The organism is Halosimplex amylolyticum (genome assembly GCF_051414035.1).
GTDB lineage: Archaea > Halobacteriota > Halobacteria > Halobacteriales > Haloarculaceae > Halosimplex > Halosimplex amylolyticum.
In genome coordinates, this window is the sequence record NZ_JBLKNW010000005.1 from 226,567 (window position 1) to 280,832 (window position 54,266).

55 protein-coding genes and 1 tRNA gene (1 of these 56 running past the window's edge) are annotated in these 54,266 nt (G+C 69.2%); 28 read left to right on the top strand and 28 right to left on the bottom strand.

Annotated elements, in window-relative coordinates:
* On the bottom strand, positions 1-713 hold the 5' portion of the coding sequence (locus tag ACMGFE_RS19420) for a serine/threonine-protein kinase RIO2 (RefSeq protein WP_436926920.1). Its footprint begins 196 nt before the window's first position; only the first 713 of its 909 coding nucleotides appear in the window; its start codon is at positions 711-713; its stop codon lies off the left edge, out of view.
* Positions 714-1,151: 438 nt separating this feature from the next.
* Positions 1,152-1,535 carry a winged helix-turn-helix transcriptional regulator gene (locus ACMGFE_RS19425; protein WP_436926921.1) on the bottom strand — a complete coding sequence of 128 codons (384 nt, stop codon included), beginning with the start codon at positions 1,533-1,535 and terminating at the stop codon, positions 1,152-1,154.
* A gap of 303 nt (positions 1,536-1,838) precedes the next feature.
* On the opposite strand from ACMGFE_RS19425, the gene ACMGFE_RS19430 reads away from it, so the two are divergent.
* Entirely contained in the window at positions 1,839-2,258 is a 420-nt protein-coding gene (locus ACMGFE_RS19430) for a DoxX family protein (protein ID WP_436926922.1), read from the top strand.
* Between the two features lie 3 nt (positions 2,259-2,261).
* On the opposite strand, the gene ACMGFE_RS19435 is transcribed toward ACMGFE_RS19430, so the two are convergent.
* From ACMGFE_RS19435 to ACMGFE_RS19445, 3 genes are all read right to left on the bottom strand, one after another.
* Entirely contained in the window at positions 2,262-2,543 is a 282-nt protein-coding gene (locus ACMGFE_RS19435; RefSeq protein WP_436926923.1) for a winged helix-turn-helix domain-containing protein, read from the bottom strand.
* Positions 2,544-2,685: 142 nt separating this feature from the next.
* Complete coding sequence (locus ACMGFE_RS19440) at positions 2,686-4,557, bottom strand: vWA domain-containing protein (RefSeq protein ID WP_436926924.1); 1,872 nt, start codon at positions 4,555-4,557, stop codon at positions 2,686-2,688.
* A gap of 313 nt (positions 4,558-4,870) precedes the next feature.
* On the bottom strand, positions 4,871-6,547 hold the full coding sequence (locus tag ACMGFE_RS19445) for an NADH-quinone oxidoreductase subunit D (RefSeq protein WP_436926925.1): 1,677 nt from the start codon (positions 6,545-6,547) through the stop codon (positions 4,871-4,873).
* Between the two features lie 86 nt (positions 6,548-6,633).
* Here ACMGFE_RS19445 and ACMGFE_RS19450 point away from each other — a divergent pair, with 86 nt between their 5' ends.
* The 3 genes from ACMGFE_RS19450 (at position 6,634) to ACMGFE_RS19460 (ending at position 9,084) form a co-directional block, all read left to right on the top strand.
* Entirely contained in the window at positions 6,634-7,299 is a 666-nt protein-coding gene (locus ACMGFE_RS19450; protein ID WP_436926926.1) for a helix-turn-helix domain-containing protein, read from the top strand.
* 73 nt (positions 7,300-7,372) lie between these two features.
* Positions 7,373-8,185 carry a lipoate--protein ligase family protein gene (locus ACMGFE_RS19455; RefSeq protein WP_436926927.1) on the top strand — a complete coding sequence of 271 codons (813 nt, stop codon included), beginning with the start codon at positions 7,373-7,375 and terminating at the stop codon, positions 8,183-8,185.
* 365 nt (positions 8,186-8,550) lie between these two features.
* The gene (locus tag ACMGFE_RS19460; protein ID WP_436926928.1) at positions 8,551-9,084 is read left to right on the top strand and encodes a hypothetical protein; all 534 of its coding nucleotides are present in this window, start codon (positions 8,551-8,553) and stop codon (positions 9,082-9,084) included.
* Between the two features lie 47 nt (positions 9,085-9,131).
* Here ACMGFE_RS19460 and ACMGFE_RS19465 read toward each other — a convergent pair whose 3' ends face one another.
* A complete protein-coding gene (locus tag ACMGFE_RS19465) occupies positions 9,132-10,520 on the bottom strand; it encodes an ATP-binding protein (protein ID WP_436926929.1) in 1,389 nt (462 codons plus the stop codon).
* A 179-nt stretch (positions 10,521-10,699) separates the two neighbouring features.
* Between ACMGFE_RS19465 and ACMGFE_RS19470 the strand changes: the two genes are divergently transcribed.
* Together ACMGFE_RS19470 and ACMGFE_RS19475 are read left to right on the top strand one after the other, a co-directional pair.
* Positions 10,700-11,140 (top strand): hypothetical protein, encoded by a 441-nt coding sequence (locus tag ACMGFE_RS19470; protein ID WP_436926930.1) that lies wholly within the window; start codon positions 10,700-10,702, stop codon positions 11,138-11,140.
* 421 nt (positions 11,141-11,561) lie between these two features.
* Entirely contained in the window at positions 11,562-12,398 is an 837-nt protein-coding gene (locus tag ACMGFE_RS19475) for a deoxyribonuclease IV (protein ID WP_436926931.1), read from the top strand.
* Between the two features lie 45 nt (positions 12,399-12,443).
* Here the strand turns inward: ACMGFE_RS19475 and ACMGFE_RS19480 are convergent, their stop codons facing one another.
* The 3 genes from ACMGFE_RS19480 to ACMGFE_RS19490 all read right to left on the bottom strand — a co-directional run bounded on the left by ACMGFE_RS19480 (position 12,444) and on the right by ACMGFE_RS19490 (position 18,506).
* Complete coding sequence (locus tag ACMGFE_RS19480) at positions 12,444-13,895, bottom strand: DUF8147 domain-containing protein (protein ID WP_436926932.1); 1,452 nt, start codon at positions 13,893-13,895, stop codon at positions 12,444-12,446.
* Between the two features lie 195 nt (positions 13,896-14,090).
* Positions 14,091-15,497, bottom strand: coding sequence for an FAD-dependent oxidoreductase (locus ACMGFE_RS19485; RefSeq protein WP_436926933.1), 1,407 nt, complete (start codon positions 15,495-15,497; stop codon positions 14,091-14,093).
* Positions 15,498-15,599: 102 nt separating this feature from the next.
* On the bottom strand, positions 15,600-18,506 hold the full coding sequence (locus ACMGFE_RS19490; RefSeq protein WP_436926934.1) for a DUF4982 domain-containing protein: 2,907 nt from the start codon (positions 18,504-18,506) through the stop codon (positions 15,600-15,602).
* A 285-nt stretch (positions 18,507-18,791) separates the two neighbouring features.
* Here ACMGFE_RS19490 and ACMGFE_RS19495 point away from each other — a divergent pair, with 285 nt between their 5' ends.
* Positions 18,792-19,586 carry a class I SAM-dependent methyltransferase gene (locus ACMGFE_RS19495; RefSeq protein ID WP_436926935.1) on the top strand — a complete coding sequence of 265 codons (795 nt, stop codon included), beginning with the start codon at positions 18,792-18,794 and terminating at the stop codon, positions 19,584-19,586.
* A gap of 99 nt (positions 19,587-19,685) precedes the next feature.
* Here ACMGFE_RS19495 and ACMGFE_RS19500 read toward each other — a convergent pair whose 3' ends face one another.
* Together ACMGFE_RS19500 and cysK are read right to left on the bottom strand one after the other, a co-directional pair.
* On the bottom strand, positions 19,686-19,820 hold the full coding sequence (locus tag ACMGFE_RS19500; RefSeq protein WP_436926936.1) for a hypothetical protein: 135 nt from the start codon (positions 19,818-19,820) through the stop codon (positions 19,686-19,688).
* A 258-nt stretch (positions 19,821-20,078) separates the two neighbouring features.
* Entirely contained in the window at positions 20,079-21,032 is a 954-nt protein-coding gene (cysK, locus tag ACMGFE_RS19505; RefSeq protein WP_436926976.1) for a cysteine synthase A, read from the bottom strand.
* A 151-nt stretch (positions 21,033-21,183) separates the two neighbouring features.
* On the opposite strand from cysK, the gene ACMGFE_RS19510 reads away from it, so the two are divergent.
* Positions 21,184-22,275, top strand: coding sequence for an aminopeptidase (locus tag ACMGFE_RS19510; protein WP_436926937.1), 1,092 nt, complete (start codon positions 21,184-21,186; stop codon positions 22,273-22,275).
* 322 nt (positions 22,276-22,597) lie between these two features.
* Here ACMGFE_RS19510 and ACMGFE_RS19515 read toward each other — a convergent pair whose 3' ends face one another.
* Together ACMGFE_RS19515 and ACMGFE_RS19520 are read right to left on the bottom strand one after the other, a co-directional pair.
* The gene (locus ACMGFE_RS19515) at positions 22,598-22,909 is read right to left on the bottom strand and encodes a HalOD1 output domain-containing protein (protein ID WP_436926938.1); all 312 of its coding nucleotides are present in this window, start codon (positions 22,907-22,909) and stop codon (positions 22,598-22,600) included.
* Positions 22,910-23,071: 162 nt separating this feature from the next.
* Positions 23,072-23,722: a DUF7095 family protein gene (locus ACMGFE_RS19520; RefSeq protein ID WP_436926939.1), complete on the bottom strand. Its 651-nt coding sequence runs from the start codon at positions 23,720-23,722 to the stop codon at positions 23,072-23,074.
* 105 nt (positions 23,723-23,827) lie between these two features.
* Here ACMGFE_RS19520 and ACMGFE_RS19525 point away from each other — a divergent pair, with 105 nt between their 5' ends.
* Positions 23,828-25,465 carry a sensor histidine kinase gene (locus tag ACMGFE_RS19525; protein WP_436926940.1) on the top strand — a complete coding sequence of 546 codons (1,638 nt, stop codon included), beginning with the start codon at positions 23,828-23,830 and terminating at the stop codon, positions 25,463-25,465.
* A gap of 54 nt (positions 25,466-25,519) precedes the next feature.
* On the top strand, positions 25,520-26,539 hold the full coding sequence (gene ncsA, locus ACMGFE_RS19530) for a tRNA 2-thiolation protein NcsA (protein WP_436926941.1): 1,020 nt from the start codon (positions 25,520-25,522) through the stop codon (positions 26,537-26,539).
* 302 nt (positions 26,540-26,841) lie between these two features.
* Here ncsA and ftsZ read toward each other — a convergent pair whose 3' ends face one another.
* The 3 genes from ftsZ to ACMGFE_RS19545 form a co-directional block, all read right to left on the bottom strand.
* Entirely contained in the window at positions 26,842-28,080 is a 1,239-nt protein-coding gene (gene ftsZ / locus ACMGFE_RS19535; protein ID WP_436926942.1) for a cell division protein FtsZ, read from the bottom strand.
* Positions 28,081-28,083: 3 nt separating this feature from the next.
* Positions 28,084-28,275 (bottom strand): transcriptional regulator CdrS, encoded by a 192-nt coding sequence (gene cdrS, locus ACMGFE_RS19540; protein ID WP_274325293.1) that lies wholly within the window; start codon positions 28,273-28,275, stop codon positions 28,084-28,086.
* A gap of 253 nt (positions 28,276-28,528) precedes the next feature.
* Entirely contained in the window at positions 28,529-29,122 is a 594-nt protein-coding gene (locus ACMGFE_RS19545) for a double zinc ribbon domain-containing protein (RefSeq protein ID WP_436926977.1), read from the bottom strand.
* 158 nt (positions 29,123-29,280) lie between these two features.
* Between ACMGFE_RS19545 and ACMGFE_RS19550 the strand changes: the two genes are divergently transcribed.
* Positions 29,281-29,354, top strand: a tRNA-Tyr gene (locus tag ACMGFE_RS19550).
* A gap of 817 nt (positions 29,355-30,171) precedes the next feature.
* Positions 30,172-31,131, top strand: a complete 960-nt coding sequence (locus ACMGFE_RS19555; protein ID WP_436926943.1) for a glycoside hydrolase family 43 protein — start codon at positions 30,172-30,174, stop codon at positions 31,129-31,131.
* Positions 31,132-31,253: 122 nt separating this feature from the next.
* On the opposite strand, the gene ACMGFE_RS19560 is transcribed toward ACMGFE_RS19555, so the two are convergent.
* Entirely contained in the window at positions 31,254-32,039 is a 786-nt protein-coding gene (locus tag ACMGFE_RS19560) for a formate/nitrite transporter family protein (RefSeq protein ID WP_436926944.1), read from the bottom strand.
* A 113-nt stretch (positions 32,040-32,152) separates the two neighbouring features.
* On the opposite strand from ACMGFE_RS19560, the gene ACMGFE_RS19565 reads away from it, so the two are divergent.
* The 11 genes from ACMGFE_RS19565 (at position 32,153) to ACMGFE_RS19615 (ending at position 39,596) form a co-directional block, all read left to right on the top strand.
* Positions 32,153-32,407 carry a hypothetical protein gene (locus ACMGFE_RS19565; RefSeq protein WP_436926945.1) on the top strand — a complete coding sequence of 85 codons (255 nt, stop codon included), beginning with the start codon at positions 32,153-32,155 and terminating at the stop codon, positions 32,405-32,407.
* 90 nt (positions 32,408-32,497) lie between these two features.
* On the top strand, positions 32,498-32,947 hold the full coding sequence (locus tag ACMGFE_RS19570) for a hypothetical protein (RefSeq protein ID WP_436926946.1): 450 nt from the start codon (positions 32,498-32,500) through the stop codon (positions 32,945-32,947).
* A 164-nt stretch (positions 32,948-33,111) separates the two neighbouring features.
* On the top strand, positions 33,112-33,297 hold the full coding sequence (locus ACMGFE_RS19575; protein ID WP_436926947.1) for a hypothetical protein: 186 nt from the start codon (positions 33,112-33,114) through the stop codon (positions 33,295-33,297).
* 219 nt (positions 33,298-33,516) lie between these two features.
* Positions 33,517-34,146, top strand: coding sequence for an HAD family hydrolase (locus tag ACMGFE_RS19580; protein ID WP_436926948.1), 630 nt, complete (start codon positions 33,517-33,519; stop codon positions 34,144-34,146).
* Complete coding sequence (cbiB, locus tag ACMGFE_RS19585) at positions 34,143-35,087, top strand: adenosylcobinamide-phosphate synthase CbiB (protein ID WP_436926949.1); 945 nt, start codon at positions 34,143-34,145, stop codon at positions 35,085-35,087. The genes ACMGFE_RS19580 and cbiB overlap by 4 nt, the downstream gene beginning before the upstream one ends.
* Positions 35,078-35,896 (top strand): adenosylcobinamide-GDP ribazoletransferase, encoded by an 819-nt coding sequence (gene cobS / locus ACMGFE_RS19590; protein ID WP_436926950.1) that lies wholly within the window; start codon positions 35,078-35,080, stop codon positions 35,894-35,896. The genes cbiB and cobS overlap by 10 nt, the downstream gene beginning before the upstream one ends.
* A complete protein-coding gene (locus ACMGFE_RS19595) occupies positions 35,896-36,438 on the top strand; it encodes an NTP transferase domain-containing protein (RefSeq protein WP_436926978.1) in 543 nt (180 codons plus the stop codon). Before cobS ends, ACMGFE_RS19595 begins: the two co-directional genes overlap by 1 nt.
* Positions 36,439-36,521: 83 nt before the next feature.
* Positions 36,522-36,974, top strand: coding sequence for a DUF7992 family protein (locus tag ACMGFE_RS19600; RefSeq protein WP_436926951.1), 453 nt, complete (start codon positions 36,522-36,524; stop codon positions 36,972-36,974).
* 98 nt (positions 36,975-37,072) lie between these two features.
* Positions 37,073-38,122 carry a threonine-phosphate decarboxylase gene (locus ACMGFE_RS19605; protein ID WP_436926952.1) on the top strand — a complete coding sequence of 350 codons (1,050 nt, stop codon included), beginning with the start codon at positions 37,073-37,075 and terminating at the stop codon, positions 38,120-38,122.
* Entirely contained in the window at positions 38,109-38,834 is a 726-nt protein-coding gene (locus ACMGFE_RS19610; protein WP_436926953.1) for an adenosylcobinamide amidohydrolase, read from the top strand. Before ACMGFE_RS19605 ends, ACMGFE_RS19610 begins: the two co-directional genes overlap by 14 nt.
* Before the next feature lie 84 nt (positions 38,835-38,918).
* Positions 38,919-39,596, top strand: a complete 678-nt coding sequence (locus ACMGFE_RS19615; RefSeq protein WP_436926954.1) for a cob(I)yrinic acid a,c-diamide adenosyltransferase — start codon at positions 38,919-38,921, stop codon at positions 39,594-39,596.
* Positions 39,597-39,603: 7 nt separating this feature from the next.
* On the opposite strand, the gene ACMGFE_RS19620 is transcribed toward ACMGFE_RS19615, so the two are convergent.
* From ACMGFE_RS19620 to ACMGFE_RS19645, 6 genes are all read right to left on the bottom strand, one after another.
* Positions 39,604-40,368 (bottom strand): proteasome assembly chaperone family protein, encoded by a 765-nt coding sequence (locus tag ACMGFE_RS19620; RefSeq protein WP_436926955.1) that lies wholly within the window; start codon positions 40,366-40,368, stop codon positions 39,604-39,606.
* 63 nt (positions 40,369-40,431) lie between these two features.
* Positions 40,432-42,123 carry a hypothetical protein gene (locus tag ACMGFE_RS19625; RefSeq protein WP_436926956.1) on the bottom strand — a complete coding sequence of 564 codons (1,692 nt, stop codon included), beginning with the start codon at positions 42,121-42,123 and terminating at the stop codon, positions 40,432-40,434.
* On the bottom strand, positions 42,120-43,004 hold the full coding sequence (locus ACMGFE_RS19630) for an ABC transporter ATP-binding protein (protein WP_436926957.1): 885 nt from the start codon (positions 43,002-43,004) through the stop codon (positions 42,120-42,122). The genes ACMGFE_RS19625 and ACMGFE_RS19630 overlap by 4 nt, the downstream gene beginning before the upstream one ends.
* Before the next feature lie 157 nt (positions 43,005-43,161).
* Entirely contained in the window at positions 43,162-43,551 is a 390-nt protein-coding gene (locus ACMGFE_RS19635; RefSeq protein WP_436926958.1) for a type II toxin-antitoxin system VapC family toxin, read from the bottom strand.
* A gap of 1 nt (position 43,552) precedes the next feature.
* Entirely contained in the window at positions 43,553-43,789 is a 237-nt protein-coding gene (locus tag ACMGFE_RS19640; RefSeq protein WP_436926959.1) for an antitoxin VapB family protein, read from the bottom strand.
* A gap of 151 nt (positions 43,790-43,940) precedes the next feature.
* On the bottom strand, positions 43,941-44,783 hold the full coding sequence (locus ACMGFE_RS19645) for a class I SAM-dependent methyltransferase (RefSeq protein ID WP_436926960.1): 843 nt from the start codon (positions 44,781-44,783) through the stop codon (positions 43,941-43,943).
* 202 nt (positions 44,784-44,985) lie between these two features.
* On the opposite strand from ACMGFE_RS19645, the gene ACMGFE_RS19650 reads away from it, so the two are divergent.
* Both ACMGFE_RS19650 and ACMGFE_RS19655 read left to right on the top strand, forming a co-directional pair.
* Positions 44,986-46,656: a cobyric acid synthase gene (locus ACMGFE_RS19650; protein WP_436926961.1), complete on the top strand. Its 1,671-nt coding sequence runs from the start codon at positions 44,986-44,988 to the stop codon at positions 46,654-46,656.
* A gap of 30 nt (positions 46,657-46,686) precedes the next feature.
* Entirely contained in the window at positions 46,687-47,544 is an 858-nt protein-coding gene (locus ACMGFE_RS19655) for an alpha/beta hydrolase (protein ID WP_436926962.1), read from the top strand.
* Here the strand turns inward: ACMGFE_RS19655 and ACMGFE_RS19660 are convergent.
* Both ACMGFE_RS19660 and ACMGFE_RS19665 read right to left on the bottom strand, forming a co-directional pair.
* Positions 47,531-49,201 carry a PKD domain-containing protein gene (locus ACMGFE_RS19660; protein WP_436926963.1) on the bottom strand — a complete coding sequence of 557 codons (1,671 nt, stop codon included), beginning with the start codon at positions 49,199-49,201 and terminating at the stop codon, positions 47,531-47,533. The two genes, ACMGFE_RS19655 and ACMGFE_RS19660, sit on opposite strands and share 14 nt — an antisense overlap.
* A gap of 208 nt (positions 49,202-49,409) precedes the next feature.
* Positions 49,410-50,228 carry a TrmB family transcriptional regulator gene (locus ACMGFE_RS19665; protein WP_436926964.1) on the bottom strand — a complete coding sequence of 273 codons (819 nt, stop codon included), beginning with the start codon at positions 50,226-50,228 and terminating at the stop codon, positions 49,410-49,412.
* A gap of 376 nt (positions 50,229-50,604) precedes the next feature.
* On the opposite strand from ACMGFE_RS19665, the gene ACMGFE_RS19670 reads away from it, so the two are divergent.
* Positions 50,605-51,396, top strand: coding sequence for a TrmB family transcriptional regulator (locus ACMGFE_RS19670; protein ID WP_436926966.1), 792 nt, complete (start codon positions 50,605-50,607; stop codon positions 51,394-51,396).
* Positions 51,397-51,596: 200 nt separating this feature from the next.
* Positions 51,597-51,881 (top strand): HalOD1 output domain-containing protein, encoded by a 285-nt coding sequence (locus ACMGFE_RS19675; protein WP_436926967.1) that lies wholly within the window; start codon positions 51,597-51,599, stop codon positions 51,879-51,881.
* A 42-nt stretch (positions 51,882-51,923) separates the two neighbouring features.
* Here the strand turns inward: ACMGFE_RS19675 and ACMGFE_RS19680 are convergent, their stop codons facing one another.
* Positions 51,924-52,256 carry a DUF7344 domain-containing protein gene (locus ACMGFE_RS19680; protein ID WP_436926968.1) on the bottom strand — a complete coding sequence of 111 codons (333 nt, stop codon included), beginning with the start codon at positions 52,254-52,256 and terminating at the stop codon, positions 51,924-51,926.
* Between the two features lie 246 nt (positions 52,257-52,502).
* On the opposite strand from ACMGFE_RS19680, the gene ACMGFE_RS19685 reads away from it, so the two are divergent.
* On the top strand, positions 52,503-53,285 hold the full coding sequence (locus ACMGFE_RS19685; protein ID WP_436926969.1) for a nucleotide-binding protein: 783 nt from the start codon (positions 52,503-52,505) through the stop codon (positions 53,283-53,285).
* A gap of 153 nt (positions 53,286-53,438) precedes the next feature.
* On the opposite strand, the gene ACMGFE_RS19690 is transcribed toward ACMGFE_RS19685, so the two are convergent.
* Complete coding sequence (locus ACMGFE_RS19690; protein ID WP_436926970.1) at positions 53,439-53,687, bottom strand: HalOD1 output domain-containing protein; 249 nt, start codon at positions 53,685-53,687, stop codon at positions 53,439-53,441.
* An 81-nt stretch (positions 53,688-53,768) separates the two neighbouring features.
* Positions 53,769-54,257 (bottom strand): Lrp/AsnC family transcriptional regulator, encoded by a 489-nt coding sequence (locus tag ACMGFE_RS19695; RefSeq protein ID WP_436926971.1) that lies wholly within the window; start codon positions 54,255-54,257, stop codon positions 53,769-53,771.
* Positions 54,258-54,266 lie beyond the last annotated feature (9 nt).

Below are 54,266 nucleotides of genomic sequence, written 5' to 3' on the forward strand. Positions count from 1 at the left end.
ACTCCCTGCTCGGTGACGAAGACGTTGTACTCGCTCATGTCGGCGTGGACGTACCCCTCGGCGTAGGCCGTCGCCATCTCGTCGAAGATCAGTTCCAGGACGGGGATCACCTGTCCGTCGGTGAGCTTCGTCCGCGAGAGCTCGACGCCGTCGACCTTCTCCATGACGAGCGCGTGGCGATTCTGATCGATCGGCTGGGGGACAGACACGTCGGGATAGAGCGATTCCAGCGCCTCGTACTCGCGCTCGGCGGCCTTGCGCGCGGTGTACTGCCAGGAGACGTGACCGCGGTCCGCCGTGTAGTCGCGCTCTTTCATCACTTCCCGGAAGTTCGTGTATCCCTCGCGGTGGTACTTCAGCGCGAGCGGTCGGTACGAGCGTACTTCGTACACGTCGCTCTCCTTGCCGACGCCCAGGGGGGCGCCGACGCCGTCGAAGGTCTCCCGTTCGGCGAAGGTGTGCAGCGCGAGCGCGTCGTAGCCCTCGAAGGTGAGCTTGAACCCCTCGTACTGGATCGTCTTTCGCTCGACCAGCCCTCGGTCCTCGCAGCGGTCAAGCCGGTAGTCGACGTCTTCGGCGGAGAGGCGGGTGAACTCGGGGAGCTTCTCGCGAGCGACGTACTCCGAGAAGCGCATCCCCTGTTCGACGCCCGAGAGGAGATAGAAGTCCTCGGGTTCGAGGTCGGCTATCACAGATGCGACGTTCTGGACCATTACTCGCCCATACTCCGTCGATGGGGAAAAGCCCGGCGCGTTGGACGACGACCGCCGATAAATCACATATCGCGATATCGAATCGAGCCCGATCGCCCGATTCGACCAGTGCACGAAATCGATTGTTTCGGCGCCCATCCAAGCGAACGGCCGCGTCGTGCGTGCTATCGCGCTTCTATCCGCGACCGGCCCGGTCTTCGACGCCGCCAGCGGGGCCGACGAGGGAGGCTCTAGCGCCGAGCACCTCGAAACCCGTTTCACCAGCGATCAATTCCAGGGAGAACGCAGTGGCGGGTCGGTCGCCACGGCGACGACGGAGCGCAGGTCGTCGGTGGACCTCTCGAAAATCACTGCGTCGCGCCTGTCACGCCCCTGGCGACGGCGCGCGAAGCGGCGGGACGCGGGTCAGATGCCGCGAAAACGGTCAGGGAGTGAGATTCACTCGTTGGCAACGGCTTCGACGGCGGCGACGGCTTCCGCTCCGTCGGCGTCCGCGCCGAGCCAATCGTCGGCCCACGACTCGATGGCGTCGAAGATCGGGCAGAGCGACTCGCCCTTGGCGGTCAGCGAGTAGAACGTCGCGACTGGCGCGTCCTCCTCGAGGCGCCGGTCGACGAGCGCGAGGTCCTGCAGGTCGTCGAGCACGCGCGAGAGCGTCCGCGAACTCGCGCCGGTCGAGCGCTTGAGTTCGTTGAACCGCTTTTCGCCTTCCTGGAGGTCGTAGAGGACGACCAGCCGCCACCGGGAACCGATCTGTTCGAGCGAGTCGACTACCGGGCAGGCCTCGGGGTTCGCCGCCTCCGCGTCCGCGTTCGGTGCCATGGACACCCCTACCGCGGGCAGCTACTTAGGCGGTTCGTTTACGAACCCGGTATCACTACGAAACCTGATGCTTGCGTTTTTCACCCCCGTCAGGCCGAATCACGGCCGGAGCGCTCACGCCTGGAACGTCCGGACCGCCCCGTCGCTCCCGGTAACACCGACGCCCCCCGGTGACACCAGTGTCAGATTAATTATATATGCGGCGCGGGCGTCCGTGGTATCGATGTCAGAGACACGGAGTTCACACGGAGGCCGCACGGAGGAGCGACCGAACGGCGCGACCCGAGCGGAGGTGACGCCCTGATGGCCGTCGAGACGGCGGCGGGCGAGGTGGCCTTCCTCGTCGCGCGCCTGCTGTTCGGCGGCGTGATCGCGTTCATGGGGTTCAACCACTTCTCGGGCGTCGAGGGGATGGCCGGGTACGCCGAGGCGAAGGGGATCCCGGCGCCGACGTTCTCGGTCGTCGCCTCGGGCGTGATACTCGTCCTCGGCGGCCTGGGTCTCGCCCTGGGCGCGGCGCCCGTCCTCGCCGCGGGGGCGGTCGCGACCTTCCTGCTGGTCTCGGCCGTGACGATGCACGACTTCTGGGCGGTCCCGGACGAGCAGACACAGGACCAGCTGACGCAGTTCCTCAAGAACGTCGCGCTGGCCGGCGGTGCGCTCGCGTTCCTGGCACTCGGCGGGCAGGCCTGGCCCTACGCGGTCGGGGTCGGCCTCTTTTGACGGTCACTGCGCGGTGACGCGGTCGATTATCTCCTCGGCCGTGTCCCAGCAGGCCCGCAACCGGTCGGTCGGCAGGTAGATGGCGCCGTAGCCGTCGCCGCTGCGGCGGACCAGGTCCTGCTCGCGGAGGATCTCGAGGTGGTGGCGGACCGTCTTGTAGTCGAGGTCGAGCGCGTCGGCGAGCTGGTTTGCGTTGCGCGGCCGCTCGTCGAGCGCCCGGAGAATGCGCGCTCGGTTTGGGCCCCCGCGGGTGCCGGCCAGAACCTGCCAGAGTGTTCCTTCCATCGGTCGGGTCTGTTCGGGGTCGATCCCCGGATTCGTGTTCGTTCGTCAAGGACTCTCCGGTCTTAAACCCCGTGGCGCCCGGGGATCCCGGCGAACGGTTCACCGGGCCGCGACACGCCTCTCGCCGGGCCTGCCCGGTCGGTCACCGGACGGCGTCCCCGCCGTGGGAGCGCGATTGGCGTTTCTGTCTGATCCCGAAGGCGGCGACGCAGAGGGTGACGAGCAGGTTGAGCGCGCCGAACACGGGCAGGTTTCCGCCGAACAGACTCCAGAGTCCGGCGTTCAACGCGTCGTTCGCCCCGGGACCGCCGTCGTCCGCGACCGCGGCGGCCTCGCGGTCGTCGGTCGCACGGTCGGGCTCCGGAGTCGCGTCACCGGTCTCCGCGACGGCCGGCTCACCCGTCGCGTTCGCGAGTCGTTCGAGCACCTCGACGTCCCGATCCATCCGGTCGGCGCCGAGCGCGGACTGCTGGTCGCGGAAGTAGTCGACGAAGCGGTCGATCCGCGCGTCGTAGGGATCCGAGACGCGGAGGTCGACCGACCGCTGCTCCCACTGGCCGTCGTACTCGCGATGCTCGATGGGCTCTTCGACGGCCGTCGCGCCCTCCTCGCCGTCGGCGCGTTCGTGGGCCATCCAGTTGCGCATGAGCGTCCCGTACTCGCTGAGCGCAACGGCCTTGCGCACGCCCGTCGACCCGTAGTACGGCGCCTCCCGCGATTCGAACGAGACGTTCCGGACGACCCGCTCGGCGCCCCCGCCGGGCTCCTCGTAGCTCGCGACCAGTCCGAGCGTCGGGCTCTCGCCCGTCCGCTCGACTTCCAGCAGGACGACGCCGCCCTCGGTCCTGTTGCCCTCCTTGCGGGAGGGGAACAGCGTCGTCACCTCCATCAGTTCGGCGCTGGCGCCGTCGGCCTGGGGCGACCCGTAGACGTTCTCGATCTCGTAGCCGTCGCCGGCGACTCGCAGCGAGAGGTTGTACACCAGCGGCGTCACCATGTACGAGAACCCCTCGTCCATGCGCTCCTCGAACTGCGCGGGCGACTGGACGCTGTAGTAGTTCGCGCCCCTGACAGTCGAGACGGTCTCGGTCAGCCGGGAGTTGAAGTCGACGCCGACGCCGACGAACGTGGTGTGGATGCCCTCGTTCGCGTACGACCGCATCCGCGACTGGAGCGAGTCCCCGCCGGTGTCGCCGAGGTTCGGCATCGCGTCCGTGACGTAGACGACGCGCGTCTCGCGCTCGCTGTCGTTCGCGTGGTCGGCGACCATGTCGTGGGCTTCGCTCATGCCCGCCGCGAGGTTCGTCCCGCCGTCGGCGGCGAGCCCTCGCACGTCGCTCCGCAGGTCGCCTCGGTCGATCTCGGAGACGCGTTCGAGTCCCTGCACGGTGCGGGCGGTGTTGTCGTAGCCGACGACGCCGACGCGGTCGTCGCCGTTCAGCTTCCCGAGCATCGAGACGACCGCGTCGCCGGCGGCGTCCATCTTGGGCTGGTTCTCTTCGACTTCCTTCCGCTCGCCGCCGTCGTAGTAGTAGTCGTCGAACTGCTCGCTCATCGAGCCCGAGGTGTCCACGACGACCACGAGATTCAGCGGTTTGCGCTGGAAGTCGCGCTTCGAGATGCCGGAGTTCAGCCCGACGGTGACGAACCGCTCGGTGTCGTTCGAGAGCGGGTCGCGCGTCACCGCGGTGCTGTAGGACGGACAGAACAGTTCCTCGCAGGGCCGGTCCTGCCCGGTGTCGAAGTAGTAGTCGTGGAACAGCCCTTCGTACGTGAGGTCCGTCGGTTGCGGGACGTACCCCTCCTCGACGTTGGTCCGGAAGGTGTTCGCGTCCTGCGCACCGCCGGCGCTGACGCCGATGTTCTCCGCTTGCGCGCCGCTGGCGCCATCGCCGCCGCCCATTCCGCCGTCGCCTCCGTCACCGACTGCCACGTCGGCGCCCCCTCCGCTACTGGAACAGCCGGCCACGACGACCAGTGCGACCACTGCCACTGTGACTATCACCTGTCGCATACACACCGTTCGTTCTCGTTGGGTTATAGGTCGGCTGATGGATCAAAGGCGCGTTTCACCGTTCAGAACTCCTCTATCGACAAATTATGCTGCTCGTTTCGACTATCGTGGTATTCGATACCAGAAGGCACACGCCGGCCGAATCGGCGCGTGCCGACGACGGGCGAAACTGCTGCTGGACCGGAATCCGAGAACGACGAAGGGCAGGACCGGAGGGGGCGCCAGCGCGCAGTCGACGGAGGGGGCGACAGCTGGAACGTCGACGGAGGCCGCAACAGCGGGACCAGTCGACGGAGACTGCGACCGGAGTCGATCAGCGGTCGACGTCGCCCATGATCGGGTCGAGGCTGCCGATCGTCGCGATCAGGTCGGGGACGAACCCGCCGCGGGCGATCTCCGGCAGGACGGAGACGTGCGAGAAGGAGGGGCCGCGGATCTTGAAGCGAGCGGGTTTGTCGGTCCCGTCGGAGCGGATGTAGATGCCGAGTTCGCCCTTGGCTGATTCGACGGCGCGATAGATCTCGGTGTCGGGGTCTGGGCGGAGCGTGCGGGGGACGTTCGCCTGGACGGTCCGTTCGTCCGCGGGCCACGATTCGAGCAGGTCGACGCACTGCTCGACGATGCGGGCCGACTGTTCGAGTTCGCGCAGGCGCACGAGCACGCGCGCGAAGTTGTCGCAGCCGTCCTCGGTGACGACGTCCCAGTCGAGTTCGGGGTAGTAGCCGTACGGGTCGTCACGCCGGAGGTCGTAGTCGATGCCGGACCCGCGGGCGACGGGGCCGGTACACCCGTACTCCCTGGCGGTCTCGGGGGACAGCTCCCCGGTATCGACGGTCCGGAGCTGGAACACCTCGTTGCTGGTCAACAGATCGTGGTACTCGGCGAGTTTGGCGGGGAGACCGTCGACGAACGCGCGGGCCGACTCGAAGAACTCCGCGCGAGGCTCGGGGACGTCCCAGGCGACGCCGCCGATTCGGAAGTAGTTGAACATGAGGCGCTGGCCGGTCAGGTCCTCGAGGAGGTCCTGGACGATCTCGCGGTCGCGGATGCCGTACATGAACGCGGCGGTGAACTCGCCGACCACGTCCAGGGCGTACGTGGCGACGGCGAGGAAGTGCCCGAGCATCCGCGAGAGTTCGGCGCTCATCGTCCGGATCACCTGGGCGTACTCGGGCACCTCGACGTCCGCCAGGTCTTCGGCGACGCGGGCGTAGGCCCACTCGTTGCAGAGGCCGGCGCCGGTCCAGTCCCAGCGGTCGGGGTAGGGCATGATCTGGTGGCGGTAGGTGCCCTGCTGGCACATCTGTTCCTCGCAGCGGTGGATGTAGCCGAGGTCGGGGGTCACGTCGGCGACGTACTCGCCGTCGAGGGTGACGCCGAGGTGGAGGACGCCGTGGGTCGCCGGGTGGTGTGGCCCCATGTTGACGAACAGCGTGTCGCCGTCCTGGTGGTCGTCGGCCAGCGGGTTCTCGTGCTCGCGGAAGGTGACGATCTGCGGTTCGGTCTGGTCGTCGTCCGGCCCGAGCGGGTGGCCCTGCCACGTCTCGGGCAGGAGGATGCGCCGGAGGTCGGGGTGGTCGTCGTACTCGATCCCCACCAGGTCGTAGGCCTCGCGCTCGTGCCAGTCGGCCGTCGGGTACACCGGCGCCCCGCTCTCGCTGACCGGACGGTCGGCGGGGACGGGGACGACCACGGAGAGTTCGCGCGTCGGGTCGTCGTAGCTCCGGAGGTGGTAGATCGACTCGTAGCGGTCGCCGTAGCCCTGGCCGGTGACGCAAGCGCAGTGATCGAAGCCCGCTTCCTCGCGGAGGGCGCCGAGGACCGCCTGCACCCGGTCCCCGCGGACGACTAGCGCGGGGGCGTTCAGGTGCTGTTCGGTGTCGGTCACGGCGTCGTCGGGGACGACGGCGAGGGCGGCGTCGAGCGGCGACTCCCGGTCGGCTTCGGCGCGTCCCGCACTCGTTCGCACCTGTCCCTGCTGGTTGGCCATACGCGGGCTTCGCGCGGTCCGACAATCGCCGTTGGGCCTCACCAGTGGGCTGGATTTAAGTCGACGCGAGGGAAATCGATCGCGCGATGCGTTACTTGCGGCTCGCGGTCCACCAGGAACCGGCGGTTCGGCACCCGATGCACCAGTTCGTGGTCGAGCACGAGGGATACACCGTCTCTCGACTCCTCCAGTACAACATCGCGCTCGACGACGAACCGGCGTTTCTCTTCCACGTCGACGGCGACCCGGAGCCGTACGAACCGGCGCTGCGGGAGACCGAGAGCGTGCGGACCTACGAGATATCGGAGTGTCCGGACGACACGTTCTACCTCTACGTTCGCGAAGCGATCCCCGAGCACAGCCGGGACTTCATCGGCGCGTTCACGCAACCGGGGCTGGTGGGGTTGATGCCGGTCGAATATCGCGAGGACGGGACGGTCAGGCTGACCGGCGTCGGACCGGCCGAGATGCTACAGGCTGCCGTCGACGAGACGCCCGAGGGAATGGACGTGGAGGTGCTGGAAGTCGGGGAGTACGACGCTCGCCGACTCGACGCGGGCAGCGACCTGACCGACCGGCAGTTCGAGGCCGTCGTCGCCGCCGTGGACTGCGGGTACTACGAGACGCCCAGCGAGGGGACCGTCGAGGACGTGGGCGAGCGACTCGACTGCGCGCCGGGGACCGCCGCCGAACTGCTCCGGCGCGCCGAGCGCTCGGTCATGCAGAACGTCGTCTCGACCGGCCCGTTCTGACTCGTCCTGACTCGTTCGGCGACGGCAACGGCCCGAACGCAACCCCTTTCCTGGCACTGCTCCAAGTGCGCTCATGGACCTGGCCGACCGGGAGTGGCGGCTGATCACCGAGGAGTCCCGTTCGGGGCCGATGAACATGGCGCTCGACGAGATCGCCGCCCAGTCGGCCGCGGAAGACGGGATCCGGACGCTGCGCGTCTACCGCTGGGCGCCCAGCACGCTCTCGCTGGGGTACCACCAGGACCCCGCGACCGTCGACTGGGACGTTTGCGAACGCGAGGGGATCACGGTCACACGCCGCCCCACCGGCGGCGGCGCCATCTATCACGACGAGTGGGGCGACATCTCCTACTCGATCGTCGCGCCGGCCGACGAACTCCCGGGCGACTTGCTGGAGTCGTACGAACTGCTCTGCGAACCGCTGCTCGATGCCTTCGAGGGCATGGGCGTGGACGCCGGGTTCGCCGACGAGGAGCGGCCGGCGGTGTACCAGCCGGCGTGTTACCTGCGGGCACTGCATCCGGCCCACGACGTGGTGGCGAGCGACGGCCGGAAGATCTCGGGGAACGCCCAGTACAGGCAGCGGGACGCCGTCGTCCAGCACGGGTCGATCACGTTCGAGCGGACGACCGAGCGCCACCTCGCCTGTTTCGCCGACCCCGACGCGACCCCCGCGGACTTCGACGACAGGGTGACCAGCGTCACCGAGCAGTCGGGGATCGCCCGCGAGGAGGCCGTCGCCGAACTGACCGAAGCGCTCCGTCGCTGGGGAGATGCCCACGAAGGAACGTGGTCCGAGGCGGAGCTGGAGGCCGCTCGCGAGCGCGCGAACGAGAAGTTCGCGACCGAGCGGTGGACCCGCGACGGCGACGACCCGACTGACTGAGCCCGGCCCGGGAACGCGTCAGTTCGCCCCGTCGCCATCCCCGTGTTTCGCGGTGATCACACTCCACACACTACTGATCGATTCATTACCAATTAATTGCGTTCCCGGAATATCACGGTCGAAATCGCCTCTCTACGGGGAATTTCCCGATCCGGTCGTCTAGCGGACGTGACCTATCTCTTCGAGCGGACAAGATTCAAGGCGGTTCCGGCACACCCTTCCCGAACAGAGCAATCGCTCATCGTGGAGAAGACCGTGGAAGTAGGACGCCTTGGCCTTCTCCCTCCGGCGAAATAAGCTTTACCCACGGATAGCGGCGCCGCCGGGCGACGACGGGCCGCTTCGTGGGGGGAATCCAAGGGACTATGGACAATTCACGCGAATCGAACGCGGCACGCATCGATCGGACGAACTCGTGGGTGGGCAGCTGGGCGGACGCCGAGGCGCTCGGGACCGGTGGCGACGGCCGATCGCCCCCGTTCTCCCGCCGAGACGCCCTCTCGCTGCTGGCACCGGCGGCGCTCGCCGTCGTCTACGGCCTCGTCGTCCTCGTCGCGGGCGGGGGGATCTTCGAGACCGGACAGCCCTGGCCCGGTGCCGGCGTGGCCTTCGGACTGCTCGGCGTCCTGTTCGCCGTCGCCGCGCACGGCACGATCAGGCTCTACGACGACGCGCGGAGGGTGGCACGCTCGGCGGCCGAGTGGCGACCGAACCCGTGGCTCTACGTCGCGAACGCGGCACTCCTTCTCGTCGGCCTCCAGGCGGCGCGGTTCGCCGTCGCCGGCCAGTCCGTCTCCGCCCCCGTCCCGACCTACGCCGGCGCCCTCGTCGTCGCGCTGCCCCTCTCCTCGCTCGTCGCCGGTCCCGTCTACGTCGCCCAGCGCTACAGGCACGCCTGAGCGGCGAGTACCGAGGTGAGTCAGCGGGTCTCCGCGCCGACGATTGATCAGACGATCAGGAGCCCGACCGCCAGTCCGAGGAGGAGGCCCAGCGCGACGAGCAGGACCTTCGGGAGGAGCGCCTCGACGCGTCGGCGCCCGCGCGGGGTGTCGCTCAGACGGGAGGCAGTCCACGTGAGTGCCCGTCCCCCGGAGCGGGCGAGGAAGCCGACCCCGCGGCCGGCGGCGGCCACGATCCCGCCGGTGAGGTAGGTGAGGAACTGCGCGGCCTCCCAGGCAGGGTCGGTCGCCGGCTCGGCGCCGCCGTCGCTCGCGGCCGTCGTCGCGGCCGCCCCGCTCGCTCGCCCGCCGGTCGTTCCGGTGTTCGAGGCTGTCGCGTTCGCCGTCGCACCGTCAGCCTCGGCGAGATCGTCATCGACCGACCCGTCCGCCCCGTTCGAGTCCGACGACTCGGCCGAGGCGTCGTCACCGGCCGACCCTTCCTCGGCGAGTCCGGTCGAACCGTGGTCGGTCGAATCCCCGGTGTCCGACGCGCCGCCGTTCGTCTTGTCGGTGGCGTTTTCGCCCGTCACGTCGGCGTCGACGGCCGACTGGAGTTCCGCGAGCAGGTCGCCGTCGACCGACTTCAGGTCGGGGCGGTCGACGCTGTCCAGGTCCGGCGTCGCGCCCGCGTCGAAGGTGCGCTTGCGGCGGAACGTGACGCGCTGGACGCGGTCGTCCCAGTCGGTCATCACGATGGCTTCGCCGTCGTCCAGTTCTTCGACGTCCTCGGCGGCGTCGTCGCCGAGGATGCGCCCGACGACCTTGGTGTCGTTCTCCCAGGTGAGCCGGTGCCAGACGAGCCAGTCGCACTGGGTGATGTAGTCTTTCGAGACCGACGCCGGCCGCTGGGAGAGCGCGCAGACGCCAAGTCCGCGCTTGCGGCCCCGCTTGGCCACCCGGATCAGCGTCTCGCCCACCTCGTCGCGGCCGCCCTGCTCGGGCACGAACTCGTGTGCTTCCTCGACGATGACGAGGAACGGCGTCTTGGCCGTCTTCTCCCGGACGAACAGCTCCTCTACCACCTCCCCGACGAGTGCGTGGCCCTCGTCGGGGTCGCGGTAGCCGGAGATGTCGAGGATCACCGGGACCTGGCGGTCGAGCGCGACGGCGGCGATCTGCTCGGCGTTGGCGGGCGTGACCTGCAGGTCGCAGTGGTCGTCGCCGCCGACGTGGAGGAGTTCGAACTCCTCCTTGAGGCCGTAGTACTCGCCGTCGGTGTCGACAATCAACAGCGGCACCTCGGCGGCGAGCAGTTCCTCGGCGACCACGCTGACGGTGTTGGACTTCCCGCTGCCGGACTTGCCGGTGATGAAGCCCCGGCCGGTCAGGACCTCCAGCGTCGGCATGGAGAAGCCGTCTTCGGAGAGCGTGATCGCGTCGGGCGTGTCGGCCATCTCGCCGTCGATATGTACTCTGCCCGTAAATGCTTCGTGGCCTGGGCCCGACCGTCCGGCGAGCGGGCCGGGTCGTCGATCGCGCGGGAGTGGCAGTCCGTCGGGCAGGAGCGGTCGTTCGTCGGACGGGAGCGGTCGTCCGCCAGCAAGCTTTTATCGCCGCCGCCGGATCCCCGACCATGGCGCTGTCCGACCGGTTCGGCGAACGACTCCGGCGCGTGGCCGGCACGCGGGCCGTCTTCGGCGTCGCCGGGCTGACCGTCCTGTTGACCTGCGCGTTCGTCGGCCTGCTGGCGTTCGTCAGCGGCGCCCGCCCCGACGTCGGCTCGCGACTCCCCTATTACGTCCTCGCCATGGCCGTCGTCTTCGTCGCCGCCGTCTTCCGCCTCGACGACCGCGAGCGCCAGGGCACTCACGTCCTGACTTCGGTCTCCGCGGTGTCGGTCGTCGCGTTCGTCCTCGTCGGCCTCGCCGTCGAAGGCGTCGTGTACGCCCTCCAGAATCCGGGAGAGTTGGTCGCGTCGCAGCTGATCGTCTACTTCGCCGCGGCCGCGCTGATCTGCACCGGCGTCGCCGTCTGGGGCCTCCACCACTGGCGCGAGTTCGCTAGCAGTGAGTGACCGTTTCTGAATCGTCGACTGACTCGTCATCTGTGAATTCTGCTCGCGGTGCGTTGTGACCACAGCCGACACCGACCGGTGAAAGCCCTCGGCCCGCTCGCGCGGTCTGTGCGGGATATCCTCGGTCGCTGGCGCTTCCTCGGATAGGGCCCGCGCAGACCACGCGACCTGACCTCGCCCTTTCAGTCCACCAGGGACACCACAACTGCACGGCACAGCACCGCGCCTCACGCCTCCCCAACCGACTGCGCTTCTCGCTCACTTCGTTCGCTGCGATGCTCATCCCTCGCGCGGCTACTGTCGCGCGATGAAACGCGCGACAGCGCGCGCCACCGCACTCCACAGACGGTGTCCAGACAGCTACTGATCGGTCGCGGATCGCTTCGATACGACTTTCCCGATCCGTTCCCTGCGGTCTGTCATGATCCGGATCGGCGCACACACATCGATCGCGGGCGGCGTCCCGAACGCCGTCGACGAACAGATCGAGATCGGCGGCAACTGCGGGCAGATCTTCACTCACTCGCCGCAGGTCTGGCAGGATCCGAACATCGGCGACGACGAGGCCGCGGAGTTCCGCGACCTCGTCGGCGAGAACGATCTGGGCCCGTGGGTCATCCACTCCTCGTACCTCGTGAACCTCTGCACGCCGAAAGACGACCTGCGCGAGAAGTCCGTCGACTCCATGCAGAAGGAAGTCGACGCCGCGGACAAACTCGGCGTCGAGTACGTCAACGTTCACCTCGGGGCGCACACGGGCGCGGGCGTCGAGGGAGGCCTCGACAACGCCGCGAGCGCGCTGGACGAACTGGAGATCCCCGAGGGCGTCACGGTCCTCGTCGAGTCCGACGCGGGATCGGGCACGAAACTCGGCGGCGATTTCGAGCACCTCGCCGAGGTGCTGGACCGCTCGGCGCAGGACCTCGACGTCTGCCTCGACACGGCCCACATGTTCGCGGCGGGCTACGACCTCTCGACGCCGGAGGGCGTCGAGGAGACCGTCGCGGAGTTCGACGAGGTCGTCGGGCTGGAGCACCTGGAGTGCATCCACCTCAACGACTCGAAACACGAGTGCGGGACGAACAAGGACGAGCACGCCCACATCGGCGAGGGGCTCATCGGCGAGGACGGGATGCGTGCGTTCCTGAACCACGAGGACCTGCTCGACGTGCCGCTCGTGCTGGAGACGCCCACCGAGAACGGCAAGAGCTACGCGTGGAACGTCGAGCGAGTGCGGGAGTTGCGAGACGGCGAGTGACCGCAGGGAACGAGGCGTCTCGGGAACGCGAGGCCTGAGCCCCGGTCACCGCCGGTAGTTCCCGCTCCCGACCTCGAGTTCGGCGCGGGTGCGGTGCCACCCCGACTGCGGACCGAGCAGTTCGACGCTGGTCCGTTCGCGGTACTCGTTGCCGGTCCAGCCGCCGGAGAACCACTCGTTGCGGCCGGTGAGCTGGGCCGAGAGGAAGACGGAGGCGTTCTCCGCGGTGTCGTACTCGGCGTAGACGCGGCTCTCGTACTCGTAACACCGCTGGGTCTCGAAGTACCGGTCGGGACAGTCGACCGCGGTCCGGTCGTACTGCGGCGAGAGGAGCGGTTCGCCGCCGAACGGGTCGGCGGTGTCGATGCGCTCGTCGGCGACGAGCGTGACCTCGAAGGTGAACGAGCCGTCGTCGCGCGCGCCCATCGAGGGGTCGTCCGGGTCGTACTCCTCGGGCGAGACCGGCTCGGTCCAGCCCATCGTCTCGTTCTCCACGACGCGGAAGTACGACTCGGTCACCTCGATCCGGTCGGCGGAGATGGCGAGCAGCTGGCCGTGTTCGGTGTCGACCAGTTCGTAGGTGAAGTTCACCGGCTCGGGCTCGGCGCCGCCCGGCCCGCCGGTGGGCGCGTCGCGGTAGTAGTTCACGTCGGCGACGAACTGGTCGCCGACCTCGGAGGTGCCGTTCTCGGTCGGGACGGGCACGTAGAACGTGGGACTCTCCAGGCTCTCGTCGGCGTCGACGGTCACCTCGTAGGTGTAGGTGCTGTCTTCGCTCTCGGCGATCCGCTGTTGGCCGAGGAGGGCCAGGCCGCCGACCGCGAGGCCGGAGACGACGAGGACGGCGACGGCGCCGAGCCCGACCGTCCGCCAGTTCACGCGGCCCCGCCGGCCCTGCCTGGCGAGGTGGTGGACGAGGACGGCCACGGCGGCACCGGCGACGATCCCGATCGGGAGGCTGACCAGCAGCGACGGCCAGACGAGCGGATCGAGGACGACCGTCAGGACGACGGCGACGGCGAGGAAGACGACGACGCCGGCGACCAGACTCCCGAGGACGACGAGCCACGGGCGATCGAACCCGCCATTCGGGACGGCCGTCGCGGCGCGGCCACGTCGACCGCGGTCGGCTTCGAGGATCCCGCCCAGCCCACCGCCGACGGCGGCGACCAGCGTCTGGCCGACGGCGGCCGCGAGCGAGAGCACACCGGCGACCGCCAGCGTCGCGAGCGGGGCGTCGAGCGACGCGAACGGGAGGTCGCCGAAGCGGACGAAGACGACGATCCCGGTCACGACCGCACTGAGCGCCGCCATCAATACACCGGCGATCGCACCGGCCATCGCACCGCGTCTCGCCCCGTCGCGTTCGAGATAGCCGGCGACGCCGCCGCCGACGAACGGGGCGACGAGCAAGACGAGCGGGACGAAGCCGAGCGCCGTGCCGACGACCGCACCGAGCGCTCCGTTTCGAACCGTGGACCGCGAGAATGTAGCCATGTCTGAACGTTCGCACCGGCGGGGCTTAGCTCTGGGTTGAGAACCGTTATCACGGGCGTCGGGGCCTGTAACCGGTGTTCGACGGGTCGGACGACCTGCCGGTAGACCGGGGAATCGGTCAAGAGATTCCGCGACGCGGTCGGGCCGTCACCCCGTCTCGCGGCCTCAGTTGGCACCGTTTGATGGCGTCGAGAGTCACCGCTCGACGGCGTCGGGCCGGTTCTGCACGCGCGGGTACCGAACGCCCAGCGCCTTCCAGTCGAGCCAGCGGGCGCCGGGGCGGTCGTCCGCGAGTCTGCCGATCGGCGGATTTCCGCCGGTGGGAACCCCGTCGACGGGACCGCTGGGATCGACGGCGTTCGAGACGTAATCGAGGGTCTCGTCGGTCGCCACCCAGACGCCGGCGGCGCCGGAGGGGAGCGCGACGCCGACGTTGGCGAGGCCGTCGAGCGACGTCGCGAGGTGGCGCGTCGACTCGCCGTCGATCCGCTGTTCGAGCGCGGCGTAGGCGTAGAACTCGATGTCCGCGCCGTCGGCCGCGCGGTCCTTGACCGCGGGCGCGAGTTCGAACAGTTTGTTGTAGCCGACCTCGACCTGTTCGGGGTCGAGCGTCCCCGTCGCGTCGTCGGTGGCCTCGACGGGAGCGACCTCGTCGGTCGCGGTGTCGTTCGTCACGTACCAGGTGACGTAGTTCTCCTCGCGGTGGCGGTGCCGGCGAGCGACGACGGACATCCCTTTGTGCGGGAGGTAGGCGCTGACCGCCGGCAGATCGGTCGCGGGCCCCCGCACCGCGAGCACGAGGACGTTCCGGTAGGTGACCGGCGAAATCGACTCGCGGACGCGCTCGGGGTCGCCACCGCTCTCCGCGAATCCGTCGGCGCCGACCAGCGAGTCGACGAGTCCGTGGGTGCCGGTGCCCGTCGCGGCGACGACGTAGTCGGGGTCGAACTCGACGGTCAGGTCCTCGTGAGTTTCGACGGTGAGTCCATCGAGCGCGGGGGGCGATCCCGCTCCGTCGGTGAACGCGAACTCGGCGATATCGCCGACGACGATGCGCTCTTCGTGGCCGTCGGCGAGCGCGCGGACGAGCGCCTCGCGGTCGATCGCGTACTCGTCGACGGCGGTGACGTGCTCGCCGCTGCCCTTCGCGAAGATCGTCCCGTCGCGGTAGATCTCGGGCAGGCCGTCGATCCCGCGTTCGTCGTACTCGTAACCGCCCTCGTCCCACTGGGGCGGGAGGTACCGGTAGGGGTGGTCGGTCGAGCAGACGTACCACTCGCCGCCCGCGACGGGGACGTGCTCGCCCTCGGCGAAGGGGAGCCACCGCTCGGCGACGGTCCGGCGCTGCTCGGGGTCGGGGTCGAGGTACCCCTTCGAGAGCGTGCCCGGCCAGTCGAACGACTGCCCGGAGCCGAGCGGTGCGTTCGAGACGAGCGCAGTCGCGTACCCGCGGTCGGAGAGTTCGTTCAGCAGTAGCAGTCCCTGGATCCCGCCTCCCACGACCAGCACGTCCACGTCGGCGGTCGGGTACCACCCCAGGCGCTCGCGCACCCGCTCGTACAGCGCCACCCCGGTGTCGAACTCCGGCTCGTCCGCTGGCATCGATGTTGTCCCCTCTTTTCCTGCGGCCTACATATGTCTGCTCACGTGCCGCGTTCCGCTGGCTGGGTCCTCGCCGGACCGGTTACTGCCGGCCCTCGGAGGTCAGGACTCGGGCCCGTAGAGCTCCACTTCGAGGAGTTCGAGGTGGTCGCGGCCGCCCTCCCGGTCGGACTGGTGGCGGTCGCCGGTGATCTCGACGATCTCGCCGAACTGGTCCTCTACCTGGGTCACGCCGGCGAGTGCGATCGTCACGCTCTGGCCGTCGACCGGGTCGAACGAGATCCTGTCGTAGGCGAGCGTGTGCCCGACGTCGCCGTTCCAGACTTCCCGGCCGTCGACGGCGACCCGGATCGGGTACCCGGTCGTGCGGTGGCCGCCGACCTTGAGCCGCACCTCGCTCACGGTCGTCGGCTCGTCCAGGTCGAACCGGATCCACGCGTCGTCCCGGTCGCCGGCACTCTCCCACGAACTCGACTCGTCGTCGTCGATCGCCTCGTCGGCGTCGTCGGCGTTCGACCCCGCGGTGACGTCTCCCACCTCCAGGGACCGACCGTCGGACTCGTACGCCGGCCCCTCGGGCGTCGGACCGCGGTCGAGATTCGCCGGCAATCCATCGCCGGGCAGGTGGGGGGTCAATCCGCCCGTCGTCTCGATCGGTTCCGTCTCCAGTTCGACCGTCGCCGATTCCAGCCCGTCGCTGCGCGCCGTCAGCGTCACGGTTCCGGCTTCCCGGGTGGAACGGATCAGCACGCGGTTGACGCCGAGTTCGACAGGCAGCTCTTTGGAGAGAATATAGTTGTCGGGCCCCTTCGCGATCCCGCCGCGCCACTCCGCGGGCCCGTCGAGTTCGAACTCGATCTCGTCGAAGGCGACCGGATTCCGCCGCCCCTCCTCGTCGACGACCTCCACGTCGACCAGCGCGAGGTCGTGGCCGTCAGCGCGCCAGCCGGTCGGCGAAGTCCTCGGCGTCAGTTCGACGGCGACCGGGTCGCCGACGGTCTCCGCGACGTCCTCGCAGACCTGCTCGCCGGCGTCGTCGTAGCCGACCGCCCGGAGTCGGCCCGGCTCCCACTCGACGCCCTCGAAGGTGAACAGGAACCGGTCCGACTGCGTCCCGTGGCCGAGCGACTCTCCGTTTCGGTAGAGTTCGACCTCCTGCGCGCTGGAGACGACCGTGACGTCCCTGACCGTCTCGGGCTCGTAGTTCCAGTGGCCCATGATGGCGGCGTGGGCGTCCTCGACGTCGACCCAGCCGTCCCAGATCGCCCGGTGCGCGTAGAAGGCGTCCTTGGGGACCCGCATCGGGTCGACTTCGCCGCTGCGCCGGTAGTTCTCCTCTCCTCGGTAGTGCGTGTTGGTGTCGCTGAAGACGATGTTCAGCGCCCCGGCGTTGACGCGCTCGCCGGTCCCCGGTCGCTCGCGCCAGTACTCGTACCACCGCCTGACGTCCTCGGCGGCGAAGGTGTCCTGGTTCCGGTTGTACCGCTCGCCCTCGCCTTCGCCGCTGCCGTCCTCGTGGTACGGCGGGGACTCGGCGTCCCAGTACCGGCGCAGCCCCTCGCTGCGGTTGTACTCCGTCGCCAACATCGGTTTGTCCGCGCTCTTGTTGACGTAGAGCATCTCGCCGCCCCACTCGGCCACGTCGCTGTCGAGCATCTCGCGACAGCCCATCGCCCGGCCGCCGTGGGGGTCGAACCGGTCGCGCAACCGAACGAGTTCTTCCATGTGCTCCTCGCTGATGACCTCGTTCCCGCCCTCGTAGAAGAGGACGCTGGGGTTGTTGCGGTTGTAGACGATCGCGTCGCGCATGAGCTCCACTCGTTGTTCCCACTGGCGCCCGTCGACGTCGCTCTCGGCGTCGCCCGCCGGCAGGAGCTGGACGAGCCCCATCCGGTCGCAGGATTCGACGTCCTGCTTCCAGGGGGTGACGTGCATCCAGCGCACGGTGTTCGCGTTGCTCTCGACCATCAGCCCGTTGCTGAAGTCGCTGAGCCAGGCGGGGACGCTCCGGCCGACGGCCGGCCACTCGTTGGTCGTCCGCTGGGCGTACCCCTTGAGGTGAATGGTGCGGTCGTTGAGTTCGACTTCCCCGTCCTCGAAGGCCGTCTTGCGGAATCCCGTCTCGGTGGTCACCGAGTCCACGACCTCCCCGTCGACCGTCAGGCGGGTGACCACGTCGTAGAGGTAGCCGTAGCCCCAGCTCCAGAACTGCAGGTCCTCGACCTCCGCGGACGCGCGCAGCGTGCGGGTGGCGCCGGGCGCGATCGACCGCTCGCCGCCGTCGAACTCCGCGACGGTCTCGCCGTCGGGATCGCGGATCTCGACGTCGTACCCGACGGTCCGTTCGCCGGAATGCTCGTTTCGAATTTCCGACTCTGCGGTGACGGTGGCCGTGCCGGCGTCGACGTCGATGTCGTCGGCGTAGACGTAGACGCCGGTCGTCCCGAGCCAGGAGTACAGCGGCAACGTCTGGTAGAGCCGGTCGGTGACGTGCAGTGTGACGTTCTTCGTGATGCCGCCGTAGTTCGCGTTGAAGTTGTGGTCGGCCCACTGGTAGCGCTCGCCGGTCGCCTCCTCTTCGTAGTCCCAGTCGTTGTCGACCCGGACCGCGAGGACGTTCTCGGCGGGCGCGGGTTCGGCCAGCTCCGTGAGGTCGAAGCCGAACGCCATGACGCCGTTCTCGTGACGGCCGACGAACTCGCCGTTGCAGTACACCTCGGCGGCCTGGCGGACGCCCTCGAACTCGACGAACACCTTCTCGTCGGCGGCGTCCTCGGGAAGCGTGAACGACTTGCGGTACCACGCCACGCCCGTGGACAGTCCGTAGATGTCCTCGCGGAACGCCTCGTCCTCGTTCCAGGCGTGGGGCAGGCTCACCCGCTCCCAGCCCTCGTCGTCGAAGTCGGTCGACTGCGCGTCTTCGAACTCCCCGACCCCGACGCGCCAGTCGGGGTTCATGCTGTAACTCTCGCGGCGTCCTGGCTCCGGCTCGTGTGCTGATCCTGTCATTGTGGGTCGCTATCGATCTACGGACGCCACGGCGGGCAGCCACTACTTATCCTTACTCGTATCGGCATTCGCGGCCGGGAGCGGAGCCGCTCCGGGAACCGACCCGTCGAGTTCTCGCTTTCGTGACCACCGTCGACCGACATTCGGTTCGGGGTGATCCGCGGGTCGCGGTGCTGGTCTCGTCCCGACGACGACCGGCGAGCGTCCCGTCGCTTGGTTCGGACCTCGCCCGGCGCTCGCCCAGACCGACGGGCATTTGCCGCCGGCGGACCCACCAACGCCCCAGTGCGACAGTTCAGCGCCGACTACCTGGAGACCACCCGCGAGGGGATGTGGGGCGACTCCCGCGAGGCGCTCGCCGACCTCGACCTCGACAGCCGCGAGCGCGTCCTCGACGTCGGTTGCGGGACCGGCGAGCTGACCCGCGTCCTCGCCGAGGAGTCCGGCGGGGAGGTCGTCGGCGCCGACGTCGACCCCGAACTGCTCTCGGTCGCTGCCGAGTTCGCGCCGGTCGTGCGCGCCGCGGCCACGCGCTTGCCGTTCGCCGCGGACGCCTTCGATCTGGTCGTCTGCCAGGCGCTGCTCATCAACCTCCCCGACCCCGTCGAGGCGGTCCGGGAGTTCGCCAGAGCGTCGTCGGATCTCGTCGCCGCGGTGGAGCCGGACAACGGCGCCGTGACGGTCGACTCGACGGTCGACGCCGAACCGCCGCTGGCCCGCCGGGCGCGCGAGCGCTTCCTCGACGGCGTCGCGACGGAGGTGACCATGGGTTCGAGGGCGCGCGAGGTGTTCGAGGATGCCGGGCTGGACGTGGTGTCGACCCGGCGGTACGACCACGAACGCGTCGTCTCGCCGCCCTACTCGGAGGCGGCCGTCGAGGCCGCCCGCCGGAAGGTCACCGGCGAGGGACTGGCCGACGACCGCGAGACCATCCTCTCCGGTGAAACCACCGCCGGGGAGTACGACGAACTGCGCTCGGCGTGGCGCGCGATGGGCCGCGACGTGGTCTCGCAGATGGGCGCCGGGTCGTACGTTCGCAAGGAGACGGTGCCGTTCTTCGTGACCGTCGGTCGGGTGTAGGTTTGTTCGAGTGAGCGTGCTGTATCGGGATTCTTGACCCGGGTCGAGTGACTCGGAACGCGAGCGATAACACGCGATGAAAGCCCTCGGCGCGCTCGCTCACGGGTCGCTGCGCTCACCGGGCGACTCGCTCCGCTCGTCTCCCGAGCCCTGTCTCACTTCGTTCGACAGGACCCCGTTCGCATTCGAGGTCTCCCTTCGGTCGACCTCGCACTCGCGGTCGCTGACCGGCATATCCTCACTCCGTTCGGATAGGGGCCGCTCAGGCGACCACGGGCTCCGCCTGCGAGCGCGCCTCGCCCTTTCAGTCCGCCAGGGACAGCAGAACCACACGGCACAGCACCGCGCCTCACGCCTCCCCAACCGACTGCGTTGCTCGGTCGCTTCGCTCCCTGCGCTACTCGCCCCTCGCACGGCTTCGACTCGCGGCCTCGCTATCGCTCGGCACGCGCGACAGCGCGCGCCGAAGAGAAGATCCCCGGGGTTTCGATTTTAGTCGTCGGCGGGCGCGGCCTCGTCCGACTCCCAGTAGCTGAGGTTTGCGGGTTCGAACAGGTCGGTCGAGAGGTAGCGCTCGCCGGTGTCGGGGAGCACGACGACCACGAGGTCGTCGGGGCGCTCGCGGGCGACGTCGGCCGCGGCGGCGAGCGCAGCGCCGGCGGAGACGCCGGTCAGGATGCCTTCCTCGCGGGCGAGTTTCCGGGTCGTCTGGACGGCCTCCTCGTGCTCGACGGCGCGGACTTCGTCGACGAGTTCGGTCCGGAGGATCTCGGGGATGAACCCGGCGCCGATGCCCTGGATCGAGTGCGAGCCCGCGTCCCCGCCCGAGAGGACCGGCGACTCGGCGGGTTCGACGGCGACCGAGTCCACGTCGGCGCCCTGCTCCTCCTCGAAGTACTCGGAGACGCCGGTGATCGTCCCGCCAGTCCCGACGCCGGCGACGAAGACGTCGACCTCGCCGTCGGTGTCGTCCCAGATCTCGGGGCCGGTCGACCCGCGGTGGGCCTCGGGGTTGGCGATGTTCTCGAACTGCCTGGCGACGACGCCGTCGCGCTCCTCGGCGATCGCGTCGGCGGCCTGGATGGCGCCGTCCATGCCACCGTCGGCGGGGGTGAGGACGAGTTCGGCGCCGAGGGCGGAGAGGAGCGCGCGGCGCTCCTCGCTCATCGACTCGGGCATGGTGAGCACGAGGTCGTAGCCGCGGGCGGCGCAGGCCGTGGCGAGGCCGATGCCGGTGTTGCCGCTGGTTGCCTCGACGATCACGGGGTCGTCGTCGAGGTGGCCCATGCGTTCGGCGCGGTCGAGCATCGCGGCGCCGATGCGGTCTTTCACCGAACTCGCGGGGTTGAACGACTCGACCTTGCCCGCGAGGTTGTCGGCGAACGAGTCCAGCCACACGAGCGGTGTGTCGCCGATCTCCTCGGCGACGTCGTCTGCGATGTCCATCGTCCCGGAGTTGGCGCTCGCGACGGATTGGCAGTCGCCCTCGACATCGGGGGCTTTGATACCCGACCGGTCTGCCACGCACGAACCATCAGCGAGATTGCAGAACGGTCGTTCGGCAAACCGTTAATTGGCTGCCGGCGGTCTCGTCGATATGGACCCACGAGTCGAGGACCACGCGGACGTCATCGTCGACCACTCGGTCGGGATCGAAGCCGGGGACGAGGTACTGATCTCGGCACCGCCCGAGGCCGAGGACCTGGTCGTCGCGCTGGAAGAGCGCATCGGCGAGCGCGGCGCCCACAGCGTCACGCTCGGCGGCACCAGCCGCTCTCGGCGGGCGTTCATGCGAGCGATGGACCCGGAGGACTACGAGGCCCCGGCGGACGCGCTCATGGCGATGGTCGAGGAGATCGACGCCGCCATCGCAGTCCGCGCGTCGAGCAACACCCACGAGACCAGCGACATCCCGCCGGAGAAAAACGCCGCATACGCGCAGATCATGAAGCCGTTTCAGGACGCATACATGGAAAAGCGCTGGGTCGGCACGCAGTACCCCGCGCCGGGCAACGCCCAGGACGCCGAGATGAGCACGGAGGCCTACGAGGACTTCGTCTTCGACGCCGTCACCAAAGACTGGGACGCCCAGCGGGAATTTCAGGACAACATGGTCGAGATCCTCGACGGTGCCGAGGAGGTCCGGATCGTCTCCGGCGATACCACGGACGTGACGATGTCCGTCGAGGGGATGGTTCCAGTCAACGACTACGCCGAGAAGAACCTCCCCGGCGGCGAGGTGTTCACCGCGCCCGTCCCCGACAGCGTCGAGGGCGAGGTCCTGTTCGACATGCCGCTGATAACCCAGGGCCGCGAGGTCGAGGACGTGCGACTCGTCTTCGAGGGCGGCGAGGTCGTCGAGTTCGAGGCCGCGAAGAACGAGGACGTGCTCGCCGCCGTCCTCGACACCGACCCCGGCGCGAAGCGACTGGGCGAACTGGGCATCGGGATGAACCGCGACATCGACCGGTTCACCTACAACATGCTGTTCGACGAGAAGATGGGCGACACCGTTCACATGGCGCTGGGCCGGACCATCGACGAGAACGTTCCGGACGACCGCGACGACCGCGAGGGCAACGACTCCGCGATGCACATGGACATGATCGTCGACATGAGCGAGGACTCTCGCATCGAAGTCGACGGCGAGGTCGTCCAGCGCGACGGGACGTTCCGGTTCGAGGAGTAGGGAGGTCCGAGCGGAGCGAGGCGCGACTGACTGGAGCGCCTCGGAATTGCGAGCGGTGACCGACGGGAACCGCGAGCGGAGCGAGGCGCGACTGACTGGAGCGCCTCGGAATTGCGAGCGGTGACCGACGGGAACCGCGAGCGGGGAACGAAGTGACCCGCGAGGGCGCGCTTCGACGGCCGTATTTTCGACTGACGCGCGTCCCTGCTGTACCGTGAGCGAAGTGGCCCAGAGTATTCCGGCTAGCGACCGCGGACGAGCCCCGGGCTACCCGGTCGATTTCCCCGAGAATTGGCGATGTCCGAGTCTCCGGTGACGGATCTCAGGACGAGCGGTCGTCGGTCACGGAGGGACGGACGGTGATCCGCTCCCCGTCGACGATCGAGACCTCGTACCCGTGGAAGGCGAACGAGACGCGCAGCGACTCGTCACGGTCGTTTGCTGTGTCGTACAGGGTGTCGAGCGCCTCCGGGTCGACGCTGTCGTACAGTTGCGTCGAGAGCTCGGTCGGTTCGACCCCTTCGACCGTCGCCACTGTTTCGACGACGACCTGGCTGATCGGTTGGTCGTCGGTGATCTCCGTCGTCACGAACCCCGGATCGGTCTCGTCCATGCGTCGAGTTGCCTGACTCATACGTTCGGTCTACTTGCGAGTTACTGGGATACTACGTTGTTATTCACCGCCTATACACCACAGAAACAGATCAACTCGTAAAACTCGGCAAAAAGATCCGGTTTCTGATCGCGGCCAGAACGCGGTTCTGGATCGACCGCTACCGGGTCGGGCGGGTTCCGATCAGACCACGTCACCGCGGACAGTCGCGCCCTCCTGTTCGGCGCGGTACCGTCTGACGGCGTCGGCCGCTTCCACGGCGACGTCCGGCTCGGCGCCGAGCATCTCCAGCGCGCCCGAGAGGGTCGGCAAGACGAACTCCCCGTCCCGGAGTTTCTGGAAGGCGTCCTCGCTGCGCCGACCGTCGACCCACAGACAGGCGCCGCGGGGGTCGAGGATGTTCTCGTAGTTCTCGCGCGCGAGCGCGCCCTCCAGGCGCTGGGTGACGTTGTCGTCGAAGCTGGCGTTGCACACCTCCAGGTGCACCGGTTCGTCGTCGTCGACGAGGTGGGCGGCCAGGCACTTCTCGGGTGCGGCGTAGCCGCTCGCGTTGGTCCGGACGTGTTCCGGGTACTCCGCGGCCCAGTCGGCGCGGACGGTCTCGCCGATGCCCTCGACGTCGAGGGCGAGGTCGTCGGGGTCAGTGTCGTCGTCGTCGCCGAGCAGGATGTCCTTGGTGAGGTAGACGTCGAGGCGTTCGACGGGGTCGAGGCCGAGCGTCACGTCGCCGAAGACCCAGATCTCGCGGACGGGGACGGGCATGCGGTCGTCCTCGACGGTGGCGACGAGGTCCTCGACGCGGGCGACGGCCTCGTCGCGAGAGAGGTCGGTCATCGGAGGAGTGTACCCCTCGGAGGGGGAAAACGGTTTCTCGACGGATCGCCGGCGAAGGCGTCGCGGGAACGGAGGTTTAAGGAGACGGTCGGTCAAGCATAGGCGATGCGACTCCGGACCAGGTTCGCGGTCGCGCTCGCAGTGCTGGCGCTGGTCCTCTCAGCGACGACCCTGGCCGGGTTCGTTCTCTACCGCGACGCGGTCGCCGCGCACGAGCACGACCAGCTGTCGCAGTCGGCCGAGTCGGTCGCGACGCAGCTCGACACCGTGCTCGAGGAGAAAAAGCGGCAGGTTCAGCTGTGGGTCGAGGCGCCCGCGCTGGTCGACCACGGATCGATCTCACAGCAGGCGCGGCTCACCTCCTTCGTCAGGGCGACCGGGTTCAGCGGGGCCTCCGTCATCGCGGCCAACGGGACGATGATGGCGTTGCACTCCCAGGGACTGTCGAACGCCGAGCGAGACAGCATCGTCGGCGGCCAGTTCGGCGGGCGGACGTACTTCCAGCGCGCGATGGAAGGCGAGACGTACGTGAGCGACCCGGTGCGGGCCGAGACGGGCAACTTCATCGTCACGGTGAGTACGCCGCTGTACGAGGACGGCGAAGTGGTCGCGGCGTTCAACGCAGCCTTCCACCTCGAGGCGGGCGACCTGGCCGATATCGTCCGGGCGAACTCCGGGCCGAACCAGGGGATCCGCATCGTCGCCAACGGGTCGACGGTGTACGCGGTGGGACCGATCGGCAGCGGCGACGCGGACGTGATCAGCGCCAACGAGACGGTCACCGGAACGGGCTGGACTGTCTCGGCGACGACGACGCAGGCGGCCTTCGAGTCGCAACTGTGGAGGGTGACGCTGGTCCAGGCGGGGGCGTTCGGGCTGGTCCTCCTCTCGATCGCCGTCTTCGGCGCGTGGCTCTACCGCGAGTTCGTCGGGAACATCGAGCGCCTGCACCGCGGCGTCGGGTCGCTCGTCGACGGCAACTACGGGTCGACCGTCGCGCTCACTGGTGCGGCCGAGTGGACCGAACTGGAAGCGCAGTTCAACGAGCTGAGCGAGACGCTCGCCCAGCGACGGACGGAGGTGATCGTCCTGAACCGCGTACTCCGGCACAACCTCCGGAACGCGATGACGGTCGTCGTCGGGAACGCCGACCGCATCGCCGAGCGAACCGACGAGGAGACGACGGCGATCGAGGCCGACCGCATCCGCCGGCGCGGCGAGTCGCTGCTCGACCTCGCCGACCACGCGCGGGCCATCGAGGGGTCCCTCGGCGCGCGGCCCGAGGAGACGGTGCGCCGCTCGGTCGACGCGGTCGTCGACGAGGTCGCGGCGACGCTCGTCGAGGAGTTCCCGAGCGCGACCGTGGAAACCGATCAATCGGACGCTCCGACCATGCTGCCCAACGGAGACGTGCTGCTGGTCGTCCTCGACGAGCTCGCGCGCAACGCGATCGTCCACAACCACGCAGACGAGCCGAGCGTGCGGATCGCGGCGACGGTCGCCGAGGGGACGGCGCGGTTCACGATCGCCGACGACGGGCCGGGCATGCCGGCCGTCGAGCGCCGCGTCCTGACCGAGCGGTTCGTCGAGACGCCGACCCAGCACGGCGCCGGCCTCGGCCTGTGGCTGGTCAACTGGCTCGTCCACTGGGCCGACGGCGACGTGCGCGTCGACGTCGACGACGGCACGACGGTGACCGTGACCGTCCCCTGCGAACCGCCCGCCGTGGTCGACGCGGAGTAACTCGCCCGGGCGGGAACGAAACCCTGACGCCGCTCGCTCCGGTACGTTCGCCCGATGGACTGCGACAAGTGCGGCGACGAGGCGGTCATGCACGCCGCCTACTCGGGACTCCACCTCTGTGCGGAGCACTTCTGTCGGACAGTGGAGACCCGGGTCCGTCGGCGCGTCCGCGAGGACAACCTCATTCCGCGCTCGGCCACGCCGGAGGACCCGGAGACGTGGGTGATCGGCCTCTCCGGCGGGAAGGACTCGGTCGTCCTCACGCAGGTGCTCCACGACACCTTCGCGGAGGACCCCCGGATCGAACTCGTCGCGCTCTCGATCCACGAGGGCATCGAGGGATACCGCGACGAGTCCCTCGACGCGTGCGAACAGCTCACGGCCGACCTCGACGTCCGCCACGAGGTGGTGTCCTACGCCGAGGAGTTCGGCGTTCGGATGGACGACGTGGTCGAGGAAGATCCCGAGGGGATGGCCGCCTGCGCCTACTGCGGCGTCTTCCGCCGCGACGCCCTCGAACGCTACGCCGAGAAACTGGGCGCGGCCAAGCTCTTCACCGGACACAACCTCGACGACGAGGCCCAGACCGCCCTCATGAACGTCTTCGAGGGCGACGTCCAGCAGATGGCCAACCACTACGACGCCTCGCTCGGGCCGTTCCCGGAGGAAGACCGGGACGGGAACCCGGTCGAGGACCCGGTCGATCCGACCGAGCGGCCGCGCCAGCCACAGGACCACCACGTCCCGCGAGCGAAACCGCTCCGGGACGTGCCCGAGAAGGAAGTCGCGCTCTACGCGCACCTGCAGGACCTGCCCGCCCACATCACGGAGTGTCCTCACGCCGAGGAGGCCTACCGCGGCGAGGTCCAGGAACTGCTGCTCGGGATGGAAGAGAACCACCCGGGAACGCGCCACTCGATCATGGCGGGGTACGAGAAGCTGGCCGCGCTCGCCGCGAGCGCGTTCGGCGCGGCCGAGCCGGCCGACTACGGCGAGTGCGGGGTCTGCGGGGCGCCGACCGGGCGCGAGGTCTGCCGGAAGTGCGACCTGCTGGACGCGCTCGAAGCGGCCTGACCGGCGCCGCGGCGACTGTTCTCCCGTCGAGTCGCGACTCTTCGGCGTATCCGTGAGACGAGTCAGACAGTCCGACGAGTCAGGCGCTCCGACGAATCAGACAGTCCGACGAGTCAGACAGCGCGTCGAGCGGCGAGCGAGTCGAGTCAGACGGCGTCCGACGGACCAGTGGTGGGGCCGAGGCCGTCCGACGCGTCGGACGGCGTCGTCACTCGGCGGGCGAAAACGGAAGAGAGTGGGTCGAACGGTCCCTGGAAACAGTGGAGGGGTCTCCAGAGGGGGGTCGGTCGACCCGGGAGCCGTTAATCCGGGCGGATGACGTCCAGCCCGTTGTTCTTCTCGAGGCTGTCTCGGCCGCCGTCCGTGTGGCCGTAGCCGGGGTCGCCGCCAGCGCTGCCGCCCGCACTGCCGCGGCCGCCGGCCTCGTTGCCGAAGTCCGTGTCGATGTTCTGGCTGGCGTCGAAGGACGTGTCGTCCACGTCGTCGAGCGCCTGCCGCGACTTGTCGGCCTGCTTCTGGGTCGTCGGGCCGAGCACCTGCGCGGACTTGACGCCGGTCATGATGGCCATGACCCGCACCTTGCCCTTGTACTCCTCTTCGATGCGCGCGCCCCAGATGACGTTCGCGCTCGCGTCGAGGCGCTCGGTGATGTTCTGGGCGATGCCCTCGGCCTCCTTCAGCGCGAGGTCGGGACCGCCGGTGATGTGGACCAGGCCGCCGGTCGCACCGCGGTAGTCCACGTCGAGCAGCGGGTGATTCATCGCGTCCTTGACGACCTCCTCCGTCTTGTTCTTGTCCTGGGTCTCGCCGACGAGCATCACCGCGACGCCGCCCTGGTTCATGATGGCGGTCATGTCGGCGTAGTCCAGGTTGATCAGCGAGGGCTGGGTGATCGTCTCCGAGATGCCCTTGACGGTCTCGGCGATGATCTGGTCCATCACGGAGAACGCCTTGCCGATGGGCAGGTTGGGGACGTAGTCCAGCAGGCGGTTGTTGTCCAGCACGATGATGGAGTCGGCCTCACTGCGGAGGTTCTCCAGGCCTTCCTCGGCCTTCACCGTGCGGGCGCGCTCGACGTTGAACGGCGTCGAGACCATGCCGACCACGATCGCGCCCTGGTCTTTGGCGATGTTCGAAACGACGGGGGCGGCACCGGTACCGGTCCCGCCACCCATGCCGGCGGTCACGAAGACCAGGTCGGCGTCGCCCAGGACCTCCTCGATGGTGCCCTGCGCCATCTCGGTGGCGCGCTTGCCCATCTCGGGGTCGCCGCCGGCGCCGAGGCCGGACGTCAGCGACTTGCCGACGAGGATCTTCGTGTCCGCCTCGATCATCTGCAGGTGCTGTTTGTCGGTGTTGATGGCGACCGTGTCGGCACCGTCGACGCCGATGTTGTACAGGCGGTTGACGGTGTTGTTGCCGGCGCCACCACAGCCGACGATGACGATCCGCGGGTCTCCGAATCCGTCGCCCTCGGCCTCGTCCATCTGCTGTTGCTCCTGCTCGTCTCGCTCGAGGGCTTCCTTGACGATGTCCTGCATCGATCAGGCCCTCTGCTGCCAGCTACGGCGCTTTCGCTTCTCCGACGGGCGCTCTTTGCCCCCGTCCTGCTCATTTAGTTTCTCGCGGACGGCCGCCCGGATCGCCTCGCTCCGGTTGGGGTACTCCCCCGTTTCGACCATTCGCTCGACCTCTTCGATCTGCTGCTTCGGAATCCGTAGTGTCACACGCTCCATGTTTTTGATCGTTCCCCTTGGGTAAGACGGCGTTCGCGGACGCGTTCGTCCGTTCGTCTTACACGGCGGCATCGCCGTCCTATTCGACGTAACCGCCCGAAGGCGCGGGTCACACGTCCGCGCTCCGGCCCGTGTAAGACGACCGTCTTACGCAAGCATTACATCTGGGTGTGGCATTATAAAGGTTGCGGCGAACGTCATACACTCGCGCGTTTACGACGTTTCACGCCCTCTGGGTGGCGTTTACGGCGTATCACGTCTGGTCGAGCACGTCGGCAGCCGGCGTCCGTCGACCGCAGCCCGGGCAGAAGGCCCAGTCCGACCGGAGTTCGTCCCCGCAGTCGCAGAATACCCGGTGAGAAGCCTTCTCTCCGCAATTCGGGCAGTAAACGTGCCCATCGGAGATGGTTTCGCCGCACTGCGTGCAGGGCCGGTCGTCGTTTTCGAGGGCGTTTTCGTCCGTCTCGCCGCCCGTCTTACGCGCTCGTTCGGTGTTAGACGCGTCTGTCGTCGAGCCGACGGACGCGTCCGACGCCTCGGCCGATGCGGCGTGTTCGCCGTCGAGGGCGATGTTTACGTTGATGTCCTGCGGGCTGGACGGTGTAAACGCTTCGTCCAGCCGGTCGCCGACGATGGCGTCGACGCGCTCGGCGATGAGGTCGTCGATGGAGTCGGACGCTTCGGTCGCGTCCGCGGTCGGGTCCGACGCCGCCGCGCTGGGCTGGGCGTCGGACGCCTCGTCGAGGTACTCCCGCAGGGCCTCCCGCATGATCTCGCTCTTCGAGGCGTCGAACTCCTCGAGTTGCTCGATGAGATCGTCGTCCGCGCGGAAGGTGATCTTGCTCATTCGGCTCGTCATAGTCGTTGTCCTCCGGGTATTTCAATCTTCCCGCCTGTCTGACGCCCGTCTGCCGTCCGGCGGGCGTCGTGGGACTGGTTCACACTCTCACTCCGGCCGGAAGTCAAAACGGTTAAGTCCGGTACAGCGGCTACCTGCATGTGCGTCCGCCCTTAGCTCAGACTGGTAGAGCAGTCGACTGTAGATCGACTTGTCCCCCGTTCAAATCGGGGAGGGCGGACTGACATTGCTGCCGCCTGCGACCGAAGGGAGCCAGCGGCAGCTATTCTGTTCACACACGAACCGATTTGAACACGCCAGTCGCAGCCCCGCGCAGGCGAGCGAACGCGAGCCGAGCAGGAACGTCTGGCACCGGTTCAAATCGGGGAGGGCGGATACTTTTCGCGCCGCTCACTCGCGAGCGGCGCGTGTGTATTCACACAGGACCCGATTTGAACACGAGAGTCGCAGGCCCGGAACGGCGCACCCCGTGCGCCGCACGCCCGGAACGTCTGGCACCGGTTCAAATCGGGGAGGGCGGACTCCCTTCCCTGTCGAATCATAGCCGAGAGGGGTCGTCCTGTCGTTCGATTCTGTCTCGTCGAGTCTGGATCGAACAGGTCACCTGACTCGGGTGTCCGCCGTCGTGCGTTCGCGTATAGCAGAACGCGTCGGGGGAACGAGACTCTTGGTCCGGAGCCACGTACTGCTGTCAGTCGAGCGCGCCAGCCCCAGTGCCGTGGTTTGTCGCTCTATTTGCGCTGTCTGCTCAGACGGGGGTCACTCCGACTCCGAAACTACCCCTGCTCTGCAACCGGCCACGTGCGCTCGGTGGTCTGCGAGAGCTGTCACTGAGTGTGACTCGTCTCTCGGAATCGACCACGCGGGACTCGCCCGAGGACACAATACCGGGGAGTTCCGATAGAGTGCTTCTTCCGCTAGCGCCATCGCCGCCGTCCGTCTGGCCGCGAAGGGGCGCGACGCTGCCGTCCTCGACGCCGACCGCTGACCGTACGCGGGGCGGTATGTTTATTTTCTCACGGTCTCGACGCGTGGGCATGCACGGGCGACCGACGACGAGACGGGCGTTTCTCCGTACCGGACTGTCGACGAGCGGTGCGGCGACTGGCGTCGCGCTCGCCGGGTGTGCGTCGCTCACTGGGACCGACCGCGCGTTCGTGCTGTCGTTTTTCCGCACCGGCGCGGAGGCGATGCACCTCGCGGTGAGTACGGATGGCTACGGATGGGAGACGCTGAACGGCGGCGACCCCGTGCTGCAGGGGTCGGTCCGGACGGAGACCCTCCGGGACCCGTTTCTCTTCGAGGACCGGGATGGGACCTTCCACTTGCTCTCGACGGACGGGTGGGAGAGCCAGTACATCGTCCACGCGACGTCGCCGGACCTCGTGGAGTGGAGTGACCAGGAGGCGTTCCCGGTCGTGACCGACGTCGACGGCGCGAAAAACGCCTGGGCGCCGGAGTGTTATTACGACCGCGAGACCGGCGAGTACCGCCTGGTCTGGTCCTCGACTGTCGAGACCGACTCGGGGGAGGAGTACGACAACCGGATCTGGTCTGCAACGACGGACTTCGAGACGGTCGGACCGGCCGAGCGGTTCGTCGACCCGGGGTTCGAGGTGATAGACGCAACCGTCGCTCATCACGACGGGACCTACCACATGGCGCTCAAGGACGAACGCGGCGTGAACGAACTGGACACCGACTACAAGGCGATCAGGACGGCGACTGCGGCGGACGGCGAGGGGCCCTTCGACGACCTCTCGGAACTCGTGACTCCCTCCCCCGTGGAGGGCCCGACGCTCTTTCGCAACGAGGGGGAGTGGTGGCTCTTCTACGACTACTTCCTGGAGGACCGCTACGGCGCCTCGCGCAGCGAGGACTTCGAGACGTGGGAGACGTTCGGCGACGAGGTCGACTTCCCCGCGAAACCCCGGCACTCGTCGGTGTTGGCGGTCGACGCCGACGTCGTCGAGGGCCTGCGGGACGCCTGGGCGTGACGATGGCGCCGGAGCGAGCGGGACCGTCTGGCATCTTGTCGAATCGGGGAGGGCGGAGATGGCTTCCCGTTCAACTACGACGCGGAGCGACGCCCTCGACACTCGGGCCACGCCGATGGGGGTCACTCCTTGGACTTCTCGGCGCCCCTCCCCTGCGTGACGTGAGTGAGCGTGACGAGGCCGAGCCCGCCGACGACGTTGCCGGCGGTGACGACGGCCGTCATCGCGCCCAGCGAGCCCACTTCGATCGGCGCGCCGAGATAGATCCCGAGGACGACGTGGATGAGGGAGACGACGACGTGGTCGAAGGGGCCGAGCGCCAGCATGAAGCCGACCGCGTACGTCAGGGAGAGTTTGCTGCCGTCGCCTCGTACGGCGACGATGAGGAAGGAGAGCAGGCTCACAAGCGCCCCGCCAGCGATGCCGCGGGCGAACCAGGCCATCGGCGTGCGGCTCGCCATGTCTTCGGCGATGGTGCGCAGGATCTCGGTCGACTCCGGCGGGATCGCTCCCTCGACCGCGAAGACGAGTGCGAAGAGGCTGCCGCCGACGACGTTGACGGCGAACGTGACGACCCACAGGCGAACTAGCGCGGGAACGGCGGAGAACCCGGAGCGCGCGACTGCGGCCGCGGTCGGATCGGCGAAGTTCTCGTTGAACAGTTCGGTCCGGCCGGCGACCAGGAAGACGAGGCCGACGCCGAACGCGAGCGCACCGGCGACCTTCGCGACGTGGCCGAGCGTCGGCTCGACGAAGGCCTCGACGATGCCGAGCGCGACGACGCCGAAGACGATCGTGAACCCGGCGATGAAGCTCGTCGAGACGAGTTCCAGTATCGGCTGGTCGAGGCGGCGCTCGCCCTCCTCGACCGACCGCTCGAATATCTCTTCGGGCGTACGAGGGGACACGGTTCGAATTGGCGTTCCGGGCGGAAAAGCCGCGGGCCGGCGATAGAGCGCCGTACGTCGGCCTTGCGAGTGCGCGCCGGGACGCCAATCAAGTCCTCTCCGTAGTGGGAGCGATGACACCACGACTGCGAACGGTCTTCGGCGTCCTCGCGCTGGCGGCGCTGGTGGTCTGTGCGGGTTGCGGGGAACCGGGCGGTGCCGTGACCGAGGCCGGCGACGACGAGACCGCGACGACAGACAACGACGCGGGCGCGGAACCGATCGCACCGAACGGGACCGAGTCCGAGCGGACGGCGACCGGCGAACCGACCGCGACGCGGACAACCCAGTCGAGCGTCGGCGGTGTCGCGGTCGGCGGCGGCGTGTGAGCGGTCGACGGCCGCGATGAGAGGCTGAGCCGGTGGGGCGCTGACCGGGGTCGCCACCGAGCGTAAACCGCTGGGACTCGAACCAGTGGTATGGACGAGATCGAACTCGGCCAGGCGACGATCGTCTACGAGGACCCCGACGACGGGACGACCGAGGTCACGGTCGACAACGAGGAGGTCGTGTACGCGCGCGACCACTGGATGCTCCGCTCGGGTTCGGACGACGAGGGCAACGACCTGATGAAACAGATCCCCCGGGATCGGGTCTACCGCGTCGACCGGAACGTCGAGCGCTTCGAGGAGGAAGCGTCGACGATGCGCCACCGCGTCGAGTCGCTGGCCAACGAGGTCCGCGACCGGATCCCCGTCGGCGGCGACGGCGACCGACGCTCTCCCGGCGGGAGCGGCCGGCGCTCACCCGGCGGGAGCGACGAGGGGCCGACGCGCGTCCCCGTCACCGAGGGCGAGGGACGGGACGAGACTGGAGACGAGGGACAGGACCAGACCGAGGACGAAGGACGGGACCGCACCGGGGAGTGACGGCGGGTCGGGCCCGACAGACTCCCGGACGGCGACGGCGCGGGACGCCCGCGGACGGCCGGAGCGGAAAACGGGCGACAGCGCGCCGACGGCGTTCGAGGCGACCGTTTTCGCGGGGTGTAAACTATCCTCGCTCTTTTTAGTGGGTGCGGCCTTGTGATCAGATGGTCACGATGGGCGTCTTGGAACGGGCCAAACGCGCTTCAGGGTTGTCGCACTCGGAGGTGCGCCCGTACATCTGCGTCAACTGCGAGGCGCAGTTCGACGTGCAGTATCACACCTGTCCGGCCTGTGGGAAGTACGACGTCCGACGGGCCAAGTGGATGGACGCGGACGGTGCGGACCGCTGACGACGGCCGCCCTTGCGCCTCCGCGACGACTCAGGCCTGCCCGAAGCCGAGCGCGCGGCCCCACCCCATGTGACCCGGGGCTATCCGGCCCACGCGATCCATATTTATCGAGGGCGCGATTCGATGACCGTAGTGACGACCGCGAGCGACCGGATTCCGGCCCCTAAATCGAATGAACAGTCCGTATCGTTGAAGGGGTCCCGTAGCGATGGAGCGGCCGTGGTGGTATCGTTTGACCTGTTCGGCACGCTCGTCGCCGTCGAGCGGCCCGACGACCCGGCGGAAGCGGTCGGTCGCGAACTCCGCGAGCGCGGGGTCGCAGTCCCGGACGACTGGGCGCGAGCCTATCGCGAGCCCCACGTCGCCGTCGACCCCGGGCGGGAGACGCCGCTGTCCGACCACGTGGTCGGTGCGCTGGCGAGCCGGGACGTCGACGCCGACGGGGCCGTCGTCCGCGCGGCCGTTCGCGCCGCGTTCGACGGGCCCGTGGCGACGCGCGAGGGTGCCGAGGCGGCCGTGGAGGCGGCCGCCACTCACGGAACGGTGGGTGTGCTTTCGAACTGTAGCGTCACTGGACTGGTCGAGCGGGCGCTCGACCGGTCGACGATCGACCCGGAGCGGTTCGACGCGATCGTCGCCAGCGTGGACTCGGGCTGGCGCAAGCCCGACCCGCGGGCGTTCGAGGCGGTCGCCGCGGCGCTGGACGCGCCGACCGAGCGGCTGGTCCACGTCGGCGACGATCCGGCGACCGACGGCGCCGCGACCGAGGCCGGCGCGACGCCGATACTCCTCTCGGAGGTCCCGCTCCACGACGTGCCGGCCGAGCTGGAGGCGATACGATCCCGGTGACGACCGCCGCGGTCGGGCTCGCCCTGTTGCTCGACGCCGTCGCGGGCGAGCCGCCGACGCGGCTCCACCCGGTCGCCTGGTTCGGCCGGCTGGTCGTACCGCTCGACCGCTCGTGGTCGCGCCCCCGCATCGTCGGCGCGCTCGCGAGCGCGACGCTCCCGCTCGGCGCGGCGCTGACCGTCGGCGCGCTCGTCCTGGCGGCGGGCCTCCAGCGACTGCTCGCGGGCGCCATCGTCGGCGCGCTCGCGCTGTTCGTCGCGACGAGCCTCCGGCGACTGCTCGGCGTCGCCCGCGACGTGACTGCCGCGAGCGAGGCCGACCTCGACGCGGCCCGGGAGCAGCTGCGGGCGCTCGCCGGCCGGGACGCGTCGACGCTCTCGCCGGGCGAGGTGCGCAGCGCCGTCGTCGAGAGCGTCGCGGAGAATCTCGCCGACGGGCTGGTCGCCCCGCTCGGCGCCTTCGCGGTCCTCGCTGTCATCGGCGCGCACGCGGGGCCTGCCGTCGCCCCGGGTGTCGATCCCGCCGTCCTGGGACTGGCACTGGGCGCGGCCGGCGCGGCCTGGGTGAAGGCGGTCAACACGATGGACTCGATGCTGGGCTACCGCTCGAAGCCCGTCGGCTGGGCGCCGGCGCGGCTCGACGACGCGGTGATGTGGGTGCCCGCGCGGGCGAGCGCGGTCCTGATCGCCGCGACGTTCCTGGCGCCGCGGTCGCTCGCGAACGCGCGCCGCTGGCTGGGAGCGGTCCCCTCGCCGAACTCGGGGTGGCCGATGGGGACCGTCGCCGCGGCGCTCGGCGTCCGTCTCGTCAAGCCCGGCGTCTACGAACTCGACGGCGGCCCGGCGTTGCCGACGGTCGCGGACGCCGAGCGGGCGGTTCGCCGCGTGGGCGTCGCGGGCGGCCTCGCGTATCTCGTTGCGGGGGTGGTGACGTGGGGCTGAGGGACGCGCCGACGGCGATCCGCGGCGCACTGGGCTTCCTCTCGCGGCTCCCGGTCGGCCGGGACGAGCGCGCCTGGGAGGCGTTCCGGACGTCGCCGTGGACACTGACGGTGGCGGGGTACGTCCTCGGCGCGCTGGTGGCCGTCCCGGTCGTCGGCGCGCTCGCGCTCCCGGCGCCGGCGGTGACGGTCGCGCTCGCGTACGTCCTCGCGGTCGTCGCGCTGACGGGGATCAACCACTTCGACGGCGTCGCCGACCTCGGCGACGCGGCGGTCGTCCACGGCGACGCCGAGCGCCGGCGCGAGGTGATGGGCGACACCGTCCTCGGCGTCGGCGGGACGCTCGCCGTCGCCGTCGTGGTCGCGGGACTGGCGCTGGGCGCGGTCGGACTCGCCGCGCTGCCGCTCGCCGCGGCCGCGGGGCTCGTCGTCGCCGCGGAGGTCGCCGCGAAACTCGCGATGGCGACGCTGGTCGCGCTCGGCTCGGCCGCCCACGACGGCTTCGGCGCGGCGGTCGCCGACGAGACGCGGCCGCGCGGTCTCCTCGTCCCGCTCGCGATCGCCGTCCCCGCCGCCGCGCTGACGCTGCCGTCGCTCGCTGCCGCGGGAGCGCTCGCGAGTGCCCTTGCGGTCGGGTTCGGACTGCTGTGGTGGGCCCGCGCGCGCCTCGGCGGCGTGACCGGCGACGTGGTCGGCGCCGCGAACGAACTCGCGCGCGTCGCCGCGCTCCACGCTGGACTCGTCGCCTGGCACGCGGACGTCGCCGCGCCGGTCGGACTCGGGGAGGTGACCCAGTGGACGCCCTGGTGATGTGCGGCGGGCAGGGTACGCGGCTCGACGCCGACGTCGAGAAGCCGCTGTTCCGGGTCGACGGCGAGCCGATGGTCGACCGGGTTATCGCGGCGCTCGAAGCGAGTCGGATCGACCGCGTGTACGCCGTCGTCTCCCCGCACGCGCCGGAGACGGCGGCTCGCGTCGACTGCCCGACCGTCGAGACGGCGGGCGAGGGGTACGTCGCCGACCTGCAGGCCGCGCTCGCGGACCAGCGGATCGACGAGCCGGTGCTGACGGTCGCCGCGGACCTGCCGCTGCTCGACGGCGAGGCCGTCGACGAGGCTCTCGACGCCCACGAGAGCGGGTCGCTGACCGTCGCGGTGCCGACGTTTCTCAAGAGCGCGCTCGGGGTGAGCGTCGACGTGCGGTTCGTCCACGAGGGCGAGGAAGTCGCGCCGACGGGGGTCAACGTCGTCGGCGACGGCCCCGACGAGACCGTCGTCCGCGACGACGCCAGACTCGCGGTCAACGTCAACCGTCGGGAGGACGCGGAGATCGCCGAGCGCCTCTCGCGGTGAGGGCGGCGGCGTGCGGCGGCGGCGGTCGAACGTGGCGTTCGGGCGTGGGAAACCCTCAATGGGCTGACCGACGAAGGTGTGGTATGGCATTCGACCCCGAGGTACCCGACCCACCGAGACTCGACGCCGCGGAGGACCCGGGCGACTACGACGCGGTCGAGGAACCGGAGACGAGGACCGGCGAGGAGGGCCGGCGCGAGGCGCTCGCGGAGTTCCTCGAAGACGGCGCCTGGGAGGACGCCTTCCGCGAGTGGGCCGACAACGCCTACCTCTCGAACGAGCAGTTCGAGGCCGCACTCGAACTGGGACTGATCGCCGCGCTCGACTTCTACTGGAACGAGTCGGCGGGCGACGTGGGGTATCTCGCGCCGACGCTGGCCGAGGACCTCCCCGAGCCCTGGGACGACCGGCTCAACCGGGCCGACCGCGCGGACATCGACGAGGCGCTGGACGACCTCGGCCGGACGACCAGCGAGGTGCTGGAGAACCGATACATCGACCGCAGCTCCGAGGCGTTCGGCTACACCTGGGAGTGAGGGCGACGGGAGCCTCGGGAGCCGCGACGAGCGGGCCGTCGCCGCCGACGCGAGGCCCGGAGAGACAGATTCTTGCCAGCGCTGGCCGACCACGAACCATGGACAGGGAGGCCGTCGCGCGGCTCGCCGGGACGGACGTCACCCACGGGAGCAGCGACGACCCCGACGTGCTGGACTTCAGCGCGAACGTCAACCCCGAGGTACCTGCGGGCGCCCGCGAGGCCTACGCCGCGGCCTTCGACGAGTCGCGCACCTACCCGCCCGAGGACTACCCCGAGTACCGGGTGGCCGCGGCCGAGTACGTCGACTGCGACGCCGCCGACGTGATCCCGACCGCGGGCGGCCTCGCCGCGATCCGACTGGCCGTCGCGGTCACCGTCGACCCGGGCGACCGGGCGCTCGTCCCCGCACCGAGCTTCGGCGAGTACGCCCGTGAGATCGAACTCCAGGGCGGCGAGCCCGTCGCGGTCTCCCACGAGGGGATGCTCGACCGCGACCCGGGCGAGTTCGCGCTCGCGGTCGTCTGCAACCCGAACAATCCGACGGGCGACGCCTACGAGGAGGACGCACTCCAGGCGTACGCCGAGCGCTGCCGCGCGGCGGACACGCCGCTGCTCGTCGACGAGGCGTTCCTGGGCTTCACCGACCGCCGCTCGCTGGCGGGCACGGACGGCGTCGTCGTCGCGCGCTCGCTGACGAAACTGTTCGGGCTGCCCGGGCTGCGCGCGGGCTTCGCCGTCGCGACGGGCGACCTGCGCGACCGGGTCGAGACGGCGTCGCTCACGTGGGGGCTGGGCTGGCCGGCCGCTGCGGTGGGAACGCACTGTCTCGCCCGCGACGAGTTCGTCGCGGCGACGCGCGAGCGGGTGGCGAGCGAACGCGAGCGGCTGCGTGCGGCCTTCGATTCGGATTCGCGGTTCGAGGTGTATCGGCCGACTCCCCCGCTGGAGGAGTCGACCGCCCCGTTCCTCCTGCTCGACTGCGGGTCGGCGGAGCGGGTCGAGGAGGTGCTGGCGACGGCGCGCGAGGCGGGCATCGCGCTCCGGGACGCGCGCTCGTTCCGCGGGCTGGACTCACACGTCCGCGTCGCCGTCAGGCGCCCCGGGGAACACGACCGACTGCTGGAGGCGCTGGATGTTCGAGAGTGAGATTTCGGCGGGCGTGCTGTGCGCGCGCCGGCCGGGGACGCGCTGGCTCGCGACGGGTTTTTCGGGGGGATACGAGACGGCCGACGCCGCGTACAACGTCACCGTCCCCGAGGGGTTCGACCGGACGGACCTGGCCGAGTACGTCGCCGAGCGACGGGAGCGCGCGGGGTTCGAGGCGACTGGACCGGCGATGCTGACCGGCGTCGAGCAACGGCACGCTCGCCGTGCGCGGCTGGACGGCGTCGAGGTGGTCGCGACGACGGGCGTGTCCAACCCCGCGGTGCTTCCGATGGGTGGCGAGGCCACAGAGGGGCCGGCGGCCGCCTCCGACCGCGGCGACGACTCGCCGCGAGCGGGGACGGTGAACCTCGTGGTCGGGACGACGCGGGCGCTGGCCGACGGCGCGCTCGCGACGCTACTTTCGACCGCCGTCGAGGCGAAGACGGCGACCATGCTAGCCGAGACGGGATTCACCGGGACGACGTCGGACGCGGTGGTCGTCGGGAGCGACCCCACGGGCGAGACGGAGGCCTTCGCCGGCAGCGCGACGCCAGTTGGGCGGGCGGCGCGGGTCTGCGTCCGTGACGCCGTCCGGGCGACCCTCGACGCGCGGTACGGCGGCGAGGGCGGGGATGGTATCCCCGACACCGTCGAGGGGGCCGACTACGGCGTCGTCTCCACGGGCGACGCGACCGTCTCACGCGTCGACTGAGTGAGATCGTCGACGGGCCGCGGGCCAGCGAGTCCGGCCCGACGTGTCGAAGCGGCTACGGGCCCGGGGGTCGTCGGTCCGCGTATGACAGGAGACGACGTCGACGACGCAGGCCAGGCCGGCGACGACCCGCTCGAACCGCAGGCGATCGAACCGGCCGCACCCGAGGAGTTCGGCCTCGTGCAGGTCTGGTGGGGCGACGGCAAGGGCAAGACGACCGCCGCGATGGGCATGGGCTTGCGCGCCGCCGGCCACGGCTACCGCGTCCACATGCTCCAGTTCATGAAGGGCGGCACGAGTACTGTGGAAGACGTCCGCGGCGAGTACAACGCCATCCACGCCCTGCCGGGCTTCTCCTACGAGAACAGCGGCCACTACGGCTGGCACCGCTTCCACGACGGCACCGACGACGACGAGCACGCCGCCCGCGCGAAGGGCGGCCTCGAACGCGCTCGCGAGCTGGTCGAGGCGGCCGGCGAGGCCGACCTCTCGACCCCCTTCGACGCCGATTCGCCCGCCGACGAGGGCGTCCACATGCTGATCCTCGACGAGATCGGCTACGCCGGCAACCGCGGCCTGGTCGACCCCGACGAGGTGCGCGAACTGGTCGAGTCGAAGCCCGACGACCTGGAACTCGTCCTGACCGGCGGTCACGAACGACCCGAATTCGTGACCGAACTCGCCGACCTGGTGACCGAGGTCGGCAAGGAGGCTCACCCCATCGAGTCCGGTCACAGCGCCCGGAAGGGAACCGAGTTCTGAGGCGGGGCTACTGAAACATGCTCACCTCGTCGTCCTCCGGCGGCGGTCGTTCGAACCCCTCCTGGGCCTCGATGCGCTGCATCTGTCGCGCCATCTCCGCCATCTCGGCGACGAGCGCTCGCTCGCTCTCTTCGAGCGCGCTCGTGTCGAACTCCGTGCCGAGGACCGACTCGACTCCCTCCCGGAGGAGCGCGCTCGCGGCCGCGGGGTCGGGACGGTACGGTTCGACCCGGACGACGAGCGCGACCGTCGGGATATTCTCACGAGCGCACACGTCGACGACCGCTCCCGCCGAGCCGCCGATGGCGCCGATGCCCGGTGCCGGCGGGACGCCCGCCTCGCGGAGCGTCCGTTCGAGCGAGTCGGTCGTGGTGACGGCGGTGACCCGGCCGTGCTCGTCGACCCACTCGGCCGGCGCGCCGACGGGCACGACGACCTGTTCGCAGCCGTCGGTGAGGTGTTCGACGACGCCCTCCGCGAGCGGGCCCCGCGAGCGCGGCGGGAACACCAGGTCCGCCTGGAGCGCCGTCAGGTCCCCGTCGGCGTACACCCGGACGGAGTTGCGGACCCGTCCCTCGTCGTAGGTCGCGACGTGGGGGAACTTCTCGGAGGCGAAGTGGCCCCGATAGGGGAGCCCCAGTTCGTCGGTGACGTGTTCGACGGCGATGACCCCGACCAGTCCGAGACCGGGCAGGCCGACCAGCACCGTCGACCCCTCCGTGTCGAGTTCGCCGGTCGCCTCGAAGGTCGCCGCCTCGGCTCTGTGTGCCATACTACCACGGACGGGCGCCGGGGCCATGATATCTCCGCGCGCAACGGCCGGGTGCCCCCGCGCTCACGCGATCGTGTACCCGTCGAACGAGCGGACGGCGTAGCGATAGGAGAGTGCGGGGAGGAGCAACAGGACGACGAGCGCGACGGCGCTGATCGCGTAGAGGGTTCCGGCCGACAGCGTGAGGCCGAACGGGACCAGGATCGAGAGCAGATCCGCGCCGAGCGAACGGGCGAACTCTAGACCGACGAACAGGGCCGACAGGGCCGTCAGGACGACGTGGACGCTGAAGAGGAGGAACGCCCACGGGCTGGGGACGACGGCCTCCATCGAGCGGGTGACGTTCGTGGCCTCGAAGCGGGGGAAGGCCATCCCGATGCCGACCGAGAGGGCGGCGGCGACGACCATCGAGACGGGCGCGAGACCGACGAGGATGGCGGCCGCCCCGGCGTCGAGCGGACTCAGGACGGCGGTGACCGCGACGAGGACGGTTCCGAGCGGGACGACGACGACCAGACCCGCGAGGACGTGCGCGCCGACGAAGCGGTGGCCGGTCACCTCGCTCAACAGCGTCGTCGCGAGCACCGATCCCTGGTCGCCGAGCGGGTTGAGCGTGAAGACGACGCCGCCGGCCCAGGCGACGAACACGAGCAGTCCGTAGGGGAGGTAGGCCGGGATCTGCCCGGTCTGGATGATCTCGACGAACGCGCCGGTCCCGAAGAACAGTGGGTACGCGGCGTACATGAGCTTCAGCGGCGCGCGGGCGGCGCGGCGCCACGCGAGGGTGACCAGCGCCGCGGTGGGTCGGTCGACGACGGCTTCGAGCCAGCGGGCGAGGCGGTCCTCGGAGGCGACGGACGCGCCGGTCGCCGCCGGGGTCGCCGGTTCGTCGGCCGACTCGTCCTCGCCGGCGAGGGCGGGGTCGGCGAACCAGTGTCGCCGCGCGACGGCGACGCCCGCGACGAGGGCGAGCGCGGTCGCGACGGCGGAGACGCCGGCGACGGCGAGGGCGCTGGTCGACTCGAACGCGACGCCGGGGAGGCCGTAGAGCGCGAGGTCGGCGTACCAGCCGACGGGGGAGGCGGCCATCGGCTCGAACAGCGCGCCGACGGCCTGGTTGAGCGATCCGGTGACGATCGCGGCCATGTAGGCGACGAAGGCGAGGGCGATCAGGCCGGTCTTGTGGCGCGCCACGAAGGGGAAGCTGGTGAGCACGTGCCGGACGGCGAGGCCGAGCGTGAAGGCGGTCGTGACCGCGGTGACACCGGCGAGCCCGAGCGCGAGCGGGACGCCGACCGCGGGCCAGAGCCGCTCGGTCCCCAGCGCCAGGCCGACGCCGGCGCCCGTCGCGGGGAGGAGCGTCCAGAGGAGCAGGTAGACGGACTCGCTGGCCACGAGTCCGAGGTACGCTTCGGCGGTGGGGACGATCGTCAGGACGCCCTCGGCGTTGGTGAGGGTGCCGCGCTGGCCGACCGCGCGGAGGGCGAAGACGACGACGAGCACGACCCAGACGACGCCGACGAGCCCTCGCGCGCCGGTCGCAGTCGCGGTCGGGACGAACTCGATCGACCCGGAGGCGAGCGCCCGGCCGAGCGCACGTCCGCCCCAGACGCCGCCGACCGACAGCGCGAGCGTCAACAGGGCGTAGAGGCCCACGGAGACGACCGAGGTGAGTCGGTTGTCGGGGTCGGTGCGCTTGCGGACCATCCGGCGGACGTCGATCCGTGTCAGCCGGAGGCTGTGTCCGAGGTTCATCGCTGCGAGTCCGCCTCGTTCGGACCGGCCTCCGTCGCGTCGACCGCGCTCGCGTCCCCGTCGCTCGCTGCCGGCGCACCAGCGACCCCTCCGCTCGCGGCCGACGCGCTCGCGCTCGCCTCGTCGGCGTGGTCGGTCGTCACTTCGAGGAAGACGTCTTCGAGCGATCCCGCTTCGCCGCGCTCGGCGCGCTGTTTGAGGCGGTCAGGCGGTCCCTCGGCGACGAGGTCGCCGCGGTGGAGCACGCCCACGGTGTCGGCCAGTTCGTCGACGACCGGGAGGATGTGCGTCGAGAGGAACACGGTCGTCTCCCCGCCCGACAACTCCGCGATGAGGTCCTTGACGGTTCGGGCCGCACGCGGGTCGAGTCCACTCGTCGGTTCGTCGAGGAAGAGCACCGGCGGGTCGTAGAGCACCGTCGCGATCAGGCCCACCTTCTTGCGCATCCCGGTCGAGAAGCCTTCGAGTCGGCGGTCGGCCTCGCTCGCGAGCGAGAAGCGGTCGAGGTAGCGGTCGATGCGGTCGCGGGCGCGCTCACGCGGCATGTCGTGGAGGGCAGCGACGTGGCGCAGTTGCTCGCGGGCGGTCAGCTCGTCGAACAGCGGCGGCTCCTCGGGGAGGTAGCCCACGACCGAGATCAGCTCGCGCCGGTCGCTCACGTCGATGCCCATCACCCGGGCCGAACCGCTGGTCGGTCGCGTCAGCGTCGTCAGCATGCGCATGGTCGTCGTCTTCCCGGAGCCGTTCGGGCCGAGGAAGCCGTACACGTCGCCAGGGGGGATCGACAGATCCAGGCCGTCGACGGCGAGCACGTCGCCGAAGCGCTTCGTCAGGTCGGTCGTCTCGATGGCGGGGCCGTCGAGACGGGCGTCGGGAACCATTGGCGACGTTTCACGCGTCTAACTCTTAGTTGGTGGGGAACGGGCGGTCCGTGCTCTGTCCAGCAGGTCGGCGCACATCGAAATCGACTCGTTGATCGACGGGTCCGTGACGGCAGTTCGGGCCGGGGAGCCAGCCGACCCGGCTGCACGCAGTGGTTCAGTAGGGTTCGATCTCGACGCCGAGGCGCTCGAAGTCCTCGACGTTCCGGGTGAGAACGGGTTCCTCGACGATGTCGGCGGTCGCAGCGATGATCACGTCGCCGTCTCCGACGGGCGTACCGTCGTTCTGTCGCTCGCCCGAGAGCCGGCCGGCCTTTCGCATCACGGCGGCATCAGCGGGCTGGATCGGTTTCGAGGCGAGAACACGTTCGACCTCCTCACGTTCGGACGCAGAATCGCTCACTCGGGCGATGCCGTAGTACAGTTCGAAGAGAGTCATCGACGAGAGGCGCTGCTGGACGAGATCACGCTCCAGTTCGCGGGCTTTCTGGACGGCGTCGTCGTCGCCGTTCATCAGGTCGATGAGAAACGACGTGTCGAGCAACACGTCACGCCCCTCGAATCCGATCGGCGGTCTCTTCGAGTTCGTCCGTGCGCCGCTCGCGGCGCTCGTCGACGGCCTCCCGTAGCGCGTCGGCCTCTTCGTCGCTCAGGACGCCGGCGAGTTCCAGCAGCGACCGCTCGCCCGCCAGACGGAGGACCACCTCCGAAAAGGTCTCGTCCTCGCCTTTGTGTGCAGCGAGGCGCTCGTAGGCCTCCTCGGAGAGGCGGATACTTTTCGACATGTGCATACGGTTGTATGCAGGCACACAAAGACGTTTCTCCGATCGGGACTCACCGCTCGTCGCGCCCGTCGGTTTGGCCTCGCGCGCGCCGTGGGCGTCCGACGGTAACTGTGGCGTCAGCGGCCTCCGGGACCGACCGAGACCGGATACCTCACTCACACAGGTCGGCCCGGAGGCAGAGCGACCGCGGCGGCCGGCGTGCGAGGGGCGAGTCCTCGTCCAGCAGGTCGTCGTCCAGTCGCTCGATGAGATCGGGCTCGCAGAGGTCCCGGAGCGCGAAGCCGGCGTCGAACAGCGGGCCGGTGAGCGCGTCGAGCGGTCGCCGGTGGAAAGTCGCCGGAATCTCGTCGTCTCCCGTACCGCCGCCGTCGGCGTCTTCGGCCGGAACGGTCCCGCCCCAGTAGAGTTCGTAGCGCTCGGTCTCGCCGTAGGTCGGAGGGCGAGTCTCGGCGCGGACCGCCGGGCGGGCGTCGAGGTCGTCGATGGCTCGCGTGTCGGGGTACGACTCGTCGCGGACGACGAGGTACTCGTGGAACGGGTGGTGCGTCGAAAGGACGGCCGTCCCGCCAGGTCGGAGCACTCGCGCGAATTCGGCGGCCACCGGATCGAGGTCGGGGACGTGCGAGAGGACGTGCTGGCAGCACACGAGGTCGACGCTCCCGGCGTCGACGAAGCCGAGCCCCGCTGAGATATCTCCCTGGCGGAACTCGGTGCGGTCGCCGTAGCGCTCCCGCGCCGTCTCGACCATCGCCGCGCTCACGTCGACGCCGAGGACGTCCGCGCCGCGATCGGCGAGTCGCGCCGCGTAGTAGCCGTCGCCACAGCCCACGTCGAGGACGCGCTTCCCGTCGAGGTCGGGGAGTAGTTCGACGAGCGTCGGCCAGAGCACCTGTGCGCGCCAGGGTACCTGCGCGTACTCGCTCCAGTCGTCGGCCAGGGCGTCGTAGTGGGCGCCGACTGACCGGTCGGTAGGGTCGGTAGCGTCGTCTGTCACATCCTGAGGTGGGCGGTGTGGACAAAGAGAATGGGGGTCGACCGTCCCATCGGGGCGTCGCCGGTCGGACGCTCGACCGCGTCGGTCGCGGGGACCGCGAGCGTGACCTGCCGGGAGCGTCCGACAGCGTCGACCGGCGACGGGGCGTGCTGGTTCCACGCTCCTATTTAAACGCTCGCGTCGGAGGTTCGGTTCGAGCGCGATGGCACGGACGATCCTCGTCGCCGGAACGGCCAGTCACGTCGGCAAGAGCACCGTCGCCGCCGGCCTCTGTCGCCTGCTGGCCGACCGGGGCGTCGACGTGGCGCCGTACAAAGCCCAGAACATGAGCAACAACGCCCGCGCGGTGCCGAAGGCCGACGCCGTCGCGAGCGATGCCGATCTCGCTGAGGAGGAGACGGGCGGCGACGGAACCACCGACGCCGTCGGAGACGAGGAGACGGGCTCCGCCTTCGGCGAGATCGGCGTGTCGCAGTACGTTCAGGCGCGCGCCGCGCGCGTGTCCCCGACGACCGACCACAATCCCGTCCTGCTCAAGCCACGGGGCGACGCCGAGTCCCAGCTGGTCCTCGACGGCGAGGCGGTCGCCCACTACGGCGCCGGCGAGTACTACGACGAGCACTGGGAACGCGCCCGCGAGACGGCCCGGTGCGCCCACGAGCGCCTCGCGACCGACCACGAGGTGATCGTCGCAGAGGGGGCGGGGTCCATCGCCGAGCCGAACCTCCGCGAGCGCGACCTCGCCAATATCGAGACGGCGCGGTTCGCCGACGCCGCAATCGTGCTCGTGGTCGACATCGAGCGCGGGGGCGCGTTCGCCAGCCTCGTCGGGACGGTCGAACTCCTGCCCGAGGACGTCCGTGAGCGGGTCGCGGGCGCCGTCCTCACGAAGTTCCGCGGCGACGAGTCGCTGCTCGACCCGGCTATCGAGGAGGTCGAAGCGCGGACCGGTGTCCCCATCCTGGGCGTCCTCCCTCACGACGACCCCGGGCTCCCAGCGGAGGATAGCGTCGCCCTCCCCGCGCAGGGCGAGCGCTCGGTCCGGGGTGTCGACGACGGGGTCGCCCCCGAGCGAGCGGTGACCGTCGCCGTCCCGCGCCTGCCGCACATCTCGAACTTCACGGACCTCGAACCGCTGGCGCGCGAGCAGGGCGTCCGCGTCGTCTACCTCCCGCTCGACGCCGACCTCACCGATCCCGGCGCCGTCGACGCGGGCAACGGCCGCGGCGCGGCCACCGGTCGCGGGGCGGACGCCGTCGTCCTGCCGGGGACGAAAAACACGGTCGACGACCTGCGGGCGCTCCGGGAGGCGGGGTTCGACGAGCGACTGCGGGCGTTCGACGGCCCGGTCGTCGGCCTCTGCGGCGGCTACCAGATCCTCGGCGAGCGGATCACCAACGCCGGCGTCGAGAGCACAGAGGATCTCGATACCCTCGAAGGCATCGGGGTTTTGCCGGTCGAAACGCGCTTCTCGACGGACAAGCGAGTCGAGCGGGTGACCCGGCAGATGGAGGGGTGTGGCCCGCTCGCGGGCGCGACGGGATCGGTCTCGGGCTACGAGATACACATGGGCGAGACGCGCGTCCTCGACGGCGCGGCCGCCGACGTCGAACGTCCCTTCCCGGAGGACGCGGCCGGCGCGGCGACCGACCGCGCGCTCGGAACCTACCTCCACGGTCTGTTCGAGAACGCGACCGCCCGCGAGGCGTTCGTCGATGGGGTGTTTACCTACGTGGGTATCGACCGACCGGAGCCGGGCACAGCCGCCGACTCGCCGTACGACCGGGCGGCCGATCTAGTCGCGGGGCTCGGACGGGACGCGCTCGTCGACGGCCTCGGTCTCGAAGCGTTCGACGGCGAGGCGGCCCGGTAGACTGATCGGGCTGGCGGCCATGATTCCGTTATGGGCCTCCCTTCCGTCGAGGACGTTCGTGCACGGATCGCCGCCCGTTCGGCGCGGGAAATCGCGCTCCGTATCGCGGCGGTGGTCGCCGTCCTCGCTGTCGTGGGCGGGCTGGCGTTCTACGCGTACTTCGGCGTCTTCGCACACCACGCCCCCGACGAGGTCCGCGAGTCGGTCCGCGCGAACGAGAACGTGACGGTGGCCGAGGACTACGGGGGATTCGTCGTCACGGACGCCGACCCGGGGGTCGAGCGCCTCGGGATCGTGTTCTACCCCGGCGGTCGGGTCGCGCCCGACGCGTACCTCCCGACGGCGGCACGGATCGCCGAGCGCGCGAACGTGACCGTCGTCGTCCCGAAGATGCGGGCGAACCTCGCGGTGTTCTCGATCGAGCGGGCCGGCGCGGTCGTCACGGGCGAACGGAACGTCACGCGGTGGATCGTCGGCGGCCACTCCCTCGGTGGGGCGATGGCGTGTCGATACGCCGGGGCGAACCCCGAGGCCGTCGACGGCCTGTTGCTCGTCGGCGCTTACTGCGACCGACCGGTCCGCGGGACGCCCGCGCTGGCGGTCCTCGGGACGCGCGATTCGGTGCTCGACCGGGACCGGTTCGCCGACAGCCGCGGGAATCTGCCGGCCGACGCGACCGTCGAACGCATCGCGGGGATGAACCACTCCCAGGCGGGTTGGTACACCGGGCAGCGCGGCGACCGTCCCGCGCGGATCGAGACCCCCGCGGCCCACCGCCGGCTCGCGACGGTCGTCGCCGACTGGCTCTGCGGCGAGTTCGACCACTGCGCGGCCGGCGAACGGGACCGCGCTCGCGAGGCCGTCTCGCCGGTCGTCACTCGACGGTGATCTCGACCTCGTGAGTGGTCGAGTGGTCGGTGTCGTCGGTCGCGGTGAGCGCGACGGTGTAGGTGCCGGCCGAGCCGTAGCTGTGGGAGGTCCACCATCCCTCGGCGGTGGTCCCGTCGCCGAAGTCCCACGCCAGGTCGGTGATCCAGCGGTCCTCGCCGGAGCAGTCGCGTGCCTCGAACTCGACGGTCTCGTCGACGGCCGGTTCGGTCGTGCTCGGGTCGGCCGTCGCGACCTTGTCGGTCACCTCGCGGACGGTGATCGCGACGGCGTGGGTCGTCGTCTCGTCCTCGTTGTCTGTCGCGGTGAGCGAGACGTCGTACTGGCCGGGGTCGTCGAAGGTGTGTTCCACCCACCACCCCTCGCCGGTAGTCCCGTCGCCGAAGTCCCACGCCAGGTCGGTGACCCAGCGGTCCTCGCCGGCGTTCCCGTGGGCCTCGAACTGGATCGTGTCGCCCTCCGTGGCCTCGGTCTTGCCGGGTCGCTGGCGCGCGATCGGCTCCTCGGAGGTCTCGGCGAGCCACTGGCGGACGAAGTCGCCTTCCTCTTCGGGGCCGCCGCGGAGCGTCCACTCGTCGGCCCCGCCGGCGCCGGGCGAGTCGAACATCGTCGGCGCCCACGAGTCGTCGAAACACCAGGCTGCCCACCCCATGTTCTCGTAGGAGCGGACCCACTCGCGGAACGGCTGGCCCCAGCCGGTGTTGGTGCCCTGGTCGAGGCCGTCGCTGAAGGGGTCCCAGCCGAACTCCGTCACGAACACCGGCACGTCCTCGGCGGGCGCGCCGTACTGGTCGTCGAACTCGTCGGGCTGGCCGTTGTCCGGGTAGATGTGCGCCGCGTAGACCAGGTTCTCCCCTTCGAAGGGGTACTCCGGGGCGAAGTTCGTCCGCGAGGTCCAGTGGGGCGAACCGACGACGATGGGGGTCTCCGGCGCCTCCTCGCGGACCATGTCGACCCACGGCTGGGCCGTCTCGCGCCAGAGCTTCCAGGCGGCCTCGGGATCCGCGACGTCCTCGCCGTTGTCACCCCAGAACACCGGGTAGGTGGGTTCGTTGAACAGTTCGTAGAGGACGTGCTCGTCGTCGGCGAACGCCGGCGCCACCCCGCCCCAGAAGTTCCGGACGATCTCGTCCGGGCTGGTGTCGTAGCCGGCGTCGTCCGCGGCCGCCTCCGTGTACGGGTGGATCAGGTGATAGTCGATCATCGCGTAGGTTCCCCGCTCGCCGAGCACGTCGACCACGGGCCGCAGGACGTCGTCGACGAGGCCGTCGACGCCCAGCTGGTCGACGTCCCACTGGGTGACCGGCAGCCGGACGACGTTCGGGTACCAGCCGCGGTCCGCGTCGCTCGCCCAGCCGACGACGTCCGACGGCGTCTTCGGGTGGATGCCGTCGACCTCGTAGAACCCCATCGACGCCGTCGCGACGCCGCGCAGCCTGACCGACTCGCCCTCGGCGTTCCTGACCCACTTGCCGTCGGTGTGGAGCCGCGACGGCGGTTCGCCGTCGGCGGCCGCTACCGTGCCCGTGAGGCCCCCGATCGCGACGCCCGCGACGCCCGCACCGGCCGCGCGCAGGACGCCGCGCCGCGTTGGTGTTCGCCCGCTGTTCGGTGATTCGTCCCGCTCGGATTCGTGACGCCTGTCAACAGGTGGCATGCGAGCCTGCACACGCAAGCTGTCACTGTAATACCCTTCCCGTTTGAAACATCACTGCGTCGAAACTCCTGCAATTCCAGATAGTGAAACGAACGGTGGTCGGCCCGCCGAGCGCGGCGGGGCCGTCAGTCGATAGCTCCGGCGGAGCCGTCGGTCGAGAGCCCGTCGCTATCGGTGCGAGACGGTAGTCGGGCGGGCCCGGTCGCGATCAGCTGATCCCGGGGTCCTCGACGGGGAGCAGGCCGGTCGCCATCAGCCGGCGGACGATGGTGACGAGGCCGTTGTCGAACCCGCGGCCGAAGACGGCCTGTTCGTCGCCGTCCGCGCCGTCGCTGTCGTGGGCCGTACTCACGAGGATCGTCGACCGGTCGACCAGCAGGATGCGTGTAATCTCCGTGTCGTCGTCCGGGAGCGCTCCGTGCAGCCACTCGAGCCCGGAGACGAACACCTCGGCCTCCGAGACGGTGCTCTCGACCCGGTCTCGCAACGGCTCGGACACCGTACCGATGACGAGCGTGGCGCCGCGTCCCCTGGCCTCCGAGACCGCCTCCAGCAGCGACTCCGTGGCCACGGCCTCGGTGCCGAGGATCAGGACGACCTCCTCTTCGGCCTCGCCGAGCAGCTGTTTCGTCCGGTTGTCGATCGCGGTTCGGCCGGTCAGCGCCCACACTTCGTGGGTCGACTCCGCTTCCGTCGCTTGCGAGGCGGGCTCGATTTCCTCGAGGCGCCGGCGGAGCGTGTCCGTCTTGGCCTCGTACTCGTCGCGCAGCGTCTCGGCCGCCTCGTCGATCGCGACGGCGCGGAACTGCTGGGGGTTCGCGTGCTGGATCTCGACGAGCCCCTTCGACTCCAGCACCCGGACCGCGTCGTAGACGCGAGTGCGCGGCACCTCCGAGATGTCGCTTATCTCCTTGGCCGTCGCCTGCGGGAGCCGAGTGAGCGCGACGAACGCCTTCGCCTCGTACTCCTTCAGTCCGAGCCCCTGTAACAATTCGATCGCCTGTTCCGTGTTCGAAATATCGTCCATAGGGTCCCAACCTCAGATTCCGGTCTCCCGGTCACTGATGTAGGTGTAACTGTCCCACGTGAATACGCCTTCCCCTTGAACACTCACGAAGGAACCGCCTCACTCAGCGGTCCGACCCGGCGAAGTCCCCGATATCGACCGCGACAGCCGACGAAACCGCCCAATTTCCGCCTCGCTCGAACGACTCCGTCCACTCTCGTCGATCGCGGTCGGACCGTCCCGGCCGACAATTTCACTCGGATTATCACAACACGAATATATGCCCGTGTTCCGTAGGATTCGACGGCACGCGCTACCAGTTGGGTCCCAACCACGCTGTCATCGCGTGCCGCCCTACCCCCGGGTAGGGTTCGCGACGACGATCAGCAGTGTTACAATGTCTCACGATGTTTCAGAGTCGGCCCGGTCGGTCGCGGTCGAACAACTCAGGGAACTCGGGTTGAGTACCTACGCCGCGCGGACCTTCGTGGCGCTGGTGAGCCTCGGCGGCGGCACCGCACAGGAGGTGAGCGAGGTGGCCGCCGTGCCCAGAACGCGGGTGTACGACGCCGTCTCGGAACTCCAGGAGCGCGGCCTCGTCGACGAGCGCCAGTCGACGCCCAAGCGCTTCTGGCCGGTCTCCGGCGAGACCAGCGGTCGCCACTTCGAGCGCTACTACCGCCACCGCGTCGAGCGACTGACGAACGCGCTCGACGCCCTCGAACCGGCGTCGCGGGCCGACAAGCAGCGCGGGGTGTGGACGGTCACCGGCCGGGAGACGGTCACCGAGCGGTTGATCGAGTTCGTCGACGACGCCGACGAGGAGGTCGTCTTCATGACCGTCGAGGCCCTGATCACCGACGAGGTGGTCGAGCGCCTGGCCGCCGCGAGCGAGCGCGGCGTCGCGATCAAACTCGCCGGCCTGTCCGACAGCGTCGAGGACGGCCTCCGCGAGCGCGTGCCCGACGTCGACCTGTTCGAGTCCATCTGGGTGTGGTCGGACACGCCCGCGGGTCGGCTACTCACGGTCGACCAGGAGCAGACGCTGGTGAGCGTCCTCCTCGAGAACGGCGACGGCCCGCCCGACCCGCGCGACGAGACCGCGATCTGGGGCGCCGGCGCGACCAACAGCCTCGTCGTCGTCCTCCGGGCGATGTTCACCTGGCAACTCGAGGGCGAGCGCGAGTGAGGCTCTTTCGGGTCGACGGATTCCGCGCCCGCGCTCTCGATCGATCGGCCTTCCGGCGGCGCACGATACTCTCCGGTGTTACTCAGATATTCACAAAACTGCTTTACGTCGGACTCACTTCGGTGTGCATAGCCGAGCGATTCTGTCGACCGCCCGCGCGGGACGTCGTCTCCGCGGGTCCATTCGATGACGTCGAACACATGACTGAATTCAGCCATCATTCGGACGGGGAGTGGACCGTCCGACACGATCCCGAGCGGAGTATCGAACCGTGCACGGCGATAGTCGAAGCCGTCGCCGCGGTGACCGGCACCGAACCGACGCTGCTCCCGCCGCTGGGGGACACCGTCGACGGCGACGCGGTGAACGCGATCCTGAGCGACGCGGGATCGTCGGTCGGGCTGTCGTTCGCCTACGCGGGCGTCGAGGTATGCGTCGAGCCGACCGGCGAGGTCCTCGCCCGGAGGGTCGCTGAGGGGAACTGAGGCGGGTCGAGTCGGGATCGGCCGGACCAGTGCGGTCGGGACCTATTCGAGTTCGTCGGCGACGAACGAGAGGAGCTTCCCGACGCGCTCGTCGCGACAGTAGCGAACGGTCCCGCTCCGGGGGTCGAACGCGAGGGCACCGATGTCGGCCAGCTTCGGCAGGTGAACGTGCTGGAGTCGAACCGCTACTCCCTCGCGGTCCGAAGCGAACGCGCTCGCGCCGTCCGGTCGCGCGTACAACTCGTCGGCCAACTGGTCGACACCGATCACCTCGACGTGGTTCCCGTGGAGGTGTTCCAGCAGCTCACGCCGCCGCTGGTCGGCGACGGCTTCGAGTAGGTCGTCGGTCGTTACCGCTGCTGTGTTAGATTGCATCGATGATCGGCCCACATTCGGACAGGAAACGCCCACAGACGAAGGTGGATTATAACTTTCGGCGCGGTCACAGAAGACTGTGCTGTTGACTCGGATCGTCACACCAGGTCGGACCGCCCTCGTCACGGCGGAGACAGTCGAACTCGCGGCCGCAGCCGTACCCCGACCGGCCCCGATGGGCGCCGACGCGCGACGTCCTGTCGCTGACACGAACGTTTTTACGGGAGGGGGAACCACCGCGACGTAATGGTCGAGGCGTTCGCGGTCGCCAGCGGGAAAGGGGGGACCGGCAAGACCACGAGTACGCTCGCGCTGGGGATGGCACTGGCCGAAGAGTACGACGTGACGGTCGTCGACGCGGACATGGGGATGGCGAACCTGCTGTTTCACGCCGACCTCTCCGCGGTGGAGACGACGCTCCACGACGTGCTCGTCGAGGGGGGCGCGCCCGTCGACGACGCCGTCTACGAGCGCCACGGCATGTCGGTCGTCCCCTGCGGGACGAACCTCGCAGACTTCGAGGCGGCCGACCCGAGTCGGTTGCGCGACGTCGTCGCCACGCTCGCCGCCGACACGGACGTCATCCTGCTCGACTCGGCGGCCACGCTGTCCAGCCGTGCGGCCGTCCTCCCCGTCGTCCTCGCCGACCGGGTGGTGGTCGTGCTCGAACCCACCATCCCCGCGCTCTCGGACGGGCTGAAGGTCCAGGAGTACGCCACCTCCTACGGGACCGAGACGGCCGGAATCCTGTTCAACAAAGTGACGGCAGATTCGGATATGGACCGTCTTCGTGAACGGGCAGAACGATACTTCGATGGGCCAATTCTCGGAAGTATTCCAGAGAGTGTTGACGTCCAGAATGCGAGTGAAGCAGGTGATCCACTGCTCACCTCAGCACCGGATTCACCGCCTGCTACTACATTTAGAGACGTAGCGGCGTCGCTTTCCATCCAGGATCACGATCCCGAAGCCCTTGCCAAAAGAACGGTAAGCGCAATTCAACCTGACCTGCCCGTTGATACAGGGTAGATTAGTTCAGATTCGCGTGCGCGCGATCAATAAATATGAAAGAGCGGTAAGAGATTGGATGTTCAATATAGGTGATAGACGTAACGCTCAGTGCATGGAACTTACGTATCCAGTGGCCTGCAAAGGTCGCTGTAGGTTCCTTGCTGAGGGTAGCTATCTACTGTGGTCCTCGACGGCCACATACCCATCGGCATGCACACTCACCTCGTAACCGTTGTAGTTGAACATCACCTTCCCTAAGGACACTTTCTCAGCAAACATCTCCAGCGCCTCGGGGTCAACTACGTCGTACAGTGGCGGCGTTAATTCCGTAGGTGGAATACCTTCAAGGGCAGCTACTACATCTATTACTGCCTCACTCACACTCGGATTATCCGCCTCGACAGCCTGAATTTGCCTCATTGGGAACGACTATGCTCTCGCTTCGGATAAACATATCGGGTATTTGATAATAGCCACAGTTGTTTAAATAGAGTCTGGAAATCATCCAGTGTTATCCTCGTTCGTGAATTCTTTTCCGAAGTGATTGTAGGGGAACGCTCGAATCCGCTTCAGCATATCCAGGCGCTCGATATCGACGTCCAACGCACTCATTTCATCGATGCTCTTCTCAATTTCTTGCTTGTTTTGCCCAACCAATTCGATTGAGAGGTTTGCGTTATTCGTTAGTAACTCACTGACACTCACCACACCAGGGACGCGAACGAGGTCGTCAACAATCTCCTCTTGGTCCTCAATTGGAACCGTCGCAATGACGAGCAAGTGATGGCCCATCCCCGTTTGCTCGTAGTCAATCGTTGGGTGATATCCCGTGATAACGCCACCCTCTTCGAGCCTGTTGATGCGATTGGCGACCGTACTGGACGAGACGCCGACCTGTTCCCCGATGGCGCTCGTCGTGTTATTCCTGGCATCTTCTTGCAAGAGATACAGGATACCTTTGTCAACTGAGTCAAGTTCCTCCGAGGCCATGGTCAGGGG

Bases quoted from the DNA above. Each gene is read 5' to 3' on its own strand.
- ACMGFE_RS19425 (WP_436926921.1), bottom strand. From the start codon at position 1,535: ATGGCACCGAACGCGGACGCGGAGGCGGCGAACCCCGAGGCCTGCCCG.
- ACMGFE_RS19430 (WP_436926922.1), top strand. From the start codon at position 1,839: ATGGCCGTCGAGACGGCGGCGGGCGAGGTGGCCTTCCTCGTCGCGCGC.
- ACMGFE_RS19435 (WP_436926923.1), bottom strand. From the start codon at position 2,543: ATGGAAGGAACACTCTGGCAGGTTCTGGCCGGCACCCGCGGGGGCCCA.
- ACMGFE_RS19440 (WP_436926924.1), bottom strand. From the start codon at position 4,557: ATGCGACAGGTGATAGTCACAGTGGCAGTGGTCGCACTGGTCGTCGTG.
- ACMGFE_RS19445 (WP_436926925.1), bottom strand. From the start codon at position 6,547: ATGGCCAACCAGCAGGGACAGGTGCGAACGAGTGCGGGACGCGCCGAA.
- ACMGFE_RS19450 (WP_436926926.1), top strand. From the start codon at position 6,634: ATGCGTTACTTGCGGCTCGCGGTCCACCAGGAACCGGCGGTTCGGCAC.
- ACMGFE_RS19455 (WP_436926927.1), top strand. From the start codon at position 7,373: ATGGACCTGGCCGACCGGGAGTGGCGGCTGATCACCGAGGAGTCCCGT.
- ACMGFE_RS19460 (WP_436926928.1), top strand. From the start codon at position 8,551: ATGGACAATTCACGCGAATCGAACGCGGCACGCATCGATCGGACGAAC.
- ACMGFE_RS19465 (WP_436926929.1), bottom strand. From the start codon at position 10,520: ATGGCCGACACGCCCGACGCGATCACGCTCTCCGAAGACGGCTTCTCC.
- ACMGFE_RS19470 (WP_436926930.1), top strand. From the start codon at position 10,700: ATGGCGCTGTCCGACCGGTTCGGCGAACGACTCCGGCGCGTGGCCGGC.
- ACMGFE_RS19475 (WP_436926931.1), top strand. From the start codon at position 11,562: ATGATCCGGATCGGCGCACACACATCGATCGCGGGCGGCGTCCCGAAC.
- ACMGFE_RS19480 (WP_436926932.1), bottom strand. From the start codon at position 13,895: ATGGCTACATTCTCGCGGTCCACGGTTCGAAACGGAGCGCTCGGTGCG.
- ACMGFE_RS19485 (WP_436926933.1), bottom strand. From the start codon at position 15,497: ATGCCAGCGGACGAGCCGGAGTTCGACACCGGGGTGGCGCTGTACGAG.
- ACMGFE_RS19490 (WP_436926934.1), bottom strand. From the start codon at position 18,506: ATGACAGGATCAGCACACGAGCCGGAGCCAGGACGCCGCGAGAGTTAC.
- ACMGFE_RS19500 (WP_436926936.1), bottom strand. From the start codon at position 19,820: ATGCCGGTCAGCGACCGCGAGTGCGAGGTCGACCGAAGGGAGACCTCG.
- cysK (WP_436926976.1), bottom strand. From the start codon at position 21,032: ATGGACATCGCAGACGACGTCGCCGAGGAGATCGGCGACACACCGCTC.
- ACMGFE_RS19510 (WP_436926937.1), top strand. From the start codon at position 21,184: ATGGACCCACGAGTCGAGGACCACGCGGACGTCATCGTCGACCACTCG.
- ACMGFE_RS19515 (WP_436926938.1), bottom strand. From the start codon at position 22,909: ATGAGTCAGGCAACTCGACGCATGGACGAGACCGATCCGGGGTTCGTG.
- ACMGFE_RS19520 (WP_436926939.1), bottom strand. From the start codon at position 23,722: ATGACCGACCTCTCTCGCGACGAGGCCGTCGCCCGCGTCGAGGACCTC.
- ACMGFE_RS19525 (WP_436926940.1), top strand. From the start codon at position 23,828: ATGCGACTCCGGACCAGGTTCGCGGTCGCGCTCGCAGTGCTGGCGCTG.
- ncsA (WP_436926941.1), top strand. From the start codon at position 25,520: ATGGACTGCGACAAGTGCGGCGACGAGGCGGTCATGCACGCCGCCTAC.
- ftsZ (WP_436926942.1), bottom strand. From the start codon at position 28,080: ATGCAGGACATCGTCAAGGAAGCCCTCGAGCGAGACGAGCAGGAGCAA.
- cdrS (WP_274325293.1), bottom strand. From the start codon at position 28,275: ATGGAGCGTGTGACACTACGGATTCCGAAGCAGCAGATCGAAGAGGTC.
- ACMGFE_RS19545 (WP_436926977.1), bottom strand. From the start codon at position 29,122: ATGAGCAAGATCACCTTCCGCGCGGACGACGATCTCATCGAGCAACTC.
- ACMGFE_RS19555 (WP_436926943.1), top strand. From the start codon at position 30,172: ATGCACGGGCGACCGACGACGAGACGGGCGTTTCTCCGTACCGGACTG.
- ACMGFE_RS19565 (WP_436926945.1), top strand. From the start codon at position 32,153: ATGACACCACGACTGCGAACGGTCTTCGGCGTCCTCGCGCTGGCGGCG.
- ACMGFE_RS19570 (WP_436926946.1), top strand. From the start codon at position 32,498: ATGGACGAGATCGAACTCGGCCAGGCGACGATCGTCTACGAGGACCCC.
- ACMGFE_RS19575 (WP_436926947.1), top strand. From the start codon at position 33,112: ATGGTCACGATGGGCGTCTTGGAACGGGCCAAACGCGCTTCAGGGTTG.
- ACMGFE_RS19595 (WP_436926978.1), top strand. From the start codon at position 35,896: ATGTGCGGCGGGCAGGGTACGCGGCTCGACGCCGACGTCGAGAAGCCG.
- ACMGFE_RS19600 (WP_436926951.1), top strand. From the start codon at position 36,522: ATGGCATTCGACCCCGAGGTACCCGACCCACCGAGACTCGACGCCGCG.
- ACMGFE_RS19605 (WP_436926952.1), top strand. From the start codon at position 37,073: ATGGACAGGGAGGCCGTCGCGCGGCTCGCCGGGACGGACGTCACCCAC.
- ACMGFE_RS19610 (WP_436926953.1), top strand. From the start codon at position 38,109: ATGTTCGAGAGTGAGATTTCGGCGGGCGTGCTGTGCGCGCGCCGGCCG.
- ACMGFE_RS19615 (WP_436926954.1), top strand. From the start codon at position 38,919: ATGACAGGAGACGACGTCGACGACGCAGGCCAGGCCGGCGACGACCCG.
- ACMGFE_RS19620 (WP_436926955.1), bottom strand. From the start codon at position 40,368: ATGGCACACAGAGCCGAGGCGGCGACCTTCGAGGCGACCGGCGAACTC.
- ACMGFE_RS19625 (WP_436926956.1), bottom strand. From the start codon at position 42,123: ATGAACCTCGGACACAGCCTCCGGCTGACACGGATCGACGTCCGCCGG.
- ACMGFE_RS19630 (WP_436926957.1), bottom strand. From the start codon at position 43,004: ATGGTTCCCGACGCCCGTCTCGACGGCCCCGCCATCGAGACGACCGAC.
- ACMGFE_RS19640 (WP_436926959.1), bottom strand. From the start codon at position 43,789: ATGTCGAAAAGTATCCGCCTCTCCGAGGAGGCCTACGAGCGCCTCGCT.
- ACMGFE_RS19650 (WP_436926961.1), top strand. From the start codon at position 44,986: ATGGCACGGACGATCCTCGTCGCCGGAACGGCCAGTCACGTCGGCAAG.
- ACMGFE_RS19655 (WP_436926962.1), top strand. From the start codon at position 46,687: ATGGGCCTCCCTTCCGTCGAGGACGTTCGTGCACGGATCGCCGCCCGT.
- ACMGFE_RS19660 (WP_436926963.1), bottom strand. From the start codon at position 49,201: ATGCCACCTGTTGACAGGCGTCACGAATCCGAGCGGGACGAATCACCG.
- ACMGFE_RS19665 (WP_436926964.1), bottom strand. From the start codon at position 50,228: ATGGACGATATTTCGAACACGGAACAGGCGATCGAATTGTTACAGGGG.
- ACMGFE_RS19670 (WP_436926966.1), top strand. From the start codon at position 50,605: ATGTCTCACGATGTTTCAGAGTCGGCCCGGTCGGTCGCGGTCGAACAA.
- ACMGFE_RS19675 (WP_436926967.1), top strand. From the start codon at position 51,597: ATGACTGAATTCAGCCATCATTCGGACGGGGAGTGGACCGTCCGACAC.
- ACMGFE_RS19680 (WP_436926968.1), bottom strand. From the start codon at position 52,256: ATGCAATCTAACACAGCAGCGGTAACGACCGACGACCTACTCGAAGCC.
- ACMGFE_RS19685 (WP_436926969.1), top strand. From the start codon at position 52,503: ATGGTCGAGGCGTTCGCGGTCGCCAGCGGGAAAGGGGGGACCGGCAAG.
- ACMGFE_RS19690 (WP_436926970.1), bottom strand. From the start codon at position 53,687: ATGAGGCAAATTCAGGCTGTCGAGGCGGATAATCCGAGTGTGAGTGAG.
- ACMGFE_RS19695 (WP_436926971.1), bottom strand. From the start codon at position 54,257: ATGGCCTCGGAGGAACTTGACTCAGTTGACAAAGGTATCCTGTATCTC.